General features: G+C 71.5%; 53 protein-coding genes, 1 tRNA gene and 1 pseudogene (1 of these 55 cut by a window edge). 23 read left to right on the top strand and 32 right to left on the bottom strand.

From position 1 onward, the window contains the following. Positions 1 to 81 precede the first annotated feature (81 nt). The 3 genes from ilvA to AC0NH5_RS39335 all read right to left on the bottom strand — a co-directional run bounded on the left by ilvA (position 82) and on the right by AC0NH5_RS39335 (position 4,104). The gene (gene ilvA, locus AC0NH5_RS39325; RefSeq protein WP_474412994.1) at positions 82 to 1,311 is read right to left on the bottom strand and encodes a threonine ammonia-lyase; all 1,230 of its coding nucleotides are present in this window, start codon (positions 1,309 to 1,311) and stop codon (positions 82 to 84) included. Between the two features lie 255 nt (positions 1,312 to 1,566). Beyond that, the gene (locus tag AC0NH5_RS39330) at positions 1,567 to 2,925 is read right to left on the bottom strand and encodes an amidase (RefSeq protein WP_474412869.1); all 1,359 of its coding nucleotides are present in this window, start codon (positions 2,923 to 2,925) and stop codon (positions 1,567 to 1,569) included. Positions 2,926 to 2,952: 27 nt separating this feature from the next. Next, complete coding sequence (locus AC0NH5_RS39335; protein ID WP_474412871.1) at positions 2,953 to 4,104, bottom strand: cystathionine gamma-synthase; 1,152 nt, start codon at positions 4,102 to 4,104, stop codon at positions 2,953 to 2,955. 24 nt (positions 4,105 to 4,128) lie between these two features. Between AC0NH5_RS39335 and AC0NH5_RS39340 the strand changes: the two genes are divergently transcribed. The 5 genes and pseudogenes from AC0NH5_RS39340 to AC0NH5_RS39360 form a co-directional block, all read left to right on the top strand. After that, entirely contained in the window at positions 4,129 to 4,575 is a 447-nt protein-coding gene (locus AC0NH5_RS39340; protein ID WP_474412873.1) for an HIT family protein, read from the top strand. 2 nt (positions 4,576 to 4,577) lie between these two features. After that, positions 4,578 to 5,237, top strand: a complete 660-nt coding sequence (gene msrA / locus AC0NH5_RS39345) for a peptide-methionine (S)-S-oxide reductase MsrA (RefSeq protein ID WP_474412875.1) — start codon at positions 4,578 to 4,580, stop codon at positions 5,235 to 5,237. Positions 5,238 to 5,308: 71 nt separating this feature from the next. Beyond that, positions 5,309 to 5,632, top strand: coding sequence for a hypothetical protein (locus AC0NH5_RS39350; protein WP_474412877.1), 324 nt, complete (start codon positions 5,309 to 5,311; stop codon positions 5,630 to 5,632). A gap of 10 nt (positions 5,633 to 5,642) precedes the next feature. After that, entirely contained in the window at positions 5,643 to 6,296 is a 654-nt protein-coding gene (locus tag AC0NH5_RS39355; protein WP_474412879.1) for a nucleotidyl transferase AbiEii/AbiGii toxin family protein, read from the top strand. Positions 6,297 to 6,318: 22 nt separating this feature from the next. Continuing rightward, positions 6,319 to 6,420: pseudogene (locus AC0NH5_RS39360) on the top strand (peptide-methionine (S)-S-oxide reductase MsrA); the annotation flags it as partial. Positions 6,421 to 6,514: 94 nt separating this feature from the next. Here the strand turns inward: AC0NH5_RS39360 and AC0NH5_RS39365 are convergent. After that, a complete protein-coding gene (locus tag AC0NH5_RS39365; RefSeq protein WP_474412881.1) occupies positions 6,515 to 6,955 on the bottom strand; it encodes a VOC family protein in 441 nt (146 codons plus the stop codon). 182 nt (positions 6,956 to 7,137) lie between these two features. On the opposite strand from AC0NH5_RS39365, the gene AC0NH5_RS39370 reads away from it, so the two are divergent. Beyond that, on the top strand, positions 7,138 to 7,452 hold the full coding sequence (locus tag AC0NH5_RS39370; RefSeq protein WP_474412883.1) for a hypothetical protein: 315 nt from the start codon (positions 7,138 to 7,140) through the stop codon (positions 7,450 to 7,452). Here the strand turns inward: AC0NH5_RS39370 and AC0NH5_RS39375 are convergent. Continuing rightward, complete coding sequence (locus AC0NH5_RS39375; protein WP_474412884.1) at positions 7,447 to 7,611, bottom strand: hypothetical protein; 165 nt, start codon at positions 7,609 to 7,611, stop codon at positions 7,447 to 7,449. The two genes, AC0NH5_RS39370 and AC0NH5_RS39375, sit on opposite strands and share 6 nt — an antisense overlap. An 88-nt stretch (positions 7,612 to 7,699) precedes the next feature. Here AC0NH5_RS39375 and AC0NH5_RS39380 point away from each other — a divergent pair, with 88 nt between their 5' ends. From AC0NH5_RS39380 to AC0NH5_RS39395, 4 genes are all read left to right on the top strand, one after another. Further along, the gene (locus AC0NH5_RS39380) at positions 7,700 to 9,145 is read left to right on the top strand and encodes a CYTH and CHAD domain-containing protein (RefSeq protein WP_474412886.1); all 1,446 of its coding nucleotides are present in this window, start codon (positions 7,700 to 7,702) and stop codon (positions 9,143 to 9,145) included. After that, entirely contained in the window at positions 9,142 to 10,218 is a 1,077-nt protein-coding gene (gene ppk2 / locus AC0NH5_RS39385) for a polyphosphate kinase 2 (protein WP_474412888.1), read from the top strand. Before AC0NH5_RS39380 ends, ppk2 begins: the two co-directional genes overlap by 4 nt. Before the next feature lie 288 nt (positions 10,219 to 10,506). Then, positions 10,507 to 11,412, top strand: coding sequence for a ribonuclease Z (locus AC0NH5_RS39390; protein WP_474412890.1), 906 nt, complete (start codon positions 10,507 to 10,509; stop codon positions 11,410 to 11,412). Next, entirely contained in the window at positions 11,409 to 11,915 is a 507-nt protein-coding gene (locus AC0NH5_RS39395; protein WP_474412891.1) for an N-acetyltransferase family protein, read from the top strand. Before AC0NH5_RS39390 ends, AC0NH5_RS39395 begins: the two co-directional genes overlap by 4 nt. A gap of 398 nt (positions 11,916 to 12,313) precedes the next feature. Here the strand turns inward: AC0NH5_RS39395 and AC0NH5_RS39400 are convergent, their stop codons facing one another. After that, a complete protein-coding gene (locus AC0NH5_RS39400) occupies positions 12,314 to 12,571 on the bottom strand; it encodes a hypothetical protein (protein WP_474412893.1) in 258 nt (85 codons plus the stop codon). Positions 12,572 to 12,749: 178 nt separating this feature from the next. Between AC0NH5_RS39400 and AC0NH5_RS39405 the strand changes: the two genes are divergently transcribed. Together AC0NH5_RS39405 and AC0NH5_RS39410 are read left to right on the top strand one after the other, a co-directional pair. Further along, the gene (locus tag AC0NH5_RS39405) at positions 12,750 to 13,679 is read left to right on the top strand and encodes a S1C family serine protease (protein ID WP_474412895.1); all 930 of its coding nucleotides are present in this window, start codon (positions 12,750 to 12,752) and stop codon (positions 13,677 to 13,679) included. 19 nt (positions 13,680 to 13,698) lie between these two features. Further along, a complete protein-coding gene (locus AC0NH5_RS39410; RefSeq protein WP_474412896.1) occupies positions 13,699 to 14,718 on the top strand; it encodes a DUF695 domain-containing protein in 1,020 nt (339 codons plus the stop codon). Positions 14,719 to 14,815: 97 nt separating this feature from the next. On the opposite strand, the gene AC0NH5_RS39415 is transcribed toward AC0NH5_RS39410, so the two are convergent. Together AC0NH5_RS39415 and AC0NH5_RS39420 are read right to left on the bottom strand one after the other, a co-directional pair. Next, entirely contained in the window at positions 14,816 to 16,174 is a 1,359-nt protein-coding gene (locus AC0NH5_RS39415; RefSeq protein WP_474412898.1) for a cystathionine beta-synthase, read from the bottom strand. 3 nt (positions 16,175 to 16,177) lie between these two features. Beyond that, the gene (locus AC0NH5_RS39420; RefSeq protein ID WP_474412900.1) at positions 16,178 to 16,522 is read right to left on the bottom strand and encodes a YkvA family protein; all 345 of its coding nucleotides are present in this window, start codon (positions 16,520 to 16,522) and stop codon (positions 16,178 to 16,180) included. Between the two features lie 120 nt (positions 16,523 to 16,642). Here AC0NH5_RS39420 and AC0NH5_RS39425 point away from each other — a divergent pair, with 120 nt between their 5' ends. The 4 genes from AC0NH5_RS39425 to AC0NH5_RS39440 all read left to right on the top strand — a co-directional run bounded on the left by AC0NH5_RS39425 (position 16,643) and on the right by AC0NH5_RS39440 (position 20,578). Then, complete coding sequence (locus tag AC0NH5_RS39425) at positions 16,643 to 17,752, top strand: SGNH/GDSL hydrolase family protein (protein ID WP_474412902.1); 1,110 nt, start codon at positions 16,643 to 16,645, stop codon at positions 17,750 to 17,752. A 16-nt stretch (positions 17,753 to 17,768) separates the two neighbouring features. Next, positions 17,769 to 18,566 carry an SGNH/GDSL hydrolase family protein gene (locus tag AC0NH5_RS39430; RefSeq protein WP_474412904.1) on the top strand — a complete coding sequence of 266 codons (798 nt, stop codon included), beginning with the start codon at positions 17,769 to 17,771 and terminating at the stop codon, positions 18,564 to 18,566. Positions 18,567 to 18,611: 45 nt separating this feature from the next. Then, positions 18,612 to 19,856 carry an acetyl-CoA C-acetyltransferase gene (locus tag AC0NH5_RS39435; RefSeq protein WP_474412906.1) on the top strand — a complete coding sequence of 415 codons (1,245 nt, stop codon included), beginning with the start codon at positions 18,612 to 18,614 and terminating at the stop codon, positions 19,854 to 19,856. 272 nt (positions 19,857 to 20,128) lie between these two features. Next, positions 20,129 to 20,578 (top strand): GNAT family N-acetyltransferase, encoded by a 450-nt coding sequence (locus AC0NH5_RS39440; RefSeq protein WP_474412908.1) that lies wholly within the window; start codon positions 20,129 to 20,131, stop codon positions 20,576 to 20,578. 213 nt (positions 20,579 to 20,791) lie between these two features. Here AC0NH5_RS39440 and AC0NH5_RS39445 read toward each other — a convergent pair whose 3' ends face one another. The 18 genes from AC0NH5_RS39445 to eno form a co-directional block, all read right to left on the bottom strand. Continuing rightward, positions 20,792 to 21,100, bottom strand: a complete 309-nt coding sequence (locus AC0NH5_RS39445; protein WP_474412910.1) for a hypothetical protein — start codon at positions 21,098 to 21,100, stop codon at positions 20,792 to 20,794. Between the two features lie 153 nt (positions 21,101 to 21,253). Beyond that, entirely contained in the window at positions 21,254 to 22,120 is an 867-nt protein-coding gene (locus AC0NH5_RS39450) for a Bax inhibitor-1/YccA family protein (RefSeq protein ID WP_474412912.1), read from the bottom strand. A gap of 179 nt (positions 22,121 to 22,299) precedes the next feature. Continuing rightward, positions 22,300 to 22,382: transfer RNA gene (locus tag AC0NH5_RS39455), tRNA-Leu, on the bottom strand. 58 nt (positions 22,383 to 22,440) lie between these two features. Beyond that, positions 22,441 to 23,796, bottom strand: coding sequence for an NAD(P)/FAD-dependent oxidoreductase (locus AC0NH5_RS39460; RefSeq protein ID WP_474412914.1), 1,356 nt, complete (start codon positions 23,794 to 23,796; stop codon positions 22,441 to 22,443). Positions 23,797 to 23,894: 98 nt separating this feature from the next. Then, positions 23,895 to 24,458: a hypothetical protein gene (locus AC0NH5_RS39465; RefSeq protein ID WP_474412916.1), complete on the bottom strand. Its 564-nt coding sequence runs from the start codon at positions 24,456 to 24,458 to the stop codon at positions 23,895 to 23,897. 1 nt (position 24,459) lies between these two features. After that, positions 24,460 to 25,767, bottom strand: a complete 1,308-nt coding sequence (locus AC0NH5_RS39470) for a DUF58 domain-containing protein (protein ID WP_474412918.1) — start codon at positions 25,765 to 25,767, stop codon at positions 24,460 to 24,462. Further along, the gene (locus AC0NH5_RS39475) at positions 25,760 to 26,749 is read right to left on the bottom strand and encodes an AAA family ATPase (protein ID WP_474412920.1); all 990 of its coding nucleotides are present in this window, start codon (positions 26,747 to 26,749) and stop codon (positions 25,760 to 25,762) included. The genes AC0NH5_RS39470 and AC0NH5_RS39475 overlap by 8 nt, the downstream gene beginning before the upstream one ends. A 13-nt stretch (positions 26,750 to 26,762) precedes the next feature. Then, positions 26,763 to 27,338, bottom strand: coding sequence for a hypothetical protein (locus AC0NH5_RS39480; RefSeq protein ID WP_474412922.1), 576 nt, complete (start codon positions 27,336 to 27,338; stop codon positions 26,763 to 26,765). After that, positions 27,335 to 28,045, bottom strand: a complete 711-nt coding sequence (locus AC0NH5_RS39485; RefSeq protein WP_474412924.1) for a DUF4129 domain-containing protein — start codon at positions 28,043 to 28,045, stop codon at positions 27,335 to 27,337. Before AC0NH5_RS39485 ends, AC0NH5_RS39480 begins: the two co-directional genes overlap by 4 nt. Before the next feature lie 42 nt (positions 28,046 to 28,087). Then, positions 28,088 to 28,840, bottom strand: coding sequence for a uracil-DNA glycosylase (locus AC0NH5_RS39490; RefSeq protein ID WP_474412926.1), 753 nt, complete (start codon positions 28,838 to 28,840; stop codon positions 28,088 to 28,090). Positions 28,841 to 29,029: 189 nt separating this feature from the next. Beyond that, positions 29,030 to 29,689 carry an LppU/SCO3897 family protein gene (locus AC0NH5_RS39495; RefSeq protein ID WP_474412928.1) on the bottom strand — a complete coding sequence of 220 codons (660 nt, stop codon included), beginning with the start codon at positions 29,687 to 29,689 and terminating at the stop codon, positions 29,030 to 29,032. 96 nt (positions 29,690 to 29,785) lie between these two features. Beyond that, positions 29,786 to 30,775, bottom strand: a complete 990-nt coding sequence (locus tag AC0NH5_RS39500) for an HAAS signaling domain-containing protein (RefSeq protein ID WP_474412930.1) — start codon at positions 30,773 to 30,775, stop codon at positions 29,786 to 29,788. After that, a complete protein-coding gene (locus tag AC0NH5_RS39505) occupies positions 30,772 to 31,101 on the bottom strand; it encodes a PadR family transcriptional regulator (protein ID WP_474412932.1) in 330 nt (109 codons plus the stop codon). Before AC0NH5_RS39505 ends, AC0NH5_RS39500 begins: the two co-directional genes overlap by 4 nt. Positions 31,102 to 31,256: 155 nt before the next feature. Next, positions 31,257 to 32,171 carry a Ppx/GppA phosphatase family protein gene (locus tag AC0NH5_RS39510; RefSeq protein WP_474412934.1) on the bottom strand — a complete coding sequence of 305 codons (915 nt, stop codon included), beginning with the start codon at positions 32,169 to 32,171 and terminating at the stop codon, positions 31,257 to 31,259. Next, positions 32,168 to 32,659: an amino-acid N-acetyltransferase gene (locus AC0NH5_RS39515; protein WP_474412936.1), complete on the bottom strand. Its 492-nt coding sequence runs from the start codon at positions 32,657 to 32,659 to the stop codon at positions 32,168 to 32,170. Before AC0NH5_RS39515 ends, AC0NH5_RS39510 begins: the two co-directional genes overlap by 4 nt. Then, positions 32,656 to 33,168 (bottom strand): DUF501 domain-containing protein, encoded by a 513-nt coding sequence (locus tag AC0NH5_RS39520; protein WP_474412938.1) that lies wholly within the window; start codon positions 33,166 to 33,168, stop codon positions 32,656 to 32,658. Before AC0NH5_RS39520 ends, AC0NH5_RS39515 begins: the two co-directional genes overlap by 4 nt. Continuing rightward, positions 33,168 to 33,791, bottom strand: coding sequence for an FtsB family cell division protein (locus tag AC0NH5_RS39525; RefSeq protein WP_474412940.1), 624 nt, complete (start codon positions 33,789 to 33,791; stop codon positions 33,168 to 33,170). Before AC0NH5_RS39525 ends, AC0NH5_RS39520 begins: the two co-directional genes overlap by 1 nt. Positions 33,792 to 33,889: 98 nt before the next feature. Then, the gene (eno, locus tag AC0NH5_RS39530) at positions 33,890 to 35,173 is read right to left on the bottom strand and encodes a phosphopyruvate hydratase (RefSeq protein WP_474412942.1); all 1,284 of its coding nucleotides are present in this window, start codon (positions 35,171 to 35,173) and stop codon (positions 33,890 to 33,892) included. Positions 35,174 to 35,344: 171 nt separating this feature from the next. Between eno and AC0NH5_RS39535 the strand changes: the two genes are divergently transcribed. Together AC0NH5_RS39535 and AC0NH5_RS39540 are read left to right on the top strand one after the other, a co-directional pair. After that, positions 35,345 to 35,977 (top strand): hypothetical protein, encoded by a 633-nt coding sequence (locus tag AC0NH5_RS39535; RefSeq protein WP_474412944.1) that lies wholly within the window; start codon positions 35,345 to 35,347, stop codon positions 35,975 to 35,977. A gap of 439 nt (positions 35,978 to 36,416) precedes the next feature. Then, a complete protein-coding gene (locus tag AC0NH5_RS39540) occupies positions 36,417 to 36,968 on the top strand; it encodes a hypothetical protein (RefSeq protein WP_474412946.1) in 552 nt (183 codons plus the stop codon). A gap of 363 nt (positions 36,969 to 37,331) precedes the next feature. Here AC0NH5_RS39540 and AC0NH5_RS39545 read toward each other — a convergent pair whose 3' ends face one another. The 4 genes from AC0NH5_RS39545 to mfd are packed head-to-tail and all read right to left on the bottom strand — an operon-like array spanning position 37,332 to position 44,397. Beyond that, complete coding sequence (locus AC0NH5_RS39545) at positions 37,332 to 38,948, bottom strand: DUF885 domain-containing protein (RefSeq protein ID WP_474412948.1); 1,617 nt, start codon at positions 38,946 to 38,948, stop codon at positions 37,332 to 37,334. Between the two features lie 9 nt (positions 38,949 to 38,957). Further along, positions 38,958 to 39,920 carry a nucleoside triphosphate pyrophosphohydrolase gene (locus AC0NH5_RS39550; RefSeq protein ID WP_474412950.1) on the bottom strand — a complete coding sequence of 321 codons (963 nt, stop codon included), beginning with the start codon at positions 39,918 to 39,920 and terminating at the stop codon, positions 38,958 to 38,960. After that, a complete protein-coding gene (locus AC0NH5_RS39555) occupies positions 39,917 to 40,738 on the bottom strand; it encodes a hypothetical protein (RefSeq protein WP_474412952.1) in 822 nt (273 codons plus the stop codon). The genes AC0NH5_RS39550 and AC0NH5_RS39555 overlap by 4 nt, the downstream gene beginning before the upstream one ends. Before the next feature lie 41 nt (positions 40,739 to 40,779). Continuing rightward, positions 40,780 to 44,397 (bottom strand): transcription-repair coupling factor, encoded by a 3,618-nt coding sequence (gene mfd / locus AC0NH5_RS39560; RefSeq protein WP_474412954.1) that lies wholly within the window; start codon positions 44,395 to 44,397, stop codon positions 40,780 to 40,782. Between the two features lie 193 nt (positions 44,398 to 44,590). Here mfd and AC0NH5_RS39565 point away from each other — a divergent pair, with 193 nt between their 5' ends. The 5 genes from AC0NH5_RS39565 (at position 44,591) to ppc (ending at position 54,060) form a co-directional block, all read left to right on the top strand. After that, entirely contained in the window at positions 44,591 to 46,363 is a 1,773-nt protein-coding gene (locus AC0NH5_RS39565; RefSeq protein WP_474412956.1) for a hydrogenase maturation protein, read from the top strand. Between the two features lie 4 nt (positions 46,364 to 46,367). Further along, positions 46,368 to 48,164 (top strand): glycosyltransferase family 2 protein, encoded by a 1,797-nt coding sequence (locus tag AC0NH5_RS39570; protein WP_474412958.1) that lies wholly within the window; start codon positions 46,368 to 46,370, stop codon positions 48,162 to 48,164. Beyond that, positions 48,161 to 50,113, top strand: coding sequence for a radical copper oxidase GlxA (glxA, locus tag AC0NH5_RS39575; RefSeq protein ID WP_474412960.1), 1,953 nt, complete (start codon positions 48,161 to 48,163; stop codon positions 50,111 to 50,113). The genes AC0NH5_RS39570 and glxA overlap by 4 nt, the downstream gene beginning before the upstream one ends. A gap of 3 nt (positions 50,114 to 50,116) precedes the next feature. Further along, positions 50,117 to 51,139: a glycoside hydrolase family 6 protein gene (locus AC0NH5_RS39580; protein WP_474412962.1), complete on the top strand. Its 1,023-nt coding sequence runs from the start codon at positions 50,117 to 50,119 to the stop codon at positions 51,137 to 51,139. 125 nt (positions 51,140 to 51,264) lie between these two features. Continuing rightward, positions 51,265 to 54,060: a phosphoenolpyruvate carboxylase gene (ppc, locus tag AC0NH5_RS39585; protein WP_474412964.1), complete on the top strand. Its 2,796-nt coding sequence runs from the start codon at positions 51,265 to 51,267 to the stop codon at positions 54,058 to 54,060. 526 nt (positions 54,061 to 54,586) lie between these two features. On the opposite strand, the gene AC0NH5_RS39590 is transcribed toward ppc, so the two are convergent. Both AC0NH5_RS39590 and AC0NH5_RS39595 read right to left on the bottom strand, forming a co-directional pair. Continuing rightward, positions 54,587 to 55,297, bottom strand: coding sequence for an ABC transporter permease (locus AC0NH5_RS39590; RefSeq protein ID WP_474412966.1), 711 nt, complete (start codon positions 55,295 to 55,297; stop codon positions 54,587 to 54,589). Beyond that, a protein-coding gene (locus AC0NH5_RS39595) for an ABC transporter ATP-binding protein (protein WP_474412968.1) crosses the window boundary here: on the bottom strand, positions 55,297 to 56,053 show its 3' portion. 194 nt of this gene lie beyond the right edge of the window; only the last 757 of its 951 coding nucleotides appear in the window; the start codon falls outside the window, past its right edge — the gene reads right to left on this strand; it ends in the stop codon at positions 55,297 to 55,299. The genes AC0NH5_RS39590 and AC0NH5_RS39595 overlap by 1 nt, the downstream gene beginning before the upstream one ends.

A 56,053-nucleotide genomic window follows, 5' to 3' on the forward strand; every position in this document is an offset into this window, starting at 1 on the left:
GCTCAACTTCACACACTCCCGCCGCCAACCGCCCACGTGTGAAGTTCCGGTGCGTATGAGGGCTCAACTTCACACACGGGGTCAGGGCGTCGCCTCGGCGAGCAGGGCCACCCGGTAACCGGCGTCCCGCAACGCGCTGATCAGCGCCGACGAGTGCGCCGGCCCCCGCGTCTCCACCGAGAGCGCCACCTCCACCTCGCCGAAACTGAGCCGGGGACTCTGCCGTGAGTGGGCGACGTCCACGACGTTGGCCCGCTGCTCGGCGATCTCCCGCAGCAGCCGGACCAGCTGCCCCGGCCGGTCCGCGCAGCGCACCGCCAGCCGCAGGAACCGGCCCGCCGACGCCAGGCCGTGCTCGATCACCCGCAGCAGCAGCATCGGGTCGATGTTGCCGCCGGACAGGATCGCCACCACCGGCTCGCCCGCCGGCGGCGCCCAGGCGCCGGTCAGCAGCGCCGCCACCGCCGCCGCACCGGCCGGCTCGACCACCATCTTGTGCCGCTCCAACAGCACCAGCAACGCCCCGGACAGGTCCTCGTCGGTGACCGTCACGACCTCGTCGACCAGCTTCGCGACGTGTGCGAACGTCAGATCTCCCGGCCGCAGGACCGCGATGCCGTCCGCGATGGTCGCGCCCGAGTCCAGTTTTCGGGGCGCGCCGGCTGCCAGTGAGGGCGGGAACGCCGCAGCACCGCTCGCCTGCACCCCGACGATCCGGATGTCCGGCCGCACCGCCTTCGCGGCGACCGCCAGCCCGGAGATGAGCCCGCCGCCGCCGACCGCGGTCACGATCGTCGTCGCCTCCGGGCACTGCTCCAGGATCTCCAGCGCCACCGTGCCCTGGCCGGCGATCACGTCCGGGTGGTCGAACGGGTGGATCAGCACCGCACCCGTGCTGCGGGCGAACTCGTGCGCCGCCTCCAGAGCGTCGTCCACACTGGTCCCCGCGTACTCGACCGTCGCGCCGTACCCCTTGGTCGCGCTCACCTTCGGCAGCGGCGCGCCCTCCGGCATGAAGACCGTGGCCCGGATGCCGAGCAGGCCCGCCGCGAGCGCCACCCCCTGCGCGTGGTTTCCCGCGCTGGCGGCGACCACGCCGCGGGCACGTTCGGCGTCAGAGAGACGAGCGATTCTGGTGTACGCGCCACGCACCTTGTACGACCCGGCCCGCTGCTGGTTCTCGCACTTGAGCCAGACCGGCGCCCCGGTGATCTCGGTCAGCGGCCGTGACGTGATCAGCGGCGTCTCCAGGGCGACCCCGGTCAGCAGCGCACGGGCGGCTTCCACGTCAGCGAGGGTGAGCAAGTCCAGCGATCTCTCCGCAGCGGTCACGAACACCAATCGTGCCACCCCGCCGTCACGGCCCCGCACCGGTTGCCCACCGCACCAGCACCGCCCCACGCCGGCCGGTTCCCAGCGCTGCCCTGACCGCCGCGCGGCAGCCCGCACAGCCGGCCGGCCGCGCCCGGCTTGCGCTCAGCGCAGCTTCAAAGGGGCGCTGAGACATCTCCGGCGCCCGGCGCGCACGGCCCCCGCCGGGCGCACCGCCCCGCCGGGCGCACGGGCTCAGACGAGGGCGTGACGCTGCCAGGGGTTGAGCACCTCGAACTGGCCGGCGATCGACAGGAGCAGCAGCTCCGAGTCGGGCGGGCCGACCAGTTGGATCGCCACCGGCAGCCCGTCCGGCCGGAACCCGACCGGCACCACGATGGCCGGCAGCCCGGCGTAGTTCCACGGCGCCGCGTACGGCGCGTAAGAGGCGTTGGCCCACATGTTCCGGCGCCACGACTGCCCCGAGTACCGCAGGGCGGGCGGCGGCGCGAGCGCCAGTGCCGGGGTCAGCAGCACGTCGATCGAGCGGTCGGCGAAGAACTGGGTGGCCCGTTCCCGCCACGCGGCCCGCTGCTTCTCCCGGACCAGGCCGGCCCGCATGGCGGCCTTGCCCAGCCGGATGTGGTTGCGGGTGCGCGGCTGCAGGTCCCGCAGGTTCAGGCCCTCGGAGTTCACATAGGCGCCGGCGAACCACGTGGCCAGCACGCCGAGGGCCACCCCCTGCGGATAGCGCGGGTCCGCGGTGACGGTGTCGTGCCCCGCCTGCACCAGCAGTTTCGCGGCGGTGGCGACAGCCGTGGTGTTCGGCTCGTCCGGTTTGACACCGGCCACCGGCGACCGCAGCGACACCCCGATCCGCAGTTTCGACGGCTCCGTCAGCTTCACCGGGGCCTGCCCGGACAGCACCGAGAAGCCCAGTGCCGCGTCCGCCACCGTGGTGGTCAGCACGCCGTTCTCGGTCAGGCCGAACCAGTCCTTGTCGCCGAAGCCGACCGGCACCACGCCGCGGCCCGGCTTCAGCCCGACCAGGCCGCAGCAGGCCGCCGGGATCCGGATCGAGCCGAGCCCGTCGTTGCCCTGCGCGATCGGCACCAGCCCGGCCGCCACCGCCGCCGCGGAACCGCCGGACGACCCGCCCGGGGTCCGTTCCAGGTCCCACGGGTTGCGGGTCGCGCCGTCCGCGTCGTCGGTCACCGCCCAGAGGCCCATCTCCGGCATCTTGGTCACGCCCACGACCACCGCGCCCGCGCCGCGCAGCCGCCGGACCACCTCGTGGTCCTCCTCGGCGATCTCCGGCGTCCGGGCCGCCGCGGAACCGTGCCAGGTCGGCAGGCCGGCCACCGCGGTGTTCTCCTTGACCGCCACCGGCACACCGGCGAGCGGCAGGTTCGCCAGGTCCTCCTGGTCGTCGACCTTCTCCGCCTCGGTGATCGCCTCACCACCACGGACCACCCGGAACGCGCCGAGCGCCGGATCGGAGATGGCGATCTGCTCGAGGTGGTCGGCCACGACCTGGGTGGCGCTCGCGTCGCCGCGCCGCACTGCCCGGGCGATCTGCTTGGCGGTGGCTCCCACCCAGGTCGTCGAGTCCATGTGCTTCCAGATCTCCAGCGTCGTTCGTTATCCGAGCGCCTGCTCCAGGTCGGTGAGCAGATCGTCAACGGTTTCGATGCCGACAGACAGTCGCACGAGATCGGCGGGAACTTCAAGCGCTGAGCCCGCAGCCGACAGATGTGTCATCTGTCCCGGGTGCTCGATCAGCGATTCCACTCCGCCGAGCGACTCGGCGAGCACGAAGAGCTTCGTGCGGTTGCAGATCGCCATCGCCTGGTCCGGTCCGCCCGCCGCGCGGAACGAGACCATGCCGCCGAACCGGCTCATCTGCTTGGCCGCCGTCTCGTGACCGGGGTGCGTCTCCAGCCCCGGGTAGAGCACCTGCCCGACCGCCGGGTGCTCCCGCAGGTAACCCACGATCCGCTCCGCGTTGTCACAGTGCCGGTCCATCCGTACACCCAATGTCTTGATCCCGCGAAGGGTGAGCCAAGCGTCGAAAGGCCCGTTGACCGCGCCCATGGCGTTCTGGTGGAAGGCCAGTTCCTCGCCGAGGCCGGTATCCGCGGTGATCAGCGCGCCGCCCACCACGTCGGAGTGCCCGCCCAGGTACTTCGTGGTCGAGTGCACCACCACGTCGGCGCCCAGCGCGATCGGCTGCTGCAGGTACGGCGAGGCGAACGTGTTGTCCACGACCAGCATCGCGTCGTACTCGTGGGCCAGCCCACCCAGCGCGGCGATGTCGGCGATGTTGAGCAGCGGGTTGGTCGGCGTCTCCGCCCAGATCAGCCGGGTGTGCCCGGGACGGAACGCGGCACGCACCGCGTCCAGGTCGTCCAGCGGGACGGCGGTCCAGGCCAGGCCCCACCGCTCCAGGACCTTGGAGAAGAGCCGGAACGTGCCGCCGTACGCGTCGTTCGGGATGACGACATGATCACCGGGCCGGCAGACCGTACGCAGCAGGGTGTCCTCCGCCGCCAGGCCGCTCGCGAAAGCGAGCCCGCGCTGCCCGCCCTCGATCGCCGCCAGGCACTCCTGAAGCGCGTCGCGGGTCGGGTTCTGGGAGCGGCTGTACTCGTAGCCCAGACGGGGGGCGCCGACGGCGTCCTGGGCGTACGTGCTCGTCTGGTAAATGGGTGGCACGACCGCGCCGGTCCGCGGGTCCGGCTCCTGGCCGGCGTGGATGGCAAGGGTGTCGAACCCGTAGCTGTTAGCCGTCATGTTGCGCAAGGCTAGTCTCACGTGGTGGCCGACTGCGTGTTCTGTGGCATCGTGGCGGGAACCGTCCCGGCGTTCGTCGTTGCTTCCACCCCGTCGTTCCTGGCGTTCCTCGATGTCCGCCCGGTGTTCAAGGGCCACGTCCTGGTGGTCCCCCGCACGCACGTGGTCACGCTCCCGTCGCTGGACGCCGCCCTCCTGCCCGGATATTTCACGTTCGTGCAGCTGCTGTCGGCTGCCGTCCCGGCCGCGCTCGGCGCTCAGGGCACCTTCGTCGCGATGAACAACATCGTCTCCCAGTCCGTGCCACACCTGCACACCCACGTCGTCCCCCGCACCAAGGGCGACGGCCTGCGCGGCTTCTTCTGGCCCCGCCGCAAATACGAGAACGACGGCGAAGCCGCGGAGACCGCCGACAGCATTGGTAAGGAATACCGGCGCCTCAGCGTTGCAGAGACCGGACGAAGGGAGTGACCGTGTTCCTGCGGTACAAGAAGCTCGACCTGCCCACCGCCGACACCGCCCTGCCGGGTCGCGACGCCGAGATCCCGGTGGCCGCCACCCACACCGTGCTGGGCACCCCGCTGAAGGGCCCGTGGCCGGCCGGCCTGGAGGTCGCGGTCTTCGGAATGGGCTGTTTCTGGGGTGCGGAGCGCATCTTCTGGGAGCTTCCGGGCGTCTACTCGACGTCCGTCGGCTACGCCGGCGGCTTCACCGCCAACCCCACGTACGAGGAGACCTGCTCCGGCTCCACCGGACATGCGGAAGTGGTCCAGGTCGTCTACGACCCGGCGAAAATCGCCTTCGAGGACCTGCTGAAGGCCTTCTGGGAGAACCACGACCCCACGCAGGGCATGCGCCAGGGCAACGACGTGGGTACGCAGTACCGGTCCACGATCTACACCACCACCGAGGCCCAGGCCACCGTGGCGCGGGCGTCACTGGAGGCTTTCCAGCCGGTGGTGTCGGCGGCGGGCCGCGGCGAGATCACCACCGAGATCAAGCCGCTGACGACGTACTACTACGCCGAGGACTACCACCAGCAGTACCTTTCAAGTGATAAAAACCCCAACGGGTACTGCAACCATGGGCCGAACGGGATGACCTGCCCGATCGGTGTCGCTCGCACCAACTGACACGACAACACGGGACGGGACCCTCTCCGAGGCCCGTCCCGTGTGACGATGGTGGGAGGAGGTGGCCTGAGATGCGCCGATACGCCAAACCCATCGTCGTCGCGGACGATCTCGACCTGTTGCAAGGACGGACGACCGGAGTCGTCACCCTGCCGCCTCACCTCGACTGGTCCGGTGCGGCCGACTACGACCTCGACAGTCCCGGCCGGATCGTCGATCTCTACCGGACTGTCCTGATCGAGGCGACCAAGCCCGACGATCTGCACGCCTTTCTTGATCGGGCAATCCTCGCCAGACTCTGGCCATCGATCTGGCTTCCGCCGGACCTACGCCGTGCGTGGGAAGAACGCTTCCGCGAACTCAGGCAGACCGGGTCGGAGATTCCTGCCGCGTAAGGTCCCCGGCATGGATCCACGTCACCGCGAGCTGGCTGAGATCGCTCTTCGCGCGGCCGGAGGCGGTTATGGACTCGCGCTCGCCGGCGGCTATGCCGTTCGGGAACACGGTATGGGTAACCGGCCGAGCGGCGATGTCGATCTGTTCACCGACTGGCAGCGCCGGGCGGACTTTCCCGCCGCCGCGGGTCTCGTCATCGAGGCTCTGACCGACAACGGTTTCGTCGTCGATGCCGTCGCTCGGGCGGACACCTTCGCCCGACTGCTGGTCTCTCGACCTGACGAGCCGGACGTGGAGCCGCAGAAGTTGGAGCTGGCCGCGGACTGGCGCGCCCATCCACCGGTGACACTGAGCGTCGGTCCCGTCCTGCACCCGGACGACGCCGTCGGCAACAAGATGGCGGCACTCTACGGCCGTGCACTCGCCCGAGACTTCCTCGACATCGATGCCGTCCTCGCCAGTGGCCGCTATACGAGCGATGAACTTCTCCGGCTGATCGAGGCTGCCGATCCCGGCTTCGACCGCGCGACCTTTGCCGATGTGCTGGGAGCGGTGGACCAGATCAGCGACGCAGCCTTCGCTCCCTATGGCATCGACACTGCCTCCATCCGAGGCCTGCGCCAACGGTTCACCGAGTGGCAGAAGGAACTACGGCAGGACTGACGCGCCGTCAGACCTGCACGGTTGGCACCAGCAGTACCTGTCCGACGCGAAGAACCCGGGCGGTTACTGCAACCACGGCCCGAACGGCATGACCTGCCCGATCGGGGTTGCTCGCACCAGCTGACCCGGCAACACGGGACGGGCGCCTCTCCGGAGCCCGTCCCGTGTGACGACGGCGCGGAGGAGGTCCCTGCCGCGTAGGGTCCCCAGCCTGCGCCTCAGCTGAGTTCTTCGGCGAGGCCGACGACGGTTCCTTCCGGGCCGCGGACGTAGCAGAGCCGATAGACGTCCTCGTACTGCTCGACAGTCCCGACCAGCTCGGCCCCGTGAGCGCGCAAGCGGCCCACCACATCATCGAGGTCCTCGACCGCGTACATCACCCGGCGGATGCCCAGCGTGTTCGCCGGCGCGTTCGCCGGTTCCGGCCGGATCGCCGCCGGCTGGTGGAACTTGACCAGCTCGATCCGTCCCGGGCTGCCCGGGATCTTCAGCATCGCGACGTCCTGCCGGACGTCGTCGATGCCGATGACACGTTCCACCCAGCGGCCCTCCACCGGGCCCTTGCCTTCCAGCTCCATGCCGAGTTCGACGAAGAACGCGATGACGGCGTCGAGGTCCTCGACGACGATGAGCACGTTGTCCATCCGCTTGATCGTCATGCCGGGCTCTCCTCAGGGTCGGTTACGTCCAGGACGTAGCGGTCGGACCATTCTCGACATCCCTGGGGAGAGGCCGACACCGTCAAGCCACCGAGCCCCTTTTTCACACTCTTGATCGAAAAAAGTCGACTTATCCGCAGATCGCGCTGACACTCGAATCAGCCACAGCGGGAGGTTGGATCATGCGTAACGAGGATGAACGGGCCGCCTGGGATCTGGCCGAGTACCTGCACCACCAGGCGCGGGCCATGATGCGCGAGGCCGAGGAGGCGCTCGACACCTGGCGTACCGGGAAGGAGATGAACCGCCTCCGGTGCGCACGCCGCGGGATCAGCGCGACCGACGCGGAGATCCGCTGGTCCGCCTCCACCGTCGCCAAGAACGCGATCACCAACAACACGTTCCACGTGGGTCTGGCGACCATGTATTACGGCGCCGCGACCGCGAATTACGCCCGCGCGCTGTACCTGCACACCCGGGACGGCACCCGCCTATGACTCCTTGCCGGCGGTCGGCGCCGGCGGCGGCTGGGGCGTCCCCGAGGCGGACTCCGAGGAGGTCGGGGCCGGCACGGCGAGGGCCAGGCCGAGGGCCGCGCCGGCGCCGATCAGGCGCAGGCCGGCGAGGGAGACGGGACGGCGTTCGGACTTCTCCATGCGGCACTCCCAACAACTGACGACCGGCCCACCAAGATGCCAGCCAAACCTGAGACATCCCTGTGTCAAGGCCCGCCGAACGGGCACCATGGACAGGGTGGAGATCGCCACCGAGACTGAGCGCAAGTACGACGTCCCCAAGACCTTCGAGCTTCCCGACCTGACCGGTGTGGCCGGCATCGCAGGTGTCGAAGGCGCCGAGACCCATGATCTCGACGCGACGTATTTCGACACCGATGACCTGCGGTTGATGAAAAACCGCCGGACGCTTCGTCGGCGGTCCGGCGGGCACGACGCGGGCTGGCACCTGAAGACGCCCGCCGACGGTGCGGGGCGCAAGGAGCACCGGGTGTCCGGGGAGCCGGACGAGGTGCCCGACGAGCTGCGCAAGCTGGTCCGCCTCATCGTGCGGCAGCGGGAGCTGCGGCCGGTCGCCCGGCTGCGCACCCGGCGGGTGGAGACGCCACTGCGTGACGCCACCGGGCGGACCCTGGCGCTGATCGCGCAGGATCAGGTGCGGGCCGACTCGGACGGCAAGAAGACCACGTGGCAGGAGATCGAGGTCGAGCTGGTCGACGGCGACGCCGCGGTGCTGGACGCGGTCGAGGAGGCTCTGCTGGCGGCCGGCGCGACCCCGGCGGCGGGCCCTTCCAAGGTGGCGCGGGCCCTGGCCGACCGCCTCAAGGCCGACGAGGGCAAGGACACGGCGAAGGGCAAGGGCGGGATCAACCCTGTCTTGCGGTACGCGCGAGAGCAGCGCGACGCCATTGTCGGCCAGGACCCCGCCGCCCGCCGGGGCGAGGAGGAGGGCGTGCACAAGATGCGGGTCGCCACCCGCCGCCTGCGCAGCACGCTCAAGACGTTCCGGCAGTGGTTCCCCGAGTCCGACCTCGGCGACGAGTTGCGCTGGCTCGCCGGCATGCTCGGCGCGGTCCGTGACCCGCAGGTGCTGGAGGAGAAGCTGTCGGCCGGGGCGCGGACGTCCGGCCCCGAGTTCGAGCCGGCCGCGCAGCGGATCCGGACCAGCCTGGACGACCGCATCGTGAAGGGCCGGGAGGAGCTGGCCGAGGCGCTCGACTCGGACCGGTACCTGCGGCTGCTGGACCGCATCGACGAGCTGGTGGACGGGAAGCCGCGGCAGGACACCGACCCGGTCAAGCGGATCCGCCGGGTGCTGCGGAAGGCCGACGACCAGTTGGACGCCGCGATGGCCGGCGGCGTGGACGAGGAGATCCACGAAGCACGTAAGTCGTACAAGAAGGCTCGTTATGCGGTTGAAGTGATCGCACCGGATGCCGGCCGCCCGGCCAAGGCGCTGGTGAAGACGCTCACCACGTTGCAGGACGGGCTGGGGGCGCACCAGGACTCCACCATTGCGCGCGAGGTGCTCCGGGAAATCGGTTCGGACAGTTTTCACTTCGGTGTGCTGTACGGCAGGCAGGAACAAGTGGGTAAGGAGACGCTGGCAGCTGTGCCCGCGATGGTGCGGGCCTCCCGGCGCAAGAAGGTACGACGGTGGCTGGCGAAGACATGAGCACAGACCTCGACAACGAGCCGAACACGGCGCCTCCCGAGGGCGACGACGAGGCGAGCACGGCGCCTCCCGAGGGCAACGACGAGCCGAGCACGGCGCCTCCCGAGGGCAACGACGAGGCGAGCACGGCGTCTCCCGAGGGCGACGACGAGGCGAGCACGGCTCCCTACGACGGCCCGATCGCCGAGCTGAGCGGTTATCGGGTGGTGGACGACGAGGACGACGACCCCCGGCTGCTGAACGCGGACGGCACGCCGGTCGACACCTGGCGCGAGGACTATCCGTACGACGAACGCCTTCCCCGGCCCGACTACGACCACGACAAGCGGCTGCTGCAGATCGAGTTGCTGAAGTTTCAGAACTGGTTCAAGGACACCGGGGAACGGCTGGTGATCCTCTTCGAGGGGCGGGACGCGGCCGGCAAGGGCGGCACCATCAAGCGGTTCATGGAGCATCTGAACCCGCGCGGCGCCCGGGTAGTGGCCCTGGAGAAGCCCAACGAGAAGGAGAGCACCCAGTGGTACTACCAGCGCTATCTCAAGCACCTGCCGTCGGCCGGTGAGATCGTGCTGTTCGACCGGTCCTGGTACAACCGGGCCGGCGTCGAGCGGGTGATGGGTTTCTGCAGCCGCCAGGAATACCTCGAGTTCATGCGGCAGACGCCGGAGCTGGAGCGGATGCTGGTCCGCTCGGGCATCCACCTGGTGAAGTTCTGGTTCTCGGTCTCCAAGGGCGAGCAGCGCACCCGGTTCGCGATCCGTCAGGTCGACCCGGTGCGCCAGTGGAAGCTCTCCCCCATGGACCTGGAGTCCCTCGACAAGTGGGACGACTACACCGAGGCGAAGGAGGCGATGTTCTTCTACACCGACACCGCCGACGCCCCCTGGACCGTGGTGAAGAGCAACGACAAGAAGCGCGCCCGGCTGGAGGCGATGCGGCACGTGCTCAACCGCTTCGACTACGAGGGCAAGGACGCGGAGATCGTCGGTACGCCGGATGCGAAGCTCGTCGGCGGCGCCTCGCTCGTGGTGGAAGGAACCGAAATGTCCCCCCGGGTATTCCCGCGGTTGTAGTGATTCAAAAAGCGTTGGCAGGACCCTGTCCCAATGGATAACGTGGCCGTACACGTGAAGGGAGGTGGTCCGAAGTTGTATAGCAATGGGACTCGTGAGGTGGCTGTCCGCTAGCCGCTGTCCTCGACAGCTTCTTGTTTGACGTCGAGACCGTGTGGCAGTGGCCCGGCGAGTACCAGACAGCCACCCGACCCCAGGGGATCCGGCCTTGTCCGACCGGACCTCGTTCGCGTCCGCGAGCGAGGAGACTCCCCTGGGGTCGCTTCATTTCCGACGGGGGCAGTTTCGATGCGTGAGCTGGTCGTGCTCGGCACGGCGAGCCAGGTCCCGACCCGGCACCGCAACCACAACGGTTACCTGCTGCGCTGGGACGACGAGGTGATCCTCTTCGACCCGGGCGAGGGCATCCAGCGGCAGATGCTGCTGGCCGGCCTCCCGGTCACCCCGCTCAAGCGGATCTGCATCACCCACTTCCACGGCGACCACAGCCTCGGCCTGCCCGGCATCCTGCAGCGCGTCTCGCTGGACCGGGTGCCGCACCCCGTGACGGTGCACTACCCGGCCGGCGGCCAGGTCTTCTACGAGCGCCTCCGGCACGCCACCAGCTACTGGGACAACGCCGAGATTGTGCCGGGCCCGGTGGGCGCGGGCTTCGCCGTGGAGACCTCCGCGGGGCGCCTCACCGCGCTGCCGCTCCGGCATCCCATCGAGACGTACGGGTACCGCCTGGTCGAACCGGACTCCCGCCGGATGCTTCCCGACCTGCTCGAACGGCACGGTATCAGCGGCCCGGCCGTCGGTGAGCTGCACCGTGCGGGCCGGCTCGGCGACGTCACGCTGGAGCAGGTCAGCGCCGTCCGGCCGGGGCAGCGGTTCGCCTTCGTGATGGACACCGGCCTCTGCGACAACGTGTACCGGCTGGCCGAGGACGCGGACATGCTGGTGATCGAGTCGACGTTCCTCGCCGGGGACGCCGCGATGGCCGCTCAGGTCGGCCACCTGACAGCGGGGCAGGCCGCCGCGGTCGCGCGTGAGTCACGCGTACGAAAGCTGGTTCTGACGCATTTCTCCCAGCGTTATCAGGACGCGGACCGCTTCCTCGACGAGGCCCGCGAGGAGTTCGACGGCCCGATCGTGATCGCCGAGGATCTGCTGCGGGTTCCGTTGCCGTCCCGGCTACGGTCGCCCTCATGACTGTGCTTCTTCGCCCGGCGACCGCCGGCGACCAGGCCGGCGTCGGGGCGCTCCACCATCGTTCCCGGGCCGCCGCCTACGCGGACCTGCTCGACGATCCCGGATCCTTCGCGGTCCGCGGCCCGGAGCAATTCGCCGCGTGGTGGACCGAGCGGTGGAGATGGGAGCAGGAGACGCACCGGATGACCGTCGCCGAGGACGACGGCGAGCTGATCGGTTTCAGCTACATCGGTCCCAGCGAGACGCCCGGCGCTGTCGAGCTCTACGCGATCCACCTCGATCCGGCCCGGGTCGGCACCGGCGTCGGCCGGCAGCTGATGGACCGGGCCCTCGCTGAGCTGGCCGAGCTCGGCGGCGAGCGGGCGGTTCTGTGGGTGCTGGCCGGCAACGCGGTGGCGCGCCGCTTCTACGAGCGGGGCGGCTGGACGTTGGACGGCGCCACCCGGGTGGAGCCGATCAACGATCAGCCCCTCCCTCAGCTGCGCTATTCGCATCCGCTGTGACGCCGACGTGAGCTTTCGCTGTGACGCCCGACGTGAGCTTTCGCTGTGACGGCCACGCCGGCATCCGCTGCCACCGCCACGCGAAACGCCCGCCGCGGGGGACTGCGGCGGGCGTTCGCTTGTTGCTGGTGGGGCGGGAGCACGTGACCGATTGAATGCGGGGGAACCTGTGGTCACGCGCTCCCGCCCACCACCCCGCCCGAACCGGTGCGCCTGGCCGGAGGCGCGGACCAGCGGAGGCGTGCCGATCCGGATAACCAGTTCAAGGGCGGGTCTGGGCGCGGGATACCGAAACGCTGGCGGGGCGTTCCGGCGTCACCGCCGGGTGACGTCAACCGGGCCGGCAGGCCTGCTTCCGGGGGACGGAAAGCTTTGTCGGCGACGTCGAGGTCCATCGGTCAGTCGATCATCCTCCACTGCTGGTTACGCATGCTGTTCATGTCGTGTCGCAAGGTCCAGGCCTCGCGGAAGGGGCGACGCGAGACCGCGTCGGCGCGCTCGGCGAGCCGGCGGGCCGAGCACGGCCAGGGATGTCCACACCAGACGCAGTCGCCGTTCGCACCGGCCGTCTGATGCCGGCCGAGCATCTGCTGCGCTTCTCGCCACAGCAGGCGGTCCACGATGTCGGCGGGAGCCGCCTCGTCGACGTCCACCATCCCCTGCCCCTTCGTCCGGGAGTGGTTCATAGCTCCGTCACGACACATACAACCGCAGCGGGCCATCGGCCGGTCGGACTGTCTGTGCGACTGTGGCGACTGACCGTGACGAGAAGTGTTCGCCATCGGCGGACGCCGGACGGGCATCGACACTGGTCGCGCCGCGGTTGACTGTCACATGGACACCGAAGAATCCGAGGCGCTGGACGCCTACAGCAGGATCGTGACCGGTGTGGCCGGCCGGTTGCTGCCCTCGGTGGCCGCCCTGACGGTCCGTTCGCCGCGCGGCGGCGCCGGTTCCGCGGTCACCTTCACCGACGACGGTTTCCTGCTCACCAACGCGCACGTGGTCGCGGGCGCGAACGGTGGCGCCGCCGCCTTCGCCGACGGCGTCGAGACGCCGTTCGACGTGGTGGGCGCCGACCCGCTCTCCGACCTGGCCGTGGTCCGGGTGCATCACCCGGGCGCACCGGCCGCACCGCTCGGCGACGCCGACGGGCTGCGGATCGGCCAGCTGGTGGTCGCCGTCGGCAACCCGATGGGCCTGGCCGGTTCGGTGACCGCGGGGGTCGTCTCCGGTCTGGGCCGCTCGCTGCCGGCCCGGGACGGCCGCCGGATCCGCATCATCGACAACGTCATCCAGACCGACGCCGCCCTCAACCCGGGCAACTCCGGCGGGGCGCTCGCCGACTCGTCCGGCACCGTGGTCGGTGTCAACACCGCGGTGGCCGGCTACGGCCTCGGCCTCGCCGTCCCGATCAACACCACCACCCGCTCGATCATCGGTGAGCTGGTCACCACCGGCCGGGTGCGCCGGGCCTGGCTGGGTGTCGCCGGCGTGCCCACCCACCTGCCGCCCGCGCTCGCCGCACGGCTGGGCCAGAAAGTGGGGCTGCGGGTGGTGGAGGTGGTGCCGGGCAGTCCGGCCGGCCTGGCCGGGATCTATCTCGGCGACATCCTGGTGACCGCGGGCGGAAGCCCCGTGCAGAGCGTCCAGGCGCTGCAACGGCTGATGCTGGGCCCGGCCATCGGCGTCGATCTGCCGATCACCCTGCTCCGCCGGAACGCGCTGGTCGACGTGGTCGCCCTTCCCGCCGAGCTGGGCTGATCCGCGGTACCGTCCCGGGGTGATCTTCAAGCGGAGGCGCAAGCCCGATCCGGCGGCCGCGATCGATGCGTTCTGGACCTGGTGGGCGGCGAACCGGGACCGGGCCGCCCGGCAGATCGCCGGCGCCGGCGAGGACCGGCTGGTCGACGAGATCGGCACGCTGGTCTCGGCGATTCACCCGGACCTGCAGTGGGAGTTCACCGCCGGCGGCACGTCGCGGCATCTGCTGGTGGTCAGTTCGGGCGGCGACCCCGCGCTGCGCTCGCTGGCCGAACGCTGGCGCCGCGCCGGGCCGCCACCCGACGCGACGTTCGGATATTCCGCCGCCCGGCAGGGCAGCCCCGGCGCTCTCGACGACGGCCGGCTGTCGATCGCCGGGCACGAACTGGACCTGGGCGAGCTGCGATTCACCGCCGAGATCGACGAGGACCGCGACTGCGTGGACGTCCAGGTCTGGCACCCGGTGTTCCCGGCCATGCCGGACGGCGCCCGCAACCAGGTCGCCTTCCTCGCGCTGGACTGGCTGCTCGGCGAGGACGGCGTGGAGATCTGGGTGGGCGGGATCGAGACGGCCACCACGCCGGGCGCCACGCTGACCGGGCGGGAACTGGCCGCGACAGTCGCCGCGCTCGCTCCGGCCGACGGGGAGCCCCGCTGGCGGGCGCTGTCCGGCACGGTGGACGGCAAGCCGCTGATCGCGCTCGCCCAGTCGCCGCTGCGGGCGGCCCGGTGGCCCGGTCACGACCTGCACATCCGGCTGGATGTGCCGTACCTGCGGCGGGACGACAACGGGTTTCCCACCTCCGAGGCCCTCGCCGACCTGCACGCGCTGGAGGATCACGTCGGCCGGCACGCCGACGGCGCGGTCGTCGTGGCGCACGAGACCACCGGCGGCGTCCGCACCACCCACCTTTACGCGGAACGCCCGGCCGCCGCGCACGCGCTGGAACCGCTGATCGCCTCGTGGCCGGACGGCCGCATCAGCCTGACGGTCACCCCGGACCCGGCCTGGGAGGCGGTCGGCCACCTGACCGCCTGAGGTGTGTGAAGTTCGGGTGCGATTCGCACCCCAACCTCACACCGACTGCCTGAGCCGCCCGGCCGACCCCGGTCGCACGGGATCGGCAGGACGGGTCCTAGGACAGGTGCGCGAGCAGGTCCTGGCGGGTGAGCACGCCCGCCGGCTTGCCGTCGACCAGCACCATCGCGGCGTCGCCCTTCTCCAGCAGCGCCACCGCCTCGGCCACCGGCTCGCCCCCGCCGATCATCGGCAGCGGGTCGCCCATGTGCCGCTCGATGGTGTCGTGCAGGTGCGCCTGGCCGGTGAACAGCGCGTCCAGCAACGCCTTCTCCGAGATCGAGCCGGCCACCTCGCCGGTCACCACGGGCGGCTCCGCCTTCAGCACAGGAAGCTGGCTGACGCCGTACTCCCGCATGTAGTCGATGGCATCGCGCACCGTCTCGGTGGGGTGGACGTGGATCAGCGGCGGGATCTCGGCGCCCTTGCCGGCCAGCGCGTCGGCCACGGTCGGCGTGCCCGCCTGGGTGTGCAGGAAGCCGTACCGTGCCATCCACTTGTCGTTGAAGATCTTCGAGAGGTACCCGCGGCCGCCGTCCGGCAGCAGCACCACGATCACGTCGTCAGGGCCGGCCTTGCGGGCCACCTCCAGCGCCGCGACCACGGCCATCCCGCAGGAGCCACCGACGAGCAGGCCCTCCTCGCGGGCCAGCCGGCGGGTCATCTCGAACGAGTCCGAGTCGCTGACCTCGATGACCTCGTCGGTGACAGAGCGGTCGTACGCCGTCGGCCAGAAGTCCTCGCCGACGCCCTCCACGAGGTAGGGCCGGCCGGTGCCACCGGAGTAGACCGAGCCCTCCGGGTCCGCCCCGACGACCCGGACCTGGCCCCGCTCCTTGAGGTAGCGCCCGACACCGCTGATCGTGCCGCCGGTGCCGACACCCGCCACGAAGTGGGTGATCTTGCCGCCGGTCTGGTCCCAGAGCTCCGGGCCGGTCTGCTCGTAGTGCGAACGCGGGTTGGCCGGGTTGCTGTACTGGTCCGGCTTCCACGCCCCGGGGATGTCCCGGGTCAGTTGATCGGAGACGTTGTAGTAGGAGCGGGGGTCCTCGGGCGCCACGGCGGTCGGGCAGACCACCACATCGGCGCCGTACGCCCGCAGGACGTTCTGCTTGTCCTCACTGACCTTGTCCGGGCAGACGAAGACGCATTTGTAACCGCGTTGCTGGGCCACCAGGGCCAGCCCCACGCCGGTGTTGCCACTGGTCGGCTCGACGATGGTGCCGCCCGGCTTGAGGAGGCCCGCCTTCTCGGCGTCCTCCACCATCCGGAGCGCGATCCGGTCCTTGACCGAACCGCCAGGGTTCATGTATTCCACCTTGGCCAGCACGGTGGCGCTGATGCCCTGGGTCACACTGTTCAGACGGACCAGCGGAGTGTTGCCGATCAAGTCGACTACGTTGTCGTAATAGCGCACGCTTTACTTTACGACCAGGCGGCCGTTGGTCCGTTCCCACTCCAGGAACCGGTCGGTCTCGGCCAGCACCGCGCCGGCCAGCCAGGTCACCATGACAGCGTCGTCGATCAGCCCGACCACCCAGAGGAACGCCTCCGGGATCGCGTCGATCGGCGACACCACATAGACGGTCGCGGCCGTCATCAATGCCAGCCGCAGCCCACCGTCGTACTGGCCACGGGTGGTCGCAGCGATCATCCGAGGCACCGCACCGAGCCTCTGGGCGACCGACGGCCCACCGCGTGAGCCCGCCGCCAGTGCCCGGGCGAGCGACGTGAACGCCGCCGCACGTTTCAACGTTTTGGCCATGTCTGTTCCCCTCTCCGCCACTCAAGCATGACCTGGCCGCGCCATGATTGCCTCTCGCCATCACGAGTTAGCCTCGAATTCCAGCCTCCGAACGCCGATCGGGTGACAACGAGGGAGATCGTGAGCAGCATCGATTGGGCCGGCACGACGGCACGCATCCGAGCCTTCTCGGCAGCGGACCGGCGGCGCGTCGTCGCGGCCGGACGCGTCGCCGGGCAGGTCACCGGGGCGCTCGCCGGGGTGGCGGCGTTCTCGGTCGGGCTGCTGATGCGCCAGGCGGCAGAGGCCCGCCGGGTGATCCCGATGGCCGAGGCGCCACCGCCGCGCGGCGACGGCCTCTACGGGCCGAAATTCCACGGCCGGCCCGTCAACCTGGTGATCCTCGGTGACTCCATCGCGGCCGGTTACGGCGTGCACCGTCCCCGTGAGACCCCCGGCGCGCTGTTCGCCACCGGCATCTCCCGCCGGCTGCGCCGCCCGGTGCGCCTGCACCGCCTCGCCGTGGTCGGCTCGATCTCGGCCGGCCTGCCCTATCAGGTGGACGCCGCCCTGGAGTACAGGCCGGACATCGCGGTCATCTTCATCGGCGGCAACGACGTCACGCACGCTTCGGCACGCGACTCCGCCGTACGACATCTGGCCGACGCCGTGCGCAGGTTGCGCGCCGCCGGGTGCCGCGTCGTGGTCGGCACCTGCCCGGACATCGGCGCGATCAAGCCGATCAAGCCGCCGTTGCGCTGGCTGGCCCGCCGGTGGAGCCGGCAGCTGGCCGCCGCGCAGACCGTCGCCGTGGTCGAGGCCGGCGGACGCACCGTGTCGCTGGGCAACCTGCTCGGCCCGATGTTCGAAGCCGACCCGGCCCGGATGTTCGGGTCGGACCGTTTTCATCCGTCCGCGGAGGGGTACGCACGCACTGCGGCCGTGATGATGCCGACGGTGCTGGCCGCCCTCGGCGAGGACGACCGCGCCGCCGTGGCGGTGGCCGACGGGATCCGGACCCTGCCCGAGGCGGCCGACGAGGCGGTCCGCGCCCCCGGCACGGAGGTCAGCCCGACCCGGGTCGGCGGTCGCGAACGCGGTCCCGCCGGGAGGTGGGCGCAGCTGCGCCGGCACCCCTGGTTCGGTGAATCACGTCATTGGTTCGGCTCGAAACCGAGCACCGAAATTCCTAGCGATCAGGTGAACGACGGGGCCGTAGGGTATTACCCAGAGGATCATCAAGTCGGCTGATGTGGGGAGGCGGGACATGGCTGGACTGCCGGAACGACTGACCAGGGCCGCGGCCACGAGCCTGCTGGCCGGTGCGGTCGGTGGCGCCGCCCTGCTCGCGGGCGAGCTGCTCGCCGCCAAGGCCCGGCGGTACGCGAAACCCACCATGGGCCTCGCCCTGCGCACGTCGATGGGCCCGACCTCGGCACCTCCGCTGCGCCTGGTGCTGCTCGGCGACTCGGCGGCTGTCGGGGTGGGCGTCGAGTGGCTCTCCGACACGGTCGGCGGCCAGCTGGCCCAGCTGCTCGCCGACGGCTCCCCGGACACCGGCCCGCGGCACGTCCTGCTCTCCAGCGTCGGTGTCGCCGGCTCCCGGTCCAGCGACCTCGCCACCCAGGTGGCCCGCGCCCTGCTCGGTGACCGCCCGGACGTCGCCGTGGTGCTCATCGGGTCGTACGACGCCGCTGCCGCCCGCAGCCCCGAGGAGGCCGCCGGTGATCTCGGCCAGGCCGTGCGCCGGCTGCGCTCGGCCGGCGTGCGGGTGGTCGTCGGCACCTGCCCGGATCTCGGCGCCTCCCGCTCGATGGCGCCGCCGCTGCGGCAGTTTGCCGGGATGTTCGGCCGCCGGTTGGCGAAAGCGCAGGCCAAAGCCGTCACCGAAGCCGGCGGGGTGGTGGTGGACCTGGCCGCCGAGACCGGGGCGGTCTTCCGAGCCGACGCCGGGACGCTCTGTTACGACGGCTTCCACCCGTCCGCCGACGGTTATCGGGTGTGGGCGCACGCGCTCTATCCGGCAGTCGCCAAGGCAGCGATGAGCGGCTCCGAGAGCCTGTGACAAATCTGCACTTCCGACCATGTTACCGGTAAGTAAACTGGGCACATGCCGGAAGCTGTCATCGTCGCCACTGCCCGCTCCCCCATCGGACGCGCCCACAAGGGTTCGCTGAAGGATCTGCGTCCCGACGACCTCGCCACCACGATCGTGGACGCCGCCCTGAACAAGGTGCCGCAGCTCGACCGCACCCTCATCGAGGACCTCTACCTCGGCTGCGGTCTGCCCGGCGGCGAACAGGGCTTCAACATGGCCCGCGTGATCGCCACCAAGCTGGGCCTGGACGGCCTGCCCGGTGCCACGATCACCCGGTACTGCTCCTCGTCGCTGCAGACCACCCGGATGGCGTTCCACGCGATCAAGGCGGGCGAGGGCGACATCTTCGTCTCGGCCGGCGTCGAGACCGTCTCCCGTTTCGCCCGCGGCAGCTCCGACGGCCTACCCTCGGCCGCGCAGGAACTGGTCGGCGGCGGCTGGCAGAACCCGTACTTCGCCGACGCCCAGGCCCGCACCGCGTCGTACGCCGAGGGCGGCAAGACCTGGCACGACCCCCGCGAGGACGGCGCCGTCCCGGACATCTACATCACCATGGGCCAGACCGCGGAGAACCTCGCCCAGATCAAGAACGTCTCCCGCGAGGAGATGGACGAGTTCGGCGTGCGCAGCCAGAACCTGGCCGAGAAGGCCATCGCCAACGGCTTCTGGGACCGCGAGATCACCCCGGTCACCCTGCCCGACGGCACTGTGGTGTCGAAGGACGACGGTCCCCGCCCCGGCGTCTCCCTCGAAGCGGTCTCCCAGCTCAAGCCGGTGTTCCGCCCGGACGGCCGGGTCACCGCCGGCAACTGCTGCCCGCTCAACGACGGCGCCGCCGCGGTCGTCGTCATGAGCGACACCAAGGCCCGCGAGCTCGGCATCACCCCGCTCGCCCGGATCATCTCCACCGGCGTCACCGCGCTCTCCCCGGAGATCATGGGTTACGGCCCCGTCGAGGCCTCCAAGCAGGCCCTCCGCCGCGCCGGCATGACCATCGACGACGTCGACCTCGTCGAGATCAACGAGGCCTTCGCGGCCCAGGTCATCCCCTCCTACTCCGATCTCGGCATCCCCCTGGAGAAGCTCAACGTCAACGGCGGCGCCATCGCCATCGGCCACCCCTTCGGCATGACCGGCGCGCGCATCACCGGCACGCTGCTCAACTCCCTCGACTGGCACGACAAGACCATCGGCCTGGAGACCATGTGCGTCGGCGGCGGCCAGGGCATGGCCCTGCTGCTCGAACGCCTCAGCTGAGCGACCGGCCCGGCACGCTCCCTGTGCCGGGCCGTCATCCCATCAAGGTCAAGAGCAGGATGTCGTAGCGGGTGGGTGGCCCGGACCGTCGCTCACGCCGAGGGCCCGGCACGACCGCTGGCCGCTGACGCGTCCAGAACGCGGGCCGCACCGGGCGGCCTGCGTAAGCGGTTGCGCCCGAACCCCCGACCCTTCGGTCCGGACAGCCCCGGCTCCCAGCGCTGCACCGAGGCGGGACGGCTCCAGGGACCAGCCGCCGGAAAGGAGTCAGCGTGCGGATTCAGGCTCTCGGTGCCGAGGACGTCGCGTTCGGGCAGACAGTGGCGCTCTTTGACGACTACCGGGTGCACTACGGCGAGACGTCCGACCGGGAACGCACGCGGGCCTGGCTGACCGAACAGCTCAGCGCTGAGCGACTCCGACTGTCCGCGGCGATCATCGGTGACCGGGTGGGCGGGCTGATAACGACCGCTGTCATGCCCGCCTCGCTCCGGCTGGGTGCCGCCTGGCACGTACGCGATCTGTTCGTGCACCCGGACCACCGGCGTGCCGGGGCCGCTCGCGCCCTGCTGGACCACGTCATCGCGGCTGCCCGCGCCGCGGGCGCCACCCGGGTCTCGCTGCAGACAGAGCCGGAGAACGGCCCGGCGCTGGCTCTCTATGCCGCCGCCGGATTCCGGCCGGTGGAGGGTCTGACGGCGCTCAACCTGCCGCTGCGGTAACGCCGAGCGCTCGCAGAACGAAAGCCCAGAGCTCGCGGATCGAAAGCCTGGACGCCCGCGGATCGAAGGCGGCAGCCCGCAGATCCAGGGCGACAGCCCGCAGATCCAGGGCGGCAGCCCGCGCGCCGCGGAGGCGGGATCCGAGGATCGAAGGCGGGTCGGGACAACGGCCGGTGCGCCGAGGCTGAGCGGGACAACGACCGGGTGGAGGCGTCAGCTCAGCGCCGCGCGGACGCGGTCGACCTCCGCGGTCGCGCGGGCCAACAGCTCGCCGGACGGCTTCGCGGCCAGGATGTCGTCGGCCATCACCCGGAGCTGATCCGGCAGGACCAGGTGGTGTGCCCGGGGCACCGGCCGGGAAGGGCGCTGCTCGGCCTCGGCGCCCAGGTCCGCCAGTCGCTGTACCAGGGTGTGCACCATCTCGGCCCGGCTACCCGCGCCGGAGGGGGCCGACCAGCGGGTCTCCGCCCAGTGGTGCACCAGGTTCAGCAGGCGGTCGATCGAGGTTGCGAAGTCCGGCACGGAGCAAGAGTACTGAAGCCGGCCCGGCACTGCGGCGAGCAGTGTGCTCACGCCAGCAGAGTGGTCAGGCCGGCAGAGTGCTCAGGAACGGGACAACGCCCGGTCCGTGGGGAGACGGACCGAGCGTTGTAGGGGTGACGACGTGACGAGCGGTCAGTCGTCGCCCTGGAAGAACGACAGCAGCCGGAGGATCTCGATGTACAGCCAGATGAGACCCACCAGGATGCCGAACGCGGCGGTCCAGGAGTAGCGCTGCGGAAGACCCATCCGCACGCCCTCCTCGACCTCGTTGAAGTTCAGGATGAAGCTCAACGAGGCCACCACGATGCAGACGATGCTGAAGATGTAGCCCAGCGCACCGGCGTCACGAAGGCCGGTGTTGACGCCGAAGAGCGCCAGCACCAGGTTGATCAGCATGACCGCGAAGAGGCCACCCATGATCGCGATCAGGGCCTTGGTGAACTTCGGCGTGGCCCGGATGACCCGGGCCTTGTACAGCATGGCCATCAGGAAGAAGACGCCGAAGGTGGCGACCACCGCCTGCAGGACGATGCCCTCGAAGCCGGCGACGACGGTGAAGTACTTGCTCACCATGCCGACGAAGACGCCCTCGATGACGGCGTAGGCCACCACGAGCACCGGGTTGGCCATCCGCATGAAGGAGATGACCAGACCGAGCACGAGGCCGGTCAGGGCGGCGCCGATCCAGGCGGGGCCGATCAGGCTGTCCGGAATCAGGTTCCACGCGGCGACGGCCGAGATGCCGGTGATGCCCAGCAGCATCACCGTCTTGACCACGACGTCGTCGATGGTCATCGGTCGGACGGCCGGCGGAGAGGCAGGGTAGCCCGACGCCGTCGGGTAAGGCTCGCCGTATGCCGGCTGGCCGTAGCCCGGCTGGCCGTAGCCCGGCTGGCCGTAACCCGGCTGACCGGCCTGGCCGTGGGGCCCGTACCCGGCCGCCCGCTCCCGCTCGGCCGCCTGGCCGAGTCGCGAGAGCACCGGGTTAGAAGTCTTCACTGTTTCCAGCCTCCCTTGAGATAAGGCGCAGTGCCTGTCGCTCAAGAGTAAGCGCAAGATGCTCATCCTGCCGTACCCCATTGCTGTGAGCAGGCTGAAAGTGCTTCGCGTAGGCGCAGGTCACAGCTGGTGTGAACAATATCGCGGCCGCGGCTGCACGCCGCGGCCGCGAGAGGCGGTGCCCGGGGCGGGTCTCGAACCCGCACGCCTTGTCAGGCAGCCGCTTTTAAGGCGGCCGTGTCTGCCATTCCACCACCCGGGCGGGCCTGCGAACACCGTAGCGGGTGCCGCCCGGGGGACGGAATCGGCCATGGCTCTCGTCAGCGGGAGCCGGCGCCCACCTTGTCGGCGGCCGGCGCCTTCACCGGCGGCGTGACCTCGGTGAACTCCTCACGCGGGTGGTGCAGCTGGCCGAGTGCCACGGTCTCCCGCTTGAACAGGAAGGCCAGCCCCCAGTCGGCGAGCACCTTGACCTTGCGGTTCGTCGACGGGATCCGGCTCACGTGGTACAGCCGGTGCATGAGCCACGCCGGGTAACCCTTGAGCTTGATGCCGTAGACGTGCGCGACGCCCTTGTTGATGCCGAGCCCGGCGACGCTGCCCGCGTACTTGTGCTTGTACTCCTTCGGCGCGCCACCGAGAACGACCTGGCGGATGTTGTCGGCGAGCACCGCGGCCTGCCGGACGGCGTGCTGGGCGCTCGGCGAGCACCAGCCACCCGGGTTGGTCAGGTCGGGGACCTGCGCGCAGTCACCGGCGGCCCAGGCGCCCTCCCAGACCTCACCGTCGAGCGAGGCGACCTGGAGGGTGGGCAGGCAGTTGACGTGCCCGCGCGGGCCGCGGGGCAGGTCGGTCTGCTCCAGCATCGGCGACGGCTTGACGCCGGCCGTCCAGACCAGGGTCTCGGCGCGGAAGGTGTCCCCGTCGGAGAGCACGATCCGGCCGTCGACGCAGGACTCCAGCCGGGTCTCCAGGCGCAGGTCCACGCCGCGGGAGGCCAGCTGCCGGGCCGCGTACGCGCCCATCTCGGGGCCGACCTCGGGCAGGATCCGGTTGGTCGCCTCGACCAGGATGAAGTGGACCTCCTTCGGGTCCAGCTCCGGGTAGTACTTCAGCGCGTCGGAGACCACGTCCTGCATCTCGGCGAGCGCCTCGATGCCGGCGAAGCCACCACCGACGAAGACGAAGTTGAGCGACGCCTTGCGCACCTCCTCGTCGGGCGTCGCCGCGGCGACGTCCAGCCGGTCGAGGATGTGGTTGCGCAGGTAGATGGCCTCACCGATGGTCTTGAGCCCGATACCCATGTCGCTCAGGCCGGGAATCGGCAGGGTCCGCGAGACGGAGCCGGGCGCCACGATGATGTGGTCGTACTCCATCTCGTAGGCCGGGCCGTCGATCGGCTGGACGGTGACGGTCTTGCGGGCGTGCTCGATCCGGGTGACCTCGCCGGAGACGATCCGGCACTTCTTCAACTCCCGGCGCAGCGGCACCACAGCGTGTCGCGGCGAGATGCTACCGGCCGCCGCCTCAGGCAGGAACGGCTGGTAAGTCATGTGCGGAACAGGGTCGATGACGACGACCTCGGCCCGATTCCGGTTCAGCTTCTTGGACAGGCGCAGTGCGGTGTACAACCCGACGTGACCTGCTCCAACGACGACGATGCGCGGCGGATTCACGCGTCTATTGTCGCGCGTCCGAGCCTTTTTATGCGTTGTTCTGTGACCATCGCAACCATGAAAGTCAAGTGTCGTAAGGCACAGTTTGGTCGGGTTTTTTATCGCCTTCGCACCGTATGCGCCAGGACCAGCGTCACTCCCACGGCCGCGGCCAGGCCGACCAGGGTGGCGAGCTGGAAGGCGTCACCCTCGAGATCGGCGGTGAGCCCCAGCGCGAGCACGATCAGCACCGCGGAGATCAGGATCACGCCGCCGGCCCGGCCCAGCCACAGCCCGGGCACGTCCAGGTTGACCATCGCGTCGTACGGCAGGACGGCGGCGAGCGCGGTCAGGGTGTGCGCGAGATAGAGCAGACTCGCCAGCGCGAGCACCCGCCAGAGCTCGACCTGGGTGTCGTACCCGGCCGTGTCGACGATCCAGCCGCCGATCGCGAGCAGGGCGGCGGCGGTCCCGCCCCGGCCACGCGGGGACACCGCGGGCCAGATCGCGACCAGGACCAGCACGACGAAGTAGCGGCTGCCGAGCAGCAACGGCGGCCAGGCCACCGCCATGGCCAGCAGACCGGCGAGCAGCACGCCGAGACGGACCAGCACCGGGATGGGAGTGACCCGCCGGGCCGCGGTGCGCAGCCGGTCCACCCGGCGGGAGATCGCGATCAGCACGTCAGCGCCCCCTCGGCGCGGAGGCCATCCGGGCCACGTCACGCAACACCAGGTCCAGGCTGCCGGCGCCGGCCCAGGACACCACCGGCACGCCGTGCTCACGCAGCCGGCCCAGCACGTTCTCCCGCTCCAGGCGCCAGAGCCGGGTCGCCAGCGGGGTCCACTGGTTGCGCACCGGCGGGGCGGCGTCCGGCGGCAGCGTGTCCACCGCCACCGTGTAGCGGCCGGACCGGGTGAGCTGGGCCAGCATGTCGGCGGCGCGCGGGTCGACCAGCGGGGTCAGCACGACCACCAGCGCGGACGACGAGATGTGATGCACCGGGAGATGGTTCTCGTAATCCGCCGCCTCGGCCGGATCGGCACGCACGTCGAGCAGCCATTCCAGGACGGTGAGGTATTGCCGGCGGCCGGAGGCGGCGCGCAGCCGGCGGGCCCCGGCGCCGAACTCGAGCAGCGACACCCGGTCGCCGCGGTGCAGATAGTGCTCGGCGACCGCGGCGGCCGCCCGGACCGTGGTGTCGAGCACCGAGGCGGAGCCGCGGACACCACCCGGAAGGCCGACCTCACCGAGCAGGTCCAGCAGAAGCAGCACCTCGGCGTCGCGGTCCGACAGCGTGTACGCCACGTGCAAATCACGGGTGCGCAGCGAGACCCGCCAGTCGATGCGGCGCAGGCGATCACCGGGTGCGAACTGGCGCACGCCGGCGAGCTCGCCACCCTCGCCGGGACGGCGGGACCGGTGCGCGCCGACCAGGCCGGCCGCCGCGGGCATCGCCTCGGTCGCGTTGAACGGCTCGGTGACCGGATAGACACGGACGCCGCGGGCCGGGGTGACCATCGGGCGGGACGCGAGCAGCCCGCCGCAGGCCACCGCGCGGGCGGCGGCCGGGCCGACGTCCTGCCGGCCCCAGCGCAGCGCCTCGCCGGGCAGGTCGATCGCGGCCCACCCGTCGGACGGGACGTTGATCGCGAACGGCCGGTCGGCCTGCTCGAGGCGCAGCCACGGTGAGGTCCGGGTGCGGACCACCACCAGGTCGTACCCCACCGCCTCCGGGTTGGCGACCGTCAGCCCCGCCTCGACCTCGCCGCCCTCGACGACGTGTTCCTCGCCGGTGGTGATCGTGACCTCGGGCGCGGACCGCGGGATGCGGCGCAGGTGCAGGGCCGCCCCGATCGCGAACGGCGCGGCCAGCAGCACCAGGTCGACCCGGCCCAGCGCCACCCCGAGCAGCAGCAACAGGCCGGTCAGCAGCACCGCCCGGCCGAGCGCCCGGGTCGGCGCCCAGACCTGCGGTGTCGGTTCAGTCATGCCGCGCGTACGAGGGGAGCGCGCCGCTGGCCGGCGCGGGCACCGCGGTGAGCACCTCCTGGACCACGAACGACGGGTTCACCTGGCGCAGCCACATCTCCGGGCGCAGCGTGATCCGGTGCGCCAGAGCCGGCACCGCGACGTCCTTGACGTCCTCCGGCACCACGTAGTCACGGCCGGCCATCGCGGCCCGGGCCCGGGCCAGCAGCAGCAGTGCGAGCGAGCCACGGGGCGACGAGCCGACCAGCACCGCGCCGTGCTCACGGGTGGCCGAGGTCAGCGAGACGATGTAGCGGCCGATCGAGTCCTCCACCGCCACCTCCTCCAGCGCGGCCTGCATCTGCTGCAGGGTCTGCGCGTTCACCACCGGAGCGAGCTGGGCCTCCTCGTGCCGCCGCGACATGCGGCGGCGCAGCACGTCCCACTCCTCCTCGGCGGTCGGATAGCCGAACGACACCCGCAGCATGAACCGGTCCAGCTGCGCCTCGGGCAGCGGGTACGTCCCCTCGTACTCGATCGGGTTGGCGGTCGCCAGCACGTGGAACGGCGGGTCCAGGCGGTAGGTCACGCCCTCGACCGAAACCTGCTTCTCCTGCATCGCCTCGAGCAGCGCGGATTGGGTCTTCGGCGGGGTCCGGTTGATCTCGTCGGCCAGCAGCATGTTGGTGAAGACCGGGCCGGCCCGGAACGCGAAGTCGCCCTTGCGCTGGTCATAGAGGAAGGAGCCGGTGACGTCGGCGGGCAGCAGGTCGGGGGTGAACTGCAGACGGCGGAAGTCCAGGCCGAGCGCCTGGGCGAAGCACCGGGCGGTCAGCGTCTTGCCGAGACCGGGCAGGTCCTCCAACAGCACGTGCCCGCCGGCCAGGATGCCGGCCAGCACGAGTTCCAGCGACTCCCGCTTGCCGACCACCACGGTGCCGACGGAGTCGAGGACCGCTCCGGCCAGCCGCCCGACCTCGTACGGGGGAAGAGCCTGGGTCACCGGCGCGCCTTTCTCACAGTCGTTCCAGAGCGTTCACAAGAGTCTCGATGTCACGCGTCCGCAGGCCACGCCGGCGCGGATCGGCCAGCGTCGCCCAGGGCTCGTCGCCGAGCAGCTCCCGGGCGCGGCGGGGATCACTGGCCCGGGTGATGCCGTGCCGCAACCGCAACCGTTCGTCGGTCAGCTCGGCGAGCACCGGCAAGACGTTACGCGCATGCCGTTCCGGGTCGGCATGTGCCTGGTCCAGGTTCAGCTCCCACCGCCGCACGGTGGCACGCAACGAATCGGCGGTGCGCGGCGGCCCGGAGGCGGCCTTCGAGCGTGACCGCGGCACGGGTGGCGGCGTGACCTCGGCGGCCGCCCACATGATCAGGCGGAGGCCGACGAGCGCGGCGATGATCAGCACGAGCGGGATGCGGACCGAGGCGGCCCGCAGGCCCGCCACGATCACCACAGTGGTCACCCCGATCAGCAGTGCCTCGCCCAGCAACCGCGGCACCCGCGAGCGGCGCCGCTCGACGACCACGACCTCGTCGGCCGGCTCCTCGGGAACCCCGAAGAGTTCGTCCAGACCCCCGTCGTCGCTCATGCCTCGACTCCGCTGCGGACGGTGCCGAGGTCGGCGCGGAGGCGTTCGAGCGCGGACCGGGCCTGGATCCGCATCTGGTCGTCCACGGTGTGCGTCGCGTACCGCGCCTCCCGGTAGACCTCCAGCAGCGCGGCCAGCACGCCGGCGTCCACCCGTTGCTCGGCGAGCAACCGGCCGACCAGGTCGGTCGGACTGTCACCGGGATGCCGCGGGGTGCCGGCCGCGGCAGCGGCGTCCTCCAACCGCACCCAGCAGGCGATCACCGCGCGGCGCGGGTCACGGTCGGTGTCGGACAGCTCCTCCAGGCCGGCGTCGAGCGCGGCCACCAGGTCCTCGGCGGTTCGTGGCTCCCGGCGCCCGGCCCGTTTCCCGCTGCGCCTCGTGCGCCGGCGCAGATGGTCCCGGATCAGAGCCACCGACACCCCGGCGACCATCGCGATCGCGGCCACGCCCAGCACGCCGAGCGCGACGTCGCCCATCCAGGTGGGCAGCGTGCGGGCCGCCTCGGGCACCGGCTCCTCGGTGACCGCCGCGGTCGGCTCCACGGTGCGGGGCGGCAGCATCGGCGGCGCGGTGGTGGTCGGCGTCGCCTCCGGAGTGATGTGGTCCAGCTGGGGCGACGACCTGGTGGCGGCCAGCGAGAGCACGAAGAGCAGCCCGACGACGGCGGCCAGCGGCCACCATCGGCGCAGTGCGGCGAGGTCCATGCGGGGCTCAGATCCGTGACTCGGGGATTGTCGGCGCTCGCATCATGCCAGGCCCGCCAGGGCCTTCGCACGGGCGAACACGCCGTCCAGCATCGCCGGGGTGAGCCGCCCGGTGAACGTGTTCTGCTGGCTGACGTGGAAACACCCCAGAAGATCGGGCACGCCGGGAACGCTGACCAGGGCACCGTGCCCGAATTTCGGTCGTGGCACGGGTGGGCGTACCCCGTAGACCGCGGTCATCGCCGGCCACCACGCCTGCCAGGCGAACGCACCCAGCGCGACCACCACCCGCAGGGTGGGCCTGATCAGCTCCAGCTCGCGCCGCAGCCAGGGTGCGCAGGTGTCCCGCTCCGCAGGCAGCGGCTTGTTGTCCGGCGGCGCGCAGCGCACCGCCGCGAAGATCCGGGTGTGCCGCGTCGCCAGGCCGTCGTCTGCGGCGACGCTGGTGGGCTGGTTGGCCAGCCCGGCCCGGTGCAGCGCGGCGAAGAGCACGTCGCCGGACCGGTCGCCGGTGAAGATCCGCCCGGTCCGGTTGCCGCCGTGCGCGGCGGGCGCGAGACCGAGGATGGCGATCTCGGCGTCGGCGGGGCCCATACCGGGCAGCGGACGGCCCCAATATTCCTGGTCGCGGAAAGCGGCACGGCGGGTCACCGCGACCTCGGTGCGCCAGGCGACCAGTCGCGGACAGGCGAAGCAGTCCGCGATCCGGGCGTCCAGCACGCTGAGCGAGGCGGCCTCGGCCGCCTGTGCGACAACCCCTTCAGCGGTACGCGCGGACGACTCGGACGCAAGCATGAGAACAGCACAACATCCCGCGGGGCGGACGGCGCACCCGGGTCCGTGCCGGGGCCCGTGGCAGGCAGGTTTGCCCGGCCGGAGCGCAGCAGAGGCCCGCACGGGACCACGCGTCCACTCCGTGGGTCAGGGTCCGCCCGCAGACGTCGCGGGGGCGTCCGGACGGACGCCCCCGCGATCAGTCGCCGGTTACTTCGTCTTCAGGCAGAGCAGGTAGCCGTCGCCCTTGTCGCTGGCGATGACATAGCCCTCCTCGCCCTCCTTGAGCTGGGCGTTGAAGGTCGGGTCGCAGGCGGTGCTCTGCGGGTCCTTGACGCCGTCGACCCGGCCGATCACCGCATACTTCGCGTCCGCCGAGGAGCACTCGGCGATCTCGGCCTCGACCTGGGTAGCCGTCTCGCTCATCTCGTTCTTGATCGCGATGCAGTCACCGGCCTTGGCGTCCTCGGTCGGGTCGCCGGAGATCAGGCTGCCGAGGAACGTCTTGACCAGCACCACGACGAGGATGGTGACGGCGATGCCCAGGATCCGCTTGACCCACCCCTTCTTCTTCGGGGCCTCGGGCTGGGCCGGCGGGAACTCGCCGCCGCCGGGGTGCGGGGGCGGGAAGCCCGGGGCGCCCGGAGCGCCGGCGGGCGGCGGCGGGAAACCCGGAGCGCCCGGGTTGCCCTGCGGATAGCCCGGGTTGCCCTGCGGATAGCCCGGGTTGCCCTGCGGGTAACCCGGCGCGCCCGGGTTGGACTGCGGGTAACCGGGAGCGCCCGCGTGCGGTTGCGGGTGACCGGGAGCGCCGGCGGGCGGCGGGAAAGCCGGGCCGCCGGGCTGGGCGGGCACAACCGGGTCAGTCATGGGGGTTCCTCAATTCGAAGGTAACGGCCGGACTCCGGCCGCCAGCACGGGAGGATAGTCACCGCCCTCACTCCCGCGCGACCCCGTTACCAGGCTTTATCTGCTGCCCGAAGGACTCGGTCCCGGCGTAGCCTGAGAATTTGCTGAACGTGACGGCGCGGGCTCGGAGGGCGACGGAACAGCGGACCGGGACGGCGTCGGCGTGCTCCCCGGCCCGGACGGGGTGGCCGTCAGGAACGGCGCGTCCTCCGGGCAGTGCGGATAGCCGAGCTGCCGGCTGTCCGACAACTCACCCGACCAGTCGTCGACGCAGTACGCGTCCCCGAGCGTGATCGGCTGACCGTTCTGGTCGTAGATCTGGGCGTTCGGCACGAGCCGGCCCTGCCCGTCGTAGACGAACAGGTCGTCGACGTTGCTGAACTCGCTCACGTAGCCGACGTCCATGTAACCGGAGTCGTCCCGGCCGCCGTCCAGCTCGGCGAAGCCCACGACGGCGAAGAGCACCAGGAACACGTTGGCGGCCCGCAGCGTGCGACGGGCGGCGGGCCGGGTGACCCGGCCGCGGCTGCCCAGCCAGATCGAGCCGACCACGAACACGCCGAGCAGCAGCAGGGCGACCAGCTCGTTGTCGGCGAGACGGGGCAGCAACCCGAGCGGGCCGCTCTGCTCGCCGAAGAAATAGGCGAAGGCCATCGCGGCCAGGTAACCCCGCAGCACCCACCAGGCCGGGCGCAGCAGCACCAGGAAGTCACTCACCTTCGCGTACCCCAACAGGGGCCCGGCCCGGTCGTCGGCCCGCCGCGCCGCAGCGCCCAACCGCCCCCGCAGCTCGGCGATGCGACGCCCCGGTGCCGGCGGGGGCGGCACGGCGCCGGTCACCCCGGCGCTCGCGACCAGCTCCGCGGCGTAGGCCTGCGGGGCGCCGAGGCGCTCGGTGAGTGAGCCGCCACCCTCGGCCAGCACCTCGGCCAGGTGCTCCGGCAGGTCCTCCAGCAGCTCCTCGCGGGTGGTCTCAGGGAGGTGCGCGAGCGCCTGGCGGACCTCCTCCACGTAGAGCTCGATCTCGGTCGATGTCGCCAGGTTCACGCCGTCCCCCGTTCCCGAAGCAGATCGTCCATGATCGAAGCAAAGCCCTGCCAGACCTTGCCGGAACGCTGGAGCTCAGCGCGCCCGGCGGCGTTGAGGGCGTAGTACTTCCGGTGCGGCCCCTCGTCGCTGGGAACCACATAGCTGTTCAGCAGGCCGCTGGAGAACAGCCGGCGCAGCGTTCCGTAGACCGAGGCGTCGCCGACCTCCTCCAGGCCGGCGGCACGCAGCCGGCGCAGGATGTCGTAGCCGTAACCGTCCTCGTCGCGCAGCACGGCGAGGACCGCCAGATCCAGTACGCCCTTGAGTAGCTGGGTCGCATCCACGCGACGCACACTACTGTGCATTCCGAAGTACCGTCAACAGCACGCTACCAACCCCGAGTGTGTGAAGTTCGGGTGCGCAGCGCACCCGAAGTCCCCACGCAGTCGCTCGCCGGCCCGGGTGTGGGGACTCGGGGTGAAGAGCGCCCCGAAAGGGTTCAGGGGGCGGCGAGACCGAAGGCGATGCCGTCGAGGATGTCGTGCTCGGAGGCGATCACGAACTCGTGGCCGGAACGCTCCTGGATGATCTGCATGATCAGGGCGCCGGCGCCGATCACGTCGGCCCGGCCGGGGTGCATGACGGGCAGCGCGCGGCGATCGGCAACGGTCATCTTCAGGAGTTCCTGAGTGACCCGGACGACCTCGGCGGACAAGACCCGGCTGTGGTGGATGCGCGCCGAGTCGTACACCTCGAGGTCGTGTGCCAGAGCGGCGACGGTCGTGACCGTCCCGGCCAGGCCGACCAGCGTCCTGGCCGACCTGCCGTCGACGGCCGCCAGAGCCGTGTCGACGGCTGCCGTGACGTCCTCCTCCGCCGCGGCCAGCTCGGCCGGCGTCGGCGGATCACTGCGCAGGTGCCGTTCGGTCATCCGGACGCAGCCGATGTCCATCGAGATCGAGCGTTCGACGGTGCGGGTGCCGGTGACGAACTCGGTCGAGCCGCCGCCGAGGTCATAGACCAGGTACGGCCCGTCGGCGTCCAGGCCCTGCACCGCGCCGAGGAAGGACAGCCGGGCCTCCTCCGCACCGGTGATCACTTCCGGGTCGACGCCGAGCACCCCGCGGACCATGTCGCGGAAGTCCTGCGCGTTGGAGGCGTCCCGGCTGGCGGAGGTGGCACACATCCGCACCCGGCTGACGCCCAGCTCGGCGATCTCGGCGGCGTAGCCGAGCAGCGCCCGCCGGGTGCGCTCCAGAGCGGCGGGAGCGATCATCCCGGTCCGGTCGACACCCTCGCCCAGCCGAACGATCTCCATCCGCCGGGCCACATCGACCAAGGAATCATTACCGGTCACGTCGGCGATCAGCAGGCGGATCGCGTTGGTGCCGCAGTCGATGGCCGCGACTCTCATAGGTGCAACAGCATTCGTTTGTTCCCCAACGTGTTCGGCTTGACCCGTTCCAGGTCCAGGAACTCGGCGACACCCTCGTCGTACGACCGGAGCAACTGCTCGTACACCGAATGCGGCACCGGCGCCCCGTCGATCTCGGCGAACCCGAACGAGCCGAAGAAGCTGGTCTCGAACGTCAGGCAGAAGACGCGGGCGACACCCAGCTCACGAGCCTGGTCAAGGAGCGCGGCGACGATCTTGTGGCCGATCTTGCGACCCCGGCGTTCCGGGTCGACGGCCACCGTCCGGATCTCGGCCAGGTCCTCCCACATCACGTGCAGGGCGCCACAGCCGACCACCTGCCCGTCGTCGTCGGCCACCCAGAACTCCTGGACCGACTCGTAAAGCGTGACCGTCGCCTTGCTCAGCAGCCGGCGATCGGTGGTATAGGTGTCCACCAGGGACCGGATCGCCTTGACGTCCCCGGTGCGCGCGCGGCGGATGATCACTGGCTCGGGCCCACGCACGGGCCGCCGGACCAGTACTCACCGATCGCGTCCCGCACCTCGTCGCCGAACGGGTTCACTCCCGGCCCGGCCGCAAGCGCGTGCCCGAGATGGACGTGCAGGCACTTCACCCGGTCCGGCATGCCACCGGCCGACACCCTGGCGATCTCCGGCACCTCCTCGATGGCCGTCCGCCGGTCCAGATAGTCCTGATGTGCCTCGGCATAGCGTTTGGCCAGCTCGGGATCGGTGCTGAGACGTTCCTGCATGTCTCGCATGACGCCGGCGGACTCCAGCCGGCTGCACGCGGCGGTGGCATGCGGGCAGGTCAGATAGAAGAGCGTGGGAAACGGTGTGCCGTCGTCCAGGCGCGGCGACGTCTCGACGACGTCCGGGTTGCCGCAGGGGCAGCGGTGCGCGATCGCACGGGTGCCGCGCGGGCGGCGGCCGAGCTGGGCCGCGACGATGTCGAGGTCGGCCGGGGTGGGTTCCGGGGTAGCTGGTTCAGCCATCAGTTGGCGGGCTCCGCATTGGCGGCTTGGACGCTGCTCCACAGCGTGTCGTACCAACGGTCCGGGGCGGCCGCCGGCGCTTGCTTCTCGGCGTCGCGAGCGGCACCCTGCTCATCGTAATAGACGAGCAGCGGCGTCTCACCGGGGCGCACGTAGAAGTAGGTGTCGCGGGCCTGGATCCGCAGGTACTCCGGATCGTTCCACTTCTCCAGCTCCTTGGCCGTCGCGGCGATCTCCTGCCGCTGCGCGACCTGCGCCCGCTCCATCTCGGCGATCTGCGTCTCCTGCTCCAGGTACACCCGCAAGGGGTAGGTGTAGGCGAGAGCGAGGGCGACGAACACCGCGATCAACACGGTGGCCCGGCCGGTCAGGGCGCGCCGGCGGGGTGCTTCGGTGCGCTTGGCGGCTGCGCCGCTTTCCGATCCGGGGGTACGACGTGACGACGGCACCCGGATCGGCCCGGTGTTACGGCTCCGTGCGGGTGCCGGCGCGTTCCGGGCCCGCGTGGCGGCCCCCGGCCGGCCCGCGGAGGCGCTCGACCGGGTCGAACCGGCACTCTGCCGGGCGGCCGCGCCGGGACGCCGGGCCGGACCCTGCCCGCTCGGCAATCGGCGTTGCGTCATTCCCGCCTCCCCCGGACACCTCAGGCGTGTGGCCCCGCCCCCGGAAACCTATGCCTCCGGGAGCGGCAGCCACAACTTCATGATCTGACGCGCTGGTGTCAGCCGACGCGGTAACGCGGGAACGCGCCCGCACCGGCGTACCGGGCGGCGGTCTCCAGCTGCTCCTCGATGCGCAGCAGCTGGTTGTACTTCGCGACGCGGTCCGAGCGGGCCGGGGCGCCGGTCTTGATCTGGCCGGAGCCGACCGCCACCGCCAGGTCGGCGATGGTGACGTCCTCGGTCTCACCGGAACGGTGCGACATCATGGTCTTGAAGCCGGCCCGGTGGGCCAGGTCCACGGCGTCCAGGGTCTCGGTGAGCGAGCCGATCTGGTTCACCTTCACCAGGACCGCGTTGCCGGCGTTCTCGGCGATGCCGCGGGCGATGCGCTGCGGGTTGGTGACGAACAGGTCGTCACCGACGATCTGGATCTTGTTGCCGAGCTGCGAGGTCATCGCGCTCCAGCCGGCCCAGTCGTCCTCGCCCAGCGGGTCCTCGATGGAGACGATCGGGTACTCGTCGACCAGCTTCGCGTAGTAGGCGATCATTTCGTCGGTCGACTTGGGCGCACCCTCGAAGACGTACGACCCGTCCTTGTGGAACTCGGTCGCGGCGACGTCCATGGCCAGCACGATGTCGCTGCCCAGGTTGAAGCCGGCGGCCTGCACGGCCTCGGCGATCAGGTCGAGCGCGGCGGCGTTGGCCGGCAGGTTCGGGGCGAAGCCGCCCTCGTCGCCGAGGCCGGTGGAGAGGCCCTTCTTCTTCAGCACCGACTTGAGCGCGTGGTAGACCTCGGCGCCGGTGCGCAGCGCCTCACGGAAGGTCGGCGCGCCGATCGGGGCGATCATGAATTCCTGCACGTCGACGTTGGAGTCGGCGTGCGCGCCACCGTTGACGATGTTCATCATCGGGACCGGCAGGACGGCGGCGTTCGGGCCACCGACGTACCGGAACAGCGGCAGCTCGGCGGAGAGCGCGGCGGCCTTGGCGACCGCCAGCGAGACACCCAGGATCGCGTTCGCGCCCAGCTCCGACTTGGTGTCGGTGCCGTCCAGGTCGAGCATCTTCTGGTCGATCAGGCGCTGCTCGGACGCCTCGTAGCCGATCAGCTCGTCGGCGATCTTGTCTTCGATGTTGGCAACCGCCTTCTCGACACCCTTGCCGAGGTAGCGGCCCTTGTCACCGTCGCGGAGCTCGAGCGCCTCGAAGGCGCCGGTGGAGGCGCCGGAGGGCACCGCGGCGCGGCCGACCGTGCCGTCGTCCAGGCCGACCTCGACCTCGACGGTGGGATTGCCCCGGGAATCGAGGATCTCGCGGGCGACGATAGCTTCAATGGTGGCCATTAGTCGTGTCGCTCCCTAACAGTTGTACGAATACAGTTTCGGTCCGCGACCCTGCGGGCCGACCACGACCCTGAGCGTATCGAGTCGGGCAATGACGCGTTCGCGGGGCCGGTGAACTCCCCCGCCGGTATCCCTCAAACCTCCGCCCGGCCTGCCGAACCAGTGGGCACTATGACGAGAAGCCTGTTTCCCGCCGACGGCTCGCGCGTCGAGATGGACACCGGGGAGGAACGCCTCACCGGCGTCCGGGTCGTCCGGGTCACCGACGCCGCCGTGACACTGTCCCTCGCCCTGGCCGACATGCCGCCGACCGGCTCCGACGTGACGCTGCGCTGGCCCGCCGGCCAGCGCGGACGTTACGCGGCCCGGGCCACGGTGATCGCGATCGACGAGAACCGGGCCGAGGTCCGGGTGGCCGGTGAGCCCACCGTCGAACAGTTCCGCCACTTCGTCCGCGGTGGCGGCGGGGAGAGCGTGCTGCTGGTCCGGCCCGGCGAGCCGGAGTCGATCGGCTGGGTGCACGACATCAGCGAACGCTCGGTCCGGGCCCACTTCACCGACGTCGACCTGCGGCCCGGCCAGGAGATGCAGCTGCGGGTGCAGCTCGGCAGCGAGGTGGTCGAGTTCCCGGCCACCGCGATGCGGGTCAGCGCGGTGCGCCAGCAGGTGCCGGTCCGCGGTCCGCTCTCCGTCGAGCTGGTGGCGATCTTCGACCAGGACGAGCGCCAAGCGAAGATCATCCGCCGGTACGTGCTGCGGCAGCAGGTGTCCCGGGCCCGGGACGGCGCCGTCACCGCGGTCTGAAAATGTCGAATACCGAATTCCAATAAAGGGTGTTCCGGCCGTTAATTGTCGTGTAATTCGCCTGAAGATTAACCGGCGCCGGCGCCGGATACTCGATTGCGCGGGGTGGCGCGGGTGCGCCAGGGTGGTCATCGTGCCCGCCACCCCGCGTCGCGCGCCCACCCCGCGATCCGCACCCACGCCGCCGCCCACGCCTGCGTCACGTCGCGCGCCCACCCCGGGATCCGCACCCGCGCCTGCCCCGCGTCGTGCACCGACTCCGCGATCCACGCCGCCGCTCACGCCGACCCCGAGTCGCGCGCTCGCGCCACCTCCCGCGGGCGCCGCGCGCGCCGGCCGTTCGCTTCGGCCGGGCCGGCCGGTCCGTGCGGCTGTCGTCGCGGGTCTGCTCTTCGGCTCGGTGTCCTGTGCGGGTCTTGATCAGGCCGATGCCGCCGGCGTGACCCCACAGGATCTGGTGGCCACGGTGGCCGACCAGTTGGCCGGCGGGTCGTCGCTGACCTACACCGCGACGTACCGGCTGGCCGGCGGCGCGACGGCCCGCGCCGTGCACGTCGCCCAGCCACGACGGAGCGCGCACGTCTATCCGGACGGCCGGCTGATCCGCACCGAGACGGCACAGACGCGTTGCGACGGCGGCGAGTGCGTCCGCACCGCGCCCGGCACCGCGGACGCCACGCTGCCCCCGGCCTCCGGGATGGTCACCCCGGAGTCGGTGCTGGCGCTGCTGGAGACCGCGGCCATCGACCCCGGCGCAGAAATCGAGCAACAGAGCACCAACCGGGCCGGCCGGCATGCGACGTGCCTGGAGGTACGCGGCGCCGAAAGCTTCAGCACCTGCGTGACCGTGGAGGGCGCGCTGGCCGGTTTCACCGACCGGGTCGGCGGGGCGGCGATCGAGATGGTGCTGGTCGACTACACCGAGGTGGTGGACGAACGCGACTTCGCCACCCCGCCCGGCACCCGCCTGATCGACCGCCGCAGCAAATAGGCAGAGGCACCACCCCAGCCGGCGAAGGCCCGGCCGACTGCACGGGGCGAGGCGCCGCGGGCCGCAACAGCGGGAGGCACCGCTCAGCCGGCCACCGCGAGAGACGACAGCGTCACCGGGCCGCAGAAGCGCAAGGCGCGGCCCGGCCGCGGAGGTGGGCCGCGCCACGGGCGACAAGAACACGGCCAGCCTGCGGGCGGTCGGGCTGTCCGGGCGTGCCTTCGGGCTGGCCGGGCGGTCGGGTCGGCGGTCGGGCGGGCGGTCGGGCGGGCCGGCGGCCGGCGGTCGGGCCGGCGGGCTGTCCGGGCGGCCGGCGGTCGGCGGTCGGCGACCGGGCGGGCCGACGCGGGTGGCGGGCTGGCGTCAGACGCCGAGCAGGGTGCGCAGGTGGCGCGGCGGCGGGGAGCCGTGGGCGAGCATCGCGTCGTGCCAGGCCTTGGGTGTCGCGCCGAAGGGGCGGGCCGCGGCGATGCCCGCCATCTCGGTGTAGCCGACGAAATAGGTGGAGAGCTGCGTCGAGGTGAGCAGCGCCCGGCGCCACTTGCCGGCCGCCTCGCCCTCCTCCTGGAAGCCGCGCCCGGTCATCAGCGCCATCGCCTCGGACTCGGGCAGCTCGTCACAGTGCGTGAGCTGGTCGATGATCGCGTTGAGGCTCATCCGCAACTGCATCTTGAGCTGTTGCAGCCGGACCGGCAACCCGCCGAAGCCCAAGCCGGACATCAGCTCCTCGGTGTAGACCGCCCACCCCTCGACGAACGGCCCGGACCAGCCGAGCGCCCGGACCCGGGTGGCCGCACGGAACCGGCGTGCGTGGGCGATCTGCAGGTAGTGACCGGGCATGGCCTCGTGCACGGTCAGGTTGCGCAGCATCTCGTTGTTGTATTCCCGGTAGAAGCTGGCGATCCGCTCCGCGGGCCAGTCGGCCGGGGCAGGGGCGATGCAGTAGAAGGTCGGGACGTCGGCCGTCTCCAGCGGGCCGGGCGGATCGCAATAGGCCACCGCGACGCCGCGGGCGAACTCCGGCATCTCCTCGATGACGCACGGATCGTCCACCAGCGACACGATGTCGTGCCGGCGGACGAACTCGGTCGCCTCCCCCATCGTCTCCTTGGCCAGCGCGACGATCGTGGTGTCGTCGGGGTGTTGCTGAGCGATGGTGTCGAGGGCGCGGCGCACCGTGTCGTCGCTCGCCGGGCCACCGACCAGCTCGGCGGCGGCTTCGCGCAGCTCCGCGCCGACCCGGTCGAGGTTCGCCCGGGCCCGGCTGAGCACCTCGGCCGCGGAGAGCTCGGTGTCGAGGGTGTGCCAGAGGCGCGCCTCCCACAGCGGGCGGCCGAGCCGCGGGTCGCGCCCGGGCTCGCCACTGTCGAGTCGAGCGCGCAGCCAGCCGTCGAACTCGGCGAGCGCGGCCAGCGCGGCGGCCGACGCCGGCTCGACCACATCGGCCATCCCCGGCGCCTCGGTCAGCAGGGCCGGGACCTGGTCGCGGATCAGCGCGGCCGTCCCGGCGAACTGGCCGGTGGCGGTCTCGGCGTGGATGCGCGGCACGTCGCGCAGGACCGCCCGGGCGGTGGCGAGCGCGTCGGGGATCGCGGCGAGCCGGCCGGCAAGGCTTTCCAGCCGCTCCTCGGCCGGCGCGAAGGAGCGCGCGATGAGGCCGTGCAGCAGCGGGCCGGGGTTGTGCTCCAGCGGGTTCCACTCGTGCTCGCGGATCTCGGCCAGCTCGAACGCCGCCCGCTCCACCTGGGCGGAGAGGATGGCGTGGTCGACCTGGTCCTCGGGGGCGAGTCCCTCCGCGTCCAGCCCGCTGAGTGCGTCACCGGCGTCGCGCAGCATGGCCACCCGGCCGGCGACGCCGGACGCGGACAGGTCGGGCAGGCGGCTGTCGAAGCGGTGGTCGCCCGCGTTGGCCGCGGTGACGGGGTCGCTTTCCAGCAGGGCGTCGACGATGCGCTCGGCGAGCGTTACGAACTCCGGCATCCCCAAAAACTACTCGGAGGGACCGACATTTTCCGCCGCACGCACCGCGTCCGCGTACGCCAATGCCGCTCGCCGCAGCTCCGCCTCGGGGTCCAGTCCCGCGGCGCGGGCCTCCGCCACCACCCGCAGCAGCGCCGGGCCGAGCTCGTCGCCGGCCGGCAGCGGCACGTCCAGCCCGCCCCGTTCCACCCGCTGGAGCATCTTGGCCACCAGCGCGAGGGCGGGCTGGCTCAGCGCGATCCCGTCCAGCACGGAGTCCCGTGACTTCTCGGCCTGCTTGATCCGCTCCCAGTTGGCGGTGATCTCCTGAATGTCCTCGACCCGTTCGCCGGCGAAGACGTGCGGGTTGCGCCGCACCATCTTCTCGACCAGGCCGCCGGCCACGTCGTCGATGGTCCAGCCGCGTCCTTCCGGCTGTTCCTCGGCCAGCCGGGCGTGCAGCACCACCTGGAGCAGCACGTCGCCGAGCTCCTCCCGCAGCGCCTCCAGGTCGCCGGACTCGATCGCGTCGTACGCCTCGTAGCTCTCCTCGAGCAGGTACGGCGCGAGCGTCTGGTGTGTCTGCTGACGTTTCCACGGGTCGCCGCCGGGCGAGACCAGCCGGTCCATCACGGTGACCGCGTCGAGCAGCCGGGCGCCGGGCGGGTCCCACGAGCCGTACATCAACTCGATCTCGGCCAGTGCGGGCTCGCGGGCCAGGCGCAACCCGAGCTGCCGTGCGAACGGCTGGTCGCCGGTGGGCCCGGCGAGCCAGACCGCGCCGGGCCCACCGGCGATCGCGTCCAGGAAGCCCTGGGCGTCGGTGTCCAGCACGGTGACCGGGACACCGGTGACCCGCAGCGCCGTCGCCTGCTGGCTCTCGGCGCCGGCGAAGACCGGATAGGCGCGGACCGCGTCCCAGGCCTCCGCCGTCAGCAGTCCCGCGGGCAGCCGTGGCGACGTGACCAGCAGGATGATGCGGGCACCGCTCAAGGCGCGTCGACCACCGGGGCGCTCAGGTCCTCGCCGATCTCGGCGCCGAGCAGGTTCAGCGAGCCGCTCTCGCTCTGGGTGCTGAGCAGGTCGAACTCGAAGGGGTGGTAACGCGGGTTGACGTCGATGTCCATCGCCCCGACGGTCTTCTCGACCTCGGCCCGGATGGCGCCGGCCTGGGCCACCGCCTGCAGGTTGGCGTCGCTGATCTCGGCCCGCCAACCCGCGAAGTCCTGGCCGGCCGGGATCCCGCCGCCGGCGGCGAGCCGGTCGTAGACGGTCCGCAGGTCGTCGTCGGTGGGCTGGGCGGGCGCCGGGATCGCCTCGCCGAGCAGCTGCCGGTAGACCGCGATCTCGGCGGTCAGCCGGGCGAACTCGGTGCCCGTGGGGAGCTGCAGCTGGGCCGCGATCTCGTCGAGGGAGACACCGGCCGGGACGGTGAGCCCGCGTTCCTCGGCCATCTCGCCGTAGACCCGCTGGCCCACCAGCGCGCGGACGACGTCGGCCCGGCTGATCGGCATGCGCACCGGCTCCGCGGTGACGGTCGGCGCCGGGGTGACCGGCTGGCCGGCGTCCTCGAGCTCCTTCTCCTGCTGCCGCTGCGCGTCCTCGGCCGCGGAGGCCTGCTGCTCGGCAGTGGTGGACAGCTGGACGCGGACCTCGTCCCAGACTTCTTGGACGCGCTGCTCCGTGACCCGGCCGCTCTCTCCGATGTAGGCGGCCACGGTGGGCTCGGAGCGGCAGGCGGACAACGCGCCCAGGGCGAGAGACGCGGCGACAACGGCGGAGGCGAGTCGGCGAGCACGCAGCATGGTCATGACTCTCTCACGGGCAGTGTGACGTACGTCGCCCACCCCCGTCACCGCGCCGCCACGGCGGGTGCCGGGACGTCGCCGAGGACGTCCTTGAGCAGCTGGGCACACCACTGGAGGAGGTCCTGGTCGCGCAGCGGCTCGCCGCCCACCCGGCGGGTCATCGGGCGCGGCACGCTCACCTGGTCGTTGGCGGGCTTGTAGACCGAGTCCGGGTGGTAACGCTTGAGCCGCATCTGCTTGGAGTCGGGCAGCGGCAGCGGGGAGAAGCGGATGTGCTTGCCCTGCAGGGAGACGTCGGTCAACCCGTAGGCCCGGGCCAGCTGCCGGAACCGGGCGACCGCGATCAGATTGGTGACCTGGGCCGGCGGCTCGCCGTACCGGTCGGTCATCTCGGCGATCACCTCGTCCAGGCGGGCGTTGTCGCGGGCCTCGGCGAGCTTGCGGTACATCTCCAGGCGAAGGCGTTCCACCGCGATGTACTCGGTGGGCAGGTGCGCGTCCACCGGCAGGTCGATCTTGACCTCGGGTTCCTCCTCGGGGCGCTCGCCCTTGAAGGCCTGCACCGCCTCGCCGACCATCCGCACGTACAGGTCGAAGCCGACGCCCTCGATGTGGCCGGACTGCTCGCCGCCGAGCAGGTTGCCGGCGCCGCGGATCTCCAGGTCCTTCATCGCCACGTACATGCCGGCGCCGAGCTCGGTGTGCTGGGCGATGGTGGCGAGCCGCTCGTGCGCGTGCTCGGTGAGCGGCTTGTCCCGCGGGTAGAGGAAGTACGCGTACGCCCGCTCCCGTCCCCGGCCGACCCGGCCCCGGATCTGGTGCAGCTGGGCCAGCCCCAGCAGGTCGGCGCGCTCCAGGATGAGGGTGTTCGCGTTCGGGATGTCGATGCCGGACTCGACGATCGTGGTGCAGACCAGGACGTCGAACTCCTTCTCCCAGAAGCCGACCATCACCTTCTCGAGCTGTTCCTCGCTCATCTGGCCGTGTGCCACCGCGACCCGCGCCTCGGGCACCAGCTCACGCAGCTTGCGGGCCGCCCGGTCGATCGACTCGACCCGGTTGTGCAGGTAGAAGACCTGCCCGTCGCGGAGCAGCTCGCGGTGGATGGCGGCGGCCACCTGCTTCTCGTCGTACGCCCCGACGTAGGTGAGCACCGGGTGCCGCTCCTCCGGCGGCGTGGCGATGGTCGACATCTCACGGATGCCGGTGATCGCCATCTCCAGGGTCCGTGGGATCGGCGTGGCCGACATGGTCAGCACGTCCACCGACGCCCGCAGCGCCTTGAGCTGCTCCTTGTGCTCGACGCCGAATCGCTGCTCCTCGTCCACGATGATCAGGCCGAGGTTCTTGAAGCGGGTGGACTTGGAGAGCAGCCGGTGCGTACCGATCACGATGTCGGCGCTGCCGTCGGCGGCCTGCTCCAGGGTGCGCGCCGCCTCTTTCGGTGTCTGGAACCGGGACAGCTGGCTGATCTGCACCGGGAACTGGCTCATCCGCTCGGTGAACGTGTTGTAGTGCTGCTGCGCGAGCAGTGTGGTGGGCACCAGGATGGCCACCTGCTTGCCGTCCTGGACCGCCTTGAACGCCGCCCGCACCGCGATCTCGGTCTTGCCGTAACCGACGTCGCCGCAGATCAGCCTGTCCATCGGGACGGCCAGCTGCATGTCGTGCTTGACCTCGTGGATGGCGGCGAGCTGGTCGGGGGTCTCGGTGTACGGGAAGGCGTCCTCCAGCTCCCGCTGCCACGGGGTGTCCGGGCCGAACGCGTAGCCCTCGGAGGCCTGCCGGGCCGCGTACAGCTGGATGAGCTGGGCGGCGATCTCCTTGACCGCCTTGCGGGCCCGCGCCTTGCTCTTCTGCCAGTCGGCGCCGCCCATCTTGTGCAGGCTGGGCGACTCGCCACCGACGTACCGGGAGAGCTGGTCGAGCTGGTCGGTGGGGACGTAGAGCCGGTCGCCGGGCTGGCCGCGCTTGGACGGCGCGTACTCGATGACCAGGTATTCGCGGTCGGCGCCGTTGACCGTCCGCTGCACCAGCTCGATGTAGCGCCCGATGCCGTGCTGCTCGTGCACCACGAAGTCGCCGGTCTTCAGCTCGAGCGGGTCGATCGTGTTGCGCCGGCGGGCCGGCATCTTGCGCATGTCCTTGGTGGACGCGCCCCGGCCGCCGGAGATGTCGTTGCCGGTGATCACAGCGAGCTGGGAGGCCTCGTCCACGAAGCCGTGGTTCAGCCCGCCGCAGGTGACCAGCAGCTGGCCGCCCTCGATGGCGGTGGAGATCGAGTCGGCCGGGGTGACGCCCAGGCCGGCGTCGCGCAGCACCTCGGTGGCCCGTTGCGCGGTGCCCTTGCCCTCGAAGACCAGCGCGATCGCCCAGCCCTTGCCGGCCCACTCGGCGAGGTCGCCGGCCAGCTTGGCGGTGTCGCCGTGATAGAGCGGGACCGGCTGGGCGGCCAGCGTGATCGCGTCACCGGTGTCCGGCGAGACCTCCACCTCGGGAGTCTCGAGCCACGGCGTGTCCGGAGCGGCGTCCGGGGTGGGGGCCAGCCCGAACGGCGAGAGGGTCCACCAGGGTTGGCTGAGGACGGCCGCGTGTGCGCGTACGTCCGCGAGGTTCTTGAAAGCGACGGCGCCGACGTCGATCGGCGCCTGGCCCCCGACGGCGGCCGCGGCCCAGGAGGCCTCCAGGAACTCGTCGGAGGTCCGGGTGAGGTCGTGCGCCCGGGTGCGGATCCGCTCCGGGTCGCAGAGCAGCACGTGGGTGCCGGCCGGCATGCAGTCGATCAGCAGCTCCATGTTGTCCGTGCCGTCCAGCAGCGCGGGCGCGAGCGACTCCATCCCCTCGACCGGGATGCCCTCGGCCAGCTTGTCGAGGATCTCGGCCAGCTCGGGGTGCTCGGCGGCGAGGGCGGCCGCTCTCGCCCGCACCGCGGGCGTCAGCAGCAGCTCCCGGCACGGCGGCGCCCAGAGCCGCTCCACCTTGTCGATGGTGCGCTGGTCGGCGACCGCAAAGGTGCGGATCTCCTCCACCTCGTCGCCCCAGAACTCGACCCGGGACGGGTGCTCGTCGGTCGGTGGGAAGACGTCCAGGATGCCGCCGCGGACCGCGAACTCGCCGCGCTTGGTGACCAGGTCCACCCGCGCGTACGCCATGTCGGACAGCCGGCGGGCGACCGTCTCCAGTTCGGCCTCGCGGCCGGCGACCAGCTCCACCGGCTCCAGGTCGCCGAGGCCCTTGAGCTGCGGCTGCAACAGCGACCGGACCGGCGCGACGACGACCCGCAGGGGCTCGTCGCCGGGGTGGGCCAGGCGGCGCAGCACGGCCAGCCGGCGGCCGACAGTGTCGGAGCGGGGGGAGAGCCGCTCGTGCGGCAGCGTCTCCCAGGACGGATAGACGGCGACCCGGTCCGGCTCGAGCAGGCAGCCGAGCGCGTCGGCCAGGTCGTCCGCCTCGCGGGAGGTGGCGGTGACCGCGAGCACCGGGCGCTGAGCGCCGCCGCTGTCGGCGGCGCCGGCCACTGTGGCGACCACGAACGGCCGCAACGAGACGGGCGCCGTCAGGTCGAGCGAATCGGAGTCGACAAAGCCCTTGCGGGCCAGGTCGCGGGCCCGGGCGAGACCACGGTCGCGCAGGGCGGCTGGGATGAGACCGGAGAGTTGCATGACGAGAAGACCCCCGAGGGCACGACGAACGACCCCGGTCGCCGACTAGGGCGGGGGTACACGGAACAGCTTAGTCCGCCCCTCCGACAACTCCGGCGGCCCGAGGGTTATCGCACAGCATGTCCGACATAGGTGCTGAGCGATCGTGAAAAAGTGCCGGTTCGGTGTGAGCACGTCATCGGGGAGGCAACACGTGCGGATCCTGCTGTTGGTCTCGGCGTTCAACGGGCTGAGCCAGCGCGTGTGGTGTGCCCTGCGGGAGGCGGGACACGACGTCGGGGTGCTGCTGGCGACGAGCGGCCCGGCGATCGTCGACGGCGTGCGCGCCGCCGACCCGGAGCTGGTCATCTGCCCCTACCTCAAGGACCGGGTGCCGGCGCAGGTCTGGCAGCAGCGGCGCACCGTGATCATCCACCCCGGCCCGGTGGGTGACCGGGGCCCGTCCTCGCTGGACTGGGCGATCGCCGACAGCGTGCCGGTCTGGGGCGTCACGGCGCTGCAGGCGGTCGAGGAACTGGACGCCGGGCCCATCTGGGCCACCCGCACGTTCCCGATGCCGGCCGTCGCGCCCCGCAAGTCGGCGCTCTACACCGGGCCGGTCTCGGACGCGGCGCTGGAGTGCGTCTTCGAGGTGGTCGCGAAGGCCGCGGACCCGGCGTTCGTGCCGGTGCCGGCGCAGGACGTGCCGACCGAGGCGCCCGGCGCCCGGGCGCGCCCGATGATGCGGCAGGCCGACCGGGCCTTCGACTGGGCCGAGCCGGCCGAGACCATCCTGCGCCGGATCCGGGCCGCGGACTCCTCGCCCGGCGTGCGCACCGAGGTGGGCGGGCTCGATGTGTACGCCTACGACGCGCACCTCGGCCTGGCCCGCGGCGGGCGTCCCGGCACGATCCTCAGCCGCCGCCAGGGCGCGGTGCTGGTCGCCACCGGCGACGGCAGCCTCTGGCTCGGGCACCTGCGCCCGGCCGCCGAGGGCGGGATCAAACTGCCCGCCACTACGGTGCTCGGCGCGCGGCTGCGCGGGGTCCCGAACTCACCGGTGGGCCCCGAGGCCGACCCGGAGACGGCGGGGGCGTACCGGCAGATCCGCTATCGGCGCACCGGCGCGGTCGGCTGGCTGCACTTCGACTTCTACAACGGCGCGATGGCGCCCGGTCACTCGCGGCGGCTGCTGGCCGGCCTGCGCCACGCGATCGCCCAGGACACCCGGGTGCTGGTGCTGCGCGGTGGCACCGAGGCGTTCAGCAACGGCATCCACCTCAACGTGATCGAGGGGGCGGCGGATCCGGCCGGCGCGGCGTGGGCCGGCATCAAGGCCATCAACGCGGTGTGCCGGGAGATCATCACGTGCACCCAGCAACTGGTGGTGGCCGCCTACGCCGGCAGTGCCGGCGCCGGTGGCGTCATGCTCGGGCTCGGCGCGGACATCGTCGCGGCCCGGGACGGGATCGTGCTGAACCCGTACTACGACATCGGCCTGTTCGGCTCGGAGCTGCACACCTTCACCCTGCCGCGGCGGGCCGGCGCGGACGGGGCGCAACGACTGATCGACGACAGGCTGCCGGTCAGCGCCGCGCAGGCGGCCCGGCTCGGCCTGGTGGACGAGGTCGGACCACGGCACCCGGAGGCGTACGCCCAATGGCTCTCCGCTCTGGCCGGGCACCACAGCGACGGGCGCACCGCGCGCAAGCGACGCTCGGCCAAGGCGAGGCGGCTCGCCGCCGAACAGATCCCGCTGGACGTGTACGAGACCCGCGAACTCGCCGAGATGAGCCGCGACATCTACACCGACCGCTCCGGTTTCGCCGCCGCCCGCCGCGCCTTCGTCCGCAAGCTCCGGCCGGACGGCACACCGCGGCACCTGCTGTTCGCGGCCAACGCCGGTCCGGCGGTGGCCAGGACCCGGTCCACGAACGCGGGACCGTCGAAACCGCCGCTGCGCCCGGCCGTCCCGGTGTCGGCCTGATCAGATGAGCATTCTGCACACCCCGGGTTCCGGGGCGACTCCCCCTGCCCACGACCGTCCCGTCCCGCAGCAGCGTCCGCCGGTCGGCCGCGCGCCGATGCCCAGCGACCAGGTCGGCAGCACGCTGATCATGGACACGCAGTTCGAGTACAGCGCGTACAGCGTGCTCGCCGGGCCGGCCGAGCAGCCGGCCGAGGGTGAGCCGTACCGGGTGCGGATGCGGCCGCTGGCCCGCAGCCGTCCGATCCGGACCCTGCTGATCACGCTGTTCGCGTTCTGCTTCGAGGCGACCTTCTTCGGCTGGCTCGTCGCCTCGATCGAGCTGCCCGACCAGCGCCTGCACACGATCCTCTACCTGGCCACCGTCTTCATGATCGGCGCGACCGCGGCGATCGAGCTGTTCCGCCTGGTCAACGTCGTGACGTTGTGCCTGTCCACGCTCTGGGCCCGGGACCCGGTGCCGGTGGTGCCGGACACCGGGACGCGGGTCGCGTTCCTGACCACGATCGTGCCCGGCAAGGAGCCGATCGCGATGGTGGAGAAGACGCTGCGGGCGGCACGCAAGATCCGGTACGCCGGCCACTACGACGTCTGGCTGCTCGACGAGGGCGACGACCCGGTGGTGCGGCTGATGTGCCGGCGGCTCGGCGTGAAGCACTTCAGCCGGCGTGGGCGCGCGGAGTACAACACGCCGGCCGGGGCGTACAAGGCGAGGACCAAGCACGGCAACTACAACTCCTGGCTGGACGCGCACGGCGATTCCTACGACGTCTTCGTCTCGGTCGACCCGGACCACGTGCCGGCCCCGAACTTCTGCGAACGGCTGCTCGGCTACTTCCGCGACCCGGACGTGGCGTTCGTGGTCGGCCCGCAGATCTACGGCAACTACGACGACGTGATCACCCGCTGGGCCGAGTCGCAGCAGTACCTGTTCCACTCGCTGCTCCAGCGGGCCGGCAACATGCGCGGCATCGCGATGCTGGTCGGCACCAACAACGCGGTCCGGATCGCGGCGCTGAAGTCGATCGGCGGCCTCCAGGACTCGATCACCGAGGACATGGCGACGAGCCTGACGGTGCACGCCGGGACGAACCCGGCCACCGGCGGGCGGTGGCGCTCGGTCTACACCCCCGACGTGCTCGCCGTGGGTGAGGGCCCGTCCTCGTGGACCGACTACTTCACCCAGCAGCACCGGTGGTCGCGGGGCACCGACGAGGTCTGGGCCGGCGGGTTCCTCCGGCAGGTCCGGCGACTGGGCTTCCGCCGGTCGCTGCACTACGCGCTGCTGATGTCGTACTACCCGCTCACCGCGGCCGCCTGGCTGCTGGGCGTGGCGAACGCGGCCGCCTTCCTGTTGCTCGGCGCGAAGGGCGTACAGGTGCCGGGCGAGGTCTGGTTGATGCTCTATGTGGACGCCGCGCTGTTCCAGGTCGGGTTGTACCTGTTCAACCGCAGGCACAACGTGAGCCCGCACGAAGGCTCCGGCTCCTCCGGTCTGTCCGGGATGCTCGCGTCCACTTTGTGCACGCCGATCTACGTCTCGTCCTTTCTCGCCGCGATCCTGCGTCGGCGCAGCGGTTTCGTCGTTACCCCGAAGGGCGACTCGACCAGCCCGGACCGGCTCGCCACGTTCGCGCCCGGGTTGCGCTGGGCCGCCCTGTACGCCGCGATGCTCGCCGTCGCGCCGTTCTTCGGCCACGTCGACCCGGCCATGTACGCCTGGCCCGCCCTGAACCTGGTCATCTGCCTGGCCCCGATGACCCTATGGCTGTACCAACGTCGAAAGGATCCCCACGCATGAAGCCCCGCTCGCGTCCCACCCTCGCTCGCCGTCTGGTGAGCGGTCTGGCCACGCTGGTGGTGCTCGCCGGAGTGGCGGTCGCCAACCGCCCGATGGTCGCGGTCGCCTCCGAGGCGCTGCACACGTACCAGATCAACCGTGAGTCCTACAAGAAGAAGTACGGCCACTGGGCCCGCCTCCCGGTGCCCCGTGGTTTCCGGGTCAACGCCATCCACGCCGCGCTGCTGCACACCGGGAAAGTGCTGATCATCGCGGGCAGCGGCAACAACCGGGACGCCTTCGAGGAGAAGTCGTTCCGCACCGTGCTCTTCGACCCGGGCACCGAGAAGTTCACCGAGGTGCACACGCCGACAGACGTGTTCTGCGCCGGGCACACCTTCCTGCCCGACGGCAACCTGCTGGTGGCCGGCGGCACCAAGTCGTACGAGGTGCTCGAGGCGGACGTGGATCACGCGGCCGGCGTCATGAAGATCAAGAACGAGTCGCCGGACCACGGTGACCGGGTCTTCGAGAAGGGCACCCGGCTGCTGTCGCCGACCGGCCGGGCATATCTGACCAGGTCCAGGGTGACCGTCCCGGCGGCCCGGAAGATGACACACGGCGCGCACACGATGGTGCACGCCGGCCAGACCGAGGTCTGGGTGGACGCCGAGCAGAAGGGCGACGGCGCGGTCGTCCGGGACCCGGCGCAGTACACCATCGACGGGCTGACCGGCGCGGACGCCCGCAACCTCTACGGCGTGGCCGACAAGATCACCAGGGAGAAGCAGGAGTACGGGGGCGACAAGACCTCGTACGAGTTCGACCCGGTGGCGGAACGGTACGTGAAGACCGGGAGCATGCGGGACCACCGCTGGTATCCCACCCTGATCGGGCTCACCAACGGCGAGGTGCTGGCCGTCTCCGGGCTCGACCAGTTCGGCCGGATCCTGCCCGGCCGCAACGAGCGGTACCTGCCGAAGGAGCGCCGCTGGGTCAGCGCGCCCGAGCTCAAGCGCTATTTCCCCACCTATCCCAGCCTGCACATGATGGCCGACGGCCAGGTCTTCTACTCCGGGTCGAACGCGGGGTACGGCTCGGACACCGAGGGCCGCACCCCGGGCGTCTGGGACGTCCGGAAGAACCGGTTCCGCACCGTCCCCGGCCTGCGCGACCCGCGGATGACCGAGACCAGCTCGTCGATCCTGCTCCCGCCGGCACAGGACCAGAGGGTGATGATCCTCGGCGGCGGCGAGATCGGTGAGTCGCCGATCTCCACGGCCCGCACCGACATCATCGACCTGGACGAGAAGAAGCCGGCGTACCGGCCCGGGCCGGATCTGCCGAAGCCGGCCCGGTACCTCTCCACGGTCCTGCTGCCGGACGACACGGTGTTCACCACCGGCGGGTCGTCCGGGTACCGAGGTGGGCCCTACCAGGGCAAGCCGCGCAGCGACCTGTTCAACTCGCAGATCTACCGGCCGGCCGCGAACGCCTTCGCCCGGACCGCCGACTCGACGGTGGGCCGCAACTATCACTCCGAGGCGATCCTGCTGCCGGACGGCCGGGTGATCACGCTCGGCGGTGACCCGCTCTACGACGCGACCGGCAAGAACGCCGGCACGTTCGAGCAGCGCATCGAGGTGTTCAGCCCGCCCTATCTGTTCCAGGGCGGCAAGCGGCCGGCGATCACCGGCGGACCGCGGGAGGTCGAACGGGCCAAGGCCGCCTCGTTCACCACCCCGGACGCCGCCCGGATCCGGTCGGCGCGGTTGATCCGGCCCAGCTCGGTCACCCACGTGACCGACACTGATCAGCGATCGGTCGCCGTGGACCTGAAGCGGGAGGCGGACCGCATCACGATCACCGTGCCGGAGCGACCGGGTCTGGCGCCCGCCGGCTGGTACATGCTGTTCCTCGTGGACGACCGGGGTGTGCCGTCCGTGGCGCGCTGGGTGCGGGTGCACTGACCGATGCCCCGCCACCTCCGGGTGGGCCGCCGTCGCCGGCGGTCCACCCTGCTCGCTGTGCTGCTCTGCGCCACGGCCGGCGGCGTGCTCCTGCAGGACCGGGAGCCGGCGCCGGCGGTCCGGGTCCCGGAGACCGCCGGCACCGCCTACCCCGGCCTCTACGTCGACCCGAACGGCGCCGCGGCCGACCAGGTCCGGGCCCTCGAACGCGCCGGCCGCCGGGCCGAGGCGGCGATCCTGCGGCGGATCGCCGACCGGCCGGCCGCAACCTGGTTCACCGACGCCGGGCCCGGCCATCAGCTGCGGGCACGACGGCTGGTGCACGCGGCCCGGGCGAACAACCGGGTGCCGGTGCTGGCGCTCTACTACATCCCGCACCGGGACTGCGGCAGCCATTCGAAGGGCGGCGCCCCGAACGCCCGGGCGTACCGGGCCTGGATCACCAGCCTGGCCGCGGCGCTGCGCGGCTATCGCGCCCTGGTCGTCCTGGAGCCGGACGCGGTGCCGCAGGCGGTGCGGCGGGGTTGCCTGCGCCCGCGCGCCGCCGCCGAGCGGTACGCCCTGCTCTCCTACGCGGTGGCCACCCTCCAGGCACTGCCCGGGGTCACGGTGTACCTGGACGCCGGGAACCCGACGTGGATCACGGCCGCCCGGATCGCGCCCGCGCTGCGCCGCGCCGGCGTCACGAGGGCCCGCGGCTTTGCGCTCAACGTCGCCAACTTCGAGACCACCACCGACAACCTCCGGTACGGCACCCAGCTGTCCCGCCTGCTCGGCGGCCGGCGTTTCGTCATCGACACCAGCCGCAACGGCAACGGGCCGGCGCGGCGGGGCCCCGGTGACGCGCACTGGTGCAACCCGCCGGGACGACGGCTCGGGGTGGCGCCGACCCTGCGGACCGGGCATCCGCTCGCGGACGCGTACCTCTGGGTGAAGCGCCCCGGCGAGTCGGACGGCGCCTGCCGCGCGGGGCAGCCACCGGCAGGTCAGTGGTACCCCGCCTATGCCATGGCCCTCGCCGGGTGACCGCCGGCGCGCCCGGCGCGCATGAGACTCTTGACTCAATTCACCCCCCGGCAGGGGTACGCCGATACGATCGGCGAAGTCGGGACAGCGCCGTCCTGGAGCCATCCGAGCGAAGGAGCGCCCCGATGTCCGACCAGCCTGCCCACCTCGACCGAGAGGGTTCCGACGCCGCGTTACGCGCCGACATCCGCCGGATCGGCACGCTACTCGGTCAGACCCTGGCCCGGCAGGAGGGCCGCCCCCTGCTCGACCTGGTCGAGGAGATCCGTGCCCTGGTCCGCCAGGACGCCACGGCGGCCGCCGACCGGCTCGCCGCCATGGACATCACCACCGGCACCAAGCTGGCGCGGGCCTTCTCCACCTACTTCCACCTCGCCAACATCACCGAGCAGGTGCACCGGGCCCGCGACCTGCGGCGCCGCCGCGCCAAGCTGGGCGGCTGGCTGGACCAGGCCGCCGAGCGGATCGCCGAGAAGGGCCTGCCCGCCGACGAGATCGCCGCGGCCGCCCGCCGACTCGCGGTCCGCCCGGTCTTCACCGCGCACCCCACCGAGGCCGCCCGCCGCTCGATCCTGTCGAAGCTGCGCCAGGTCGCCGACTCGCTCGACGCCGAGTCCGCCGCCGCCGCGCTGTACGGCGCCACCGACACCACCGCCTCGACCAAGCGGTTCGGCGAACTGATCGACCTGCTCTGGCAGACCGACGAGCTGCGCCTGGACCGGCCGGACCCGACCGACGAGGCGCGCAACGCGGTCTACTACCTCAAGGACCTGTACGCCGACGCCGCTCCGCAGGTCCTCGACGATCTGGCCGAGACGCTGCGCCGGCTCGGCGTGGAGACCGCCCCGACCTCCCGGCCGCTCACCTTCGGCACCTGGATCGGTGGCGACCGCGACGGCAACCCGTTCGTCACCCCGGCGGTCACCCGGGACGTCCTGCTGATCCAGCACGAGCACGGCATCCAGGCCACCGACAAGGCGATGGACCTGCTGATCGACGAGCTGTCGGTGTCCCGCCGGCTGCGCGGCGTCTCGCTCGACCTGTCCGCCAGCCTCGCCCAGGACCTGGACAACCTCCCGGAGATCGCGTCCCGGTTCCGCCGGGTCAACGCCGAGGAGCCGTACCGGCTGAAGGCCCGGGCCATCAAGGCGAAGCTGTCCAACACCCGCAAGCGGCTGCAGAGCGGCACCCCGCACGTGCCCGGCCGCGACTACCTGGGCAGCGACGAGCTGATCGCCGACCTGGAGCTGATGCGGGCATCGCTGGCCCGCAACTCCGGTCAGCTGTCCGCGGTCGGTGTGGTGGCCACCGCGATCCGCCAGGCGTCCGCGTTCGGCCTGCAGCTGGCCACCCTCGACGTGCGCGAGCACGCCGAGAAGCACCACGAGGTGCTCCAGCAGATGTACACGCAGGTCGGCGAGGTCGACGACTACGCCACCCTGGACCGGGCGGACCGCACCAAGCTGCTCGCCGAGGAACTCACCGGGCGGCGGCCGCTGTCCAGCGCCGACACCCCGCTCACCGACTCGGCCCGCAAGACGTTCGACGTGTTCCACACCATCCGGGAGTCGCAGGACCGGTTCGGCGCGGACGTCATCGAGTCGTACATCATCTCGATGACCCTCGGCGTCGACGACGTGCTCGCCGCCGCGGTGCTCGCCCGCGAGGCCGGCCTGATCGACATCCACACCGGCCGCGCCCGGATCGGCATCGTCCCGCTGCTGGAGACCCCGGCCGAGCTGGACGCCGGCGGCGAGCTGCTGGACGAGATGCTGTCGCTCCCGGCGTACCGGGAGATCGTCCGGGCCCGGGGCGACCTGCAGGAGGTCATGCTCGGCTACTCGGACTCCAACAAGGAGGCCGGCATCACCACCAGCCAGTGGCGCATCCACAAGGCGCAGCGCGCGCTGCGTGACGTGGCCGCCCGGCACGGTGTCCGGCTGCGCCTGTTCCACGGCCGGGGCGGCACGGTCGGCCGTGGTGGCGGGCCCACGCACGAGGCGATCCTCGCCCAGCCGTACGGCACCCTGGACGGGGCCATCAAGGTCACCGAACAGGGCGAGGTCATCTCCGACAAGTACACGCTGCCCGCGCTGGCCCGCGAGAACCTCGAACTCACCGTCGCCGCGGTGCTCGAGGCCACCCTGCTGCACACCAGCATCCAGGTGGAGCCGGTCCGCCTGAAGGTGTGGGACTCCACCATGGACACCGCGTCGGACGCGGCGTTCCGGCAGTACCGCTCGCTCGTCGAGGACCCCGACCTGGCCGCGTACTTCTGGGCCGCCACACCCACCGAGCTGCTCGGCGCCCTGAACATCGGCTCCCGCCCGGCCAAGCGCCCCAACGCCGACGCCGGCCTCGGCGGCCTGCGCGCCATCCCGTGGGTGTTCGGCTGGACCCAGACCCGGCAGATCGTGCCCGGCTGGTTCGGCGTCGGCACCGGCCTGGCCGCCGCCCGCGCCGCCGGCCTCGGCGACGTGCTCGACGAGATGCACACCAACTGGCAGTTCTTCCGCACGTTCCTCTCGAACGTCGAGATGATGCTCGCCAAGACCGACCTGTCGATCGCCCGCCGCTACGTGGAGACCCTCGTCCCCGAGGACCTCCGCCCGATCTTCACCAAGATCGAGCAGGAGTACGCGCTGACCGTCCAGGAGGTCCTGGCGATCACCGGCGGCACCGAGCTGCTCGCCAACCAGCCCGAGCTCAACCGCACGCTGAACGTTCGCGACACCTACCTGGAGCCGCTGCACCACCTCCAGGTGGCGCTGCTCCGCCAGTACCGCGACCTGGGCGAAGCCGCCCGCCAGATGCCGACCGCGCCGGGCGCCCGCCGCGGCCCGTCGGACTCCACGGCCCTGGAACGCGCCCTGCTCACCACGGTCAACGGCATCGCCGCCGGCATGCGCAACACCGGCTGACGGCCTTTCGCGCCGCAACCGCCCCGGGAGGTCCGCCACCCGGGGCGGTTTCTTTTCTGGTACGCACAATGCCCGGTCCCGGGGCCACCCGCGACGCAGGCGGCCGGTCCGGGCCGCGGCGCGACCGCCGGGCTGACCTGCCCACTCACCCTCACCCCACGACGCGGCGCCCACCGCACGCGGCCGCTATCGCGCGTCCCGGCCCCCACTGCGATCCCGCGCCCGGCCGCACGCGTCCCGCCCGCAGCTCACTTCCGCCTCGCCGCGTCCCGGTCCAGCCCGCTCAGCCCCGCGCCCGCTCAGCCGCGCCCCGGCCCCGTCGTGGTCCAGGCGCCAGACGCCCCGCCGAGGCCTGCCGGACGCACACGCCGACGGTCCGTGCCACAGGCCGGCCGGCCGCACGCGCAACCACCATGCGCGGCCGCCGCGGAACCACCGATCCGTTGCACGGCGCCGGCGACGGACGTGAAGCGGCCCGCCGTCCGGGGAGGGACGGCGGGCCGCGACATCGCCGATGGGTGGACCGTCAGCTGGTCTCGCCGGCGAGGCTGAAACTGCCGAGCCGGTTCACCGCCACGACCGTGCACACCACCGCGAAGACCGCGCTCATCACCGCCGCCGTGACCACCCCGACCTGTGCGTTGAGGATGTCCGTCGGCGACAGCTTGTCGGCGATGGTGATCACGTACTGCTGGATGGAGAGGACCCGGGTGCCGCTGAGGAAGTTCCCCAGCAGGCCCTCCCAGACCAGGATGTAGACCAGGCCGAGCAGGACGGGTCGCCGGGTCAGCAGGCTGAGCAGCACGAACAGTGCGGAGTAGGCGAACGAGCCGGCGACGGCTGCGACGGCCAGGGCGGCGCCGAGGGAGGCGGAGCCGGCCAGGACGCCGACCACGAAGAGCGGGATCGCCGTGGTCAGCGCGGTGGTCACGACGGCGACCCCGTATTTGGCCAGGATGATGTCGCGGCGCGGCAGCGGCTTGGTGAGGATGTGGACCAGCGTCCCGTCGTCCACTTCGGAGCCCAGCACGCCAGTGCCGACGATCAGTGCGATGACCGGCAGCACGACCGCGATGCCGAGTCCGACGATGACGGCCTGGCCCCACTGGTCGGGTGAGAGGTCGTAGGCGCGGCAGATCGCCGCCAGGCCGACGAGGAGCAGGGGCAGCGGTAGGAGCAGCAGTGCCCGGCGCCGGCCGAAGAGGCCGCGCGCCGTGATCAGAGCGACGGTCGACATCAGGCCTCCAGCAGGTAGGAGAAGACGCTCTCCAGGGACTCGTCGGAGGGCACCAGCTTGTGCAGCCGGATGCCCTGGTCCAGGGCGATGCGCGGCAGCGCGCGGGTGAAGCTGCCGTAGTCGGACGCCCGGACGGTCAGGCCGCCGGACTCGATCTCGATGCCGCTCACCGATTTCTCGCCGATCAGCGCGACTGCCAGGCGTCGGTCGTCGGAGCTGCGTACGGCGAAGACGTGCGGCCGGTTCGTCATCAGCCGGCGGATCTTGCGGTAGTCGCCGGAGGCCGCGAGCCGGCCCGCCACGATCACCTGGACCAGGCCGGCGACCTGCTCGACCTCTTCCAGGATGTGCGAGCTGAACAGGATGGTGTGGCCGTTGTCACCGAGGCGGTGCAGCAGCTCCATCATGTGCATCCGCTGGCGCGGGTCCATGCCGTTGAACGGCTCGTCGAGCAGCAGCACCCGCGGCTCGTGCACCAGGGCCGCGGCGACCCGGGTGCGCTGCCGCATGCCCTTGGAGAACGTGCCGATCCGCCGGTCGGCGGCGCTGGTCATCTCGACCAGTTCGAGGGCGCGGCGGGCGGCGCCGGCCGGGTCGGGCAGCTTCTGCATCTTGGCGCAGGCCAGCACGAACTGCTGGGCGGTGAGGAACCCGTGCACCGCCTCGCGCTCGGTGACCAGGCCGAGGTCGCGGTAGACGGCCGGGTTGCGCCAGGTCGGCCTGCCGTCGATGGTCAGCGTGCCGCGGGACGGCGCG

It is taken from the genome of Actinoplanes sp. 13 (genome assembly GCF_056134165.1).

Coding starts and splice junctions, on each gene's coding strand:
- AC0NH5_RS39330 (WP_474412869.1), bottom strand. CDS start 2,925: ATGGACTCGACGACCTGGGTGGGAGCCACCGCCAAGCAGATCGCCCGG.
- AC0NH5_RS39335 (WP_474412871.1), bottom strand. CDS start 4,104: ATGACGGCTAACAGCTACGGGTTCGACACCCTTGCCATCCACGCCGGC.
- AC0NH5_RS39350 (WP_474412877.1), top strand. CDS start 5,309: ATGCGCCGATACGCCAAACCCATCGTCGTCGCGGACGATCTCGACCTG.
- AC0NH5_RS39355 (WP_474412879.1), top strand. CDS start 5,643: ATGGATCCACGTCACCGCGAGCTGGCTGAGATCGCTCTTCGCGCGGCC.
- AC0NH5_RS39365 (WP_474412881.1), bottom strand. CDS start 6,955: ATGACGATCAAGCGGATGGACAACGTGCTCATCGTCGTCGAGGACCTC.
- AC0NH5_RS39370 (WP_474412883.1), top strand. CDS start 7,138: ATGCGTAACGAGGATGAACGGGCCGCCTGGGATCTGGCCGAGTACCTG.
- AC0NH5_RS39375 (WP_474412884.1), bottom strand. CDS start 7,611: ATGGAGAAGTCCGAACGCCGTCCCGTCTCCCTCGCCGGCCTGCGCCTG.
- AC0NH5_RS39380 (WP_474412886.1), top strand. CDS start 7,700: ATGGACAGGGTGGAGATCGCCACCGAGACTGAGCGCAAGTACGACGTC.
- ppk2 (WP_474412888.1), top strand. CDS start 9,142: ATGAGCACAGACCTCGACAACGAGCCGAACACGGCGCCTCCCGAGGGC.
- AC0NH5_RS39390 (WP_474412890.1), top strand. CDS start 10,507: ATGCGTGAGCTGGTCGTGCTCGGCACGGCGAGCCAGGTCCCGACCCGG.
- AC0NH5_RS39395 (WP_474412891.1), top strand. CDS start 11,409: ATGACTGTGCTTCTTCGCCCGGCGACCGCCGGCGACCAGGCCGGCGTC.
- AC0NH5_RS39400 (WP_474412893.1), bottom strand. CDS start 12,571: ATGGTGGACGTCGACGAGGCGGCTCCCGCCGACATCGTGGACCGCCTG.
- AC0NH5_RS39405 (WP_474412895.1), top strand. CDS start 12,750: ATGGACACCGAAGAATCCGAGGCGCTGGACGCCTACAGCAGGATCGTG.
- AC0NH5_RS39420 (WP_474412900.1), bottom strand. CDS start 16,522: ATGGCCAAAACGTTGAAACGTGCGGCGGCGTTCACGTCGCTCGCCCGG.
- AC0NH5_RS39430 (WP_474412904.1), top strand. CDS start 17,769: ATGGCTGGACTGCCGGAACGACTGACCAGGGCCGCGGCCACGAGCCTG.
- AC0NH5_RS39435 (WP_474412906.1), top strand. CDS start 18,612: ATGCCGGAAGCTGTCATCGTCGCCACTGCCCGCTCCCCCATCGGACGC.
- AC0NH5_RS39470 (WP_474412918.1), bottom strand. CDS start 25,767: ATGACTGAACCGACACCGCAGGTCTGGGCGCCGACCCGGGCGCTCGGC.
- AC0NH5_RS39480 (WP_474412922.1), bottom strand. CDS start 27,338: ATGAGCGACGACGGGGGTCTGGACGAACTCTTCGGGGTTCCCGAGGAG.
- AC0NH5_RS39485 (WP_474412924.1), bottom strand. CDS start 28,045: ATGGACCTCGCCGCACTGCGCCGATGGTGGCCGCTGGCCGCCGTCGTC.
- AC0NH5_RS39490 (WP_474412926.1), bottom strand. CDS start 28,840: ATGCTTGCGTCCGAGTCGTCCGCGCGTACCGCTGAAGGGGTTGTCGCA.
- AC0NH5_RS39495 (WP_474412928.1), bottom strand. CDS start 29,689: ATGACTGACCCGGTTGTGCCCGCCCAGCCCGGCGGCCCGGCTTTCCCG.
- AC0NH5_RS39510 (WP_474412934.1), bottom strand. CDS start 32,171: ATGAGAGTCGCGGCCATCGACTGCGGCACCAACGCGATCCGCCTGCTG.
- AC0NH5_RS39520 (WP_474412938.1), bottom strand. CDS start 33,168: ATGGCTGAACCAGCTACCCCGGAACCCACCCCGGCCGACCTCGACATC.
- AC0NH5_RS39525 (WP_474412940.1), bottom strand. CDS start 33,791: ATGACGCAACGCCGATTGCCGAGCGGGCAGGGTCCGGCCCGGCGTCCC.
- eno (WP_474412942.1), bottom strand. CDS start 35,173: ATGGCCACCATTGAAGCTATCGTCGCCCGCGAGATCCTCGATTCCCGG.
- AC0NH5_RS39535 (WP_474412944.1), top strand. CDS start 35,345: ATGACGAGAAGCCTGTTTCCCGCCGACGGCTCGCGCGTCGAGATGGAC.
- AC0NH5_RS39545 (WP_474412948.1), bottom strand. CDS start 38,948: ATGCCGGAGTTCGTAACGCTCGCCGAGCGCATCGTCGACGCCCTGCTG.
- AC0NH5_RS39555 (WP_474412952.1), bottom strand. CDS start 40,738: ATGACCATGCTGCGTGCTCGCCGACTCGCCTCCGCCGTTGTCGCCGCG.
- mfd (WP_474412954.1), bottom strand. CDS start 44,397: ATGCAACTCTCCGGTCTCATCCCAGCCGCCCTGCGCGACCGTGGTCTC.
- AC0NH5_RS39570 (WP_474412958.1), top strand. CDS start 46,368: ATGAGCATTCTGCACACCCCGGGTTCCGGGGCGACTCCCCCTGCCCAC.
- glxA (WP_474412960.1), top strand. CDS start 48,161: ATGAAGCCCCGCTCGCGTCCCACCCTCGCTCGCCGTCTGGTGAGCGGT.
- AC0NH5_RS39580 (WP_474412962.1), top strand. CDS start 50,117: ATGCCCCGCCACCTCCGGGTGGGCCGCCGTCGCCGGCGGTCCACCCTG.
- ppc (WP_474412964.1), top strand. CDS start 51,265: ATGTCCGACCAGCCTGCCCACCTCGACCGAGAGGGTTCCGACGCCGCG.
- AC0NH5_RS39590 (WP_474412966.1), bottom strand. CDS start 55,297: ATGTCGACCGTCGCTCTGATCACGGCGCGCGGCCTCTTCGGCCGGCGC.